This window comes from Corallococcus exercitus, from assembly GCF_042231735.1.
Classification (GTDB): domain Bacteria; phylum Myxococcota; class Myxococcia; order Myxococcales; family Myxococcaceae; genus Corallococcus; species Corallococcus exercitus_B.
In genome coordinates, this window is record NZ_CP102577.1 from 2676127 (window position 1) to 2732768 (window position 56642).

Consider the following 56642-nt stretch of genomic DNA (forward strand, 5'->3'; position numbering starts at 1 on the left):
CCGCTGGGCCTCTTCCCTGAGGGGCGGCCTAGGCGGCGCTCGCCGCGGGAGCCAGGAGCCCCCGGTCCCTCAGCGTGTCGAGGATGCGCTCCAGCCCCGCATCCACCGTCTCCGCGTCGGAGCGGACGGTGATTTCAGGGGACTCGGGCGGCTCGTACGGGTCCGACACGCCGGTGAAGTGGGGAATCTCCCCGGCCAGGGCCTTCTTGTAGAGCCCCTTCACGTCACGGGCGATGAGCGCGTCCAGGCTGGCCTGGACGTAGACCTCCAGGAACGGGATGCCGGCCTGGGTGGCCAGGGCGCGCACCTCGTCCCGGGAGCTCTTGTACGGCGAGATGGCCGCGGTGATGACGCCCACCTCGTGCTTCGCCAGCACGCGCGCCACGTAGCCGATGCGCCGGACGTTCTCCTCGCGGTCCGCGCGGCTGAAGCCCAGGCCTCGGGACAGGTACGTGCGCACCTCGTCCCCGTCGAGCAGCTCCACGCGCTGCACGGGCGACAGCTGCCGCGCCACGGCCGCGGACAGCGTGCTCTTGCCCGCGCCGGACATGCCGGTGAACCAGAGGATGAAGCCCGGACGCTGTTGCATCGCCATTCCCTACCTGTCCACGGCGGGGCCGTTGATCATCCCCGCGCCCACGGTGGCGTTGGTGCCTTCGTCGATGAGGATGAAGCTGCCGGTGCTGCGGTTGCGCCGGTACTCGTCGAAGAAGAGCGGCACCGTCGTGCGCAGCGTCACCCGGCCCACCTCGTTGAGCTTGAGGCCGGAGGACTGCTCGTCGCGGTGCAGCGTGTTGACGTCCAGCCGGTAGTGCAGCTGCTTCACCATGGCGCGCGCCATGCGCGTGGTGTGCTTGATGGCCAGCCTGGACCCGGAGTTGAGCTGCGTGGAGTCCGACAGCCAGCACACCATCGCGTCGATGTCCTGGCTCGCGGTGGGCGGGTTGCCCGGGCGGCACAGCATGTCGCCGCGGCTGATGTCCAGCTCCTCCTCCAGCGACACGTTCACCGACATGGGCGGGAACGCCTCCGTCAGCGGCTTGCCGGCGAGCTCCAGCGACTTGATGCGCGTGGTGAAGCCGGAGGGCATCACCATCACCTCGTCACCCGGACGCATCACGCCGCCCAGGAGCTGCCCGGAGTACGCGCGGTAGTCGTGGAACTTCTTCGCGGACGCGGGCCGGATGACCCCCTGCACGGGGAAGCGCAGGTGGATGAGGTCGCGGTCGGACGCGATGTGCACGTTCTCCAGGTGGTGCAGGAGCGTGGGGCCCTGGTACCAGGGCATCTTCTCCGAGCGCGTCACCACGTTGTCCCCGCCCAGCGCGGAGATGGGGATGAACGACAGGTCGGACACGTCCAGCTTCATGGAGAACTGGCGGAACTCCTCCCGGATGCGGTCGAAGACGCCCTGGTCGTAGTCCACCAGGTCCATCTTGTTCACGCACAGCACCAGGTGCGGCACGCGCAAGAGCGACGCGATGAACGCGTGGCGGCGCGTCTGCTCCAGCACGCCCTTGCGCGCGTCCACCAGGATGAGCGCCAGGTCCGCCGTGGACGCGCCCGTCACCATGTTGCGCGTGTACTGCAGGTGTCCGGGCGTGTCCGCGATGATGAACTTGCGCTTCGCCGTGGAGAAGTAGCGGTACGCCACGTCGATGGTGATGCCCTGCTCGCGCTCGGCCTTCAGGCCGTCCAGCAGCAGCGCCAGGTTGACGTACTCGTCGCCCCGGGCGTGGCTCGTGCGCTCCACCGCGGCGAGCTGGTCCTCGAGGATGGACTTCGTGTCGTACAACAGCCGCCCGATGAGGGTGCTCTTGCCGTCATCCACGGAGCCCGCGGTCGCGAATCTCAGCAGTTCCACTAGAAGTATCCCTCGCGCTTGCGGTCTTCCATCGCCGTCTCAGAGAACTTGTCGTCCGCGCGGCTGGCGCCACGCTCCGTCACGCGGGAGGCCGTCACCTCCGTGATGACCTCCTCCACCGTGGACGCGGTGGACGGCACGCACGCGGTGCACGTCATGTCGCCCACGGTGCGGAAGCGCACCGTCTCCGTCGTCACCGTCTCGCCGGGCATCATGGCCATGAAGGGCGACCAGGCCATCAGCATCCCGTCCCGGCGGAACACCTCGCGCCGGTGCGTGTAGTAGATGGACGGCAGCGCCACGTTCTCCCGGCCGATGTACTGCCAGATGTCCAGCTCGGTCCAGTTGGACAGGGGGAAGACGCGCAGGTGCTCACCCCGGCGGTGACGGCCGTTGTAGAGCGCCCACAGCTCCGGCCGCTGGTTCTTCGGGTCCCACTGGCCGAACTCGTCGCGGAAGGAATACACGCGCTCCTTCGCGCGGGCCTTCTCCTCGTCACGCCGGGCACCGCCGAAGACGGCGTTGAAGCCGTTCTTCTCGATGGCCTCCAGCAGGGGCTGCGTCTGCAGGCGGTTGCGGGACGCGCGAGGACCCTTCTCCTCCGTCACCTTGCCCGCGTCGATGGCCTCCTGCACGGACGCGACGATGAGCCGCGCGCCCAGCTCCGCCACCCGCTCATCGCGATACTGGATGACCTCCGGGAAGTTGTGCCCCGTGTCCACGTGCATCAGCGGAAACGGCAGCGGCGCGGGCCAGAAGGCCTTCACCGCCAGGTGCAACATCACCGCGGAGTCCTTGCCACCCGAGAAGAGCAGCACCGGCCGATCCAGCTCCGCCGCGACTTCCCGGATGATGAAGATGGACTCGGCTTCCAGCGCCTCAAGATGTGAAAGCTCGTAGCTCACGGCGAAGCAAGCTACCACAACCCTCCCCGCGCCCAACCGTGGCCATGAAAGTTTCCGCGTCTCCGGCGGTGACACACGCCGGATGCGACATGAGGGAGGGGGCGGTGAAACATGGCCGTCCGACCTGCTGGGACGGATGTTTCACGGGCCCACTCCGGGTGCGTGTCCCGGGGCCCCACGCCGCGTGCGGGAGGGCGTTCCCCGCGGGGGGCGCATGGTATAGACGGCCGCGCCATGGCAAGCGCTTCCACTCCCGTCCTCGATCGCTGGTTCCCCTCCCGCAAGCCGCTTCCGGAGCCGCGCCTGCGCCTGTTCTGCCTGCCGTTCGCCGGCGGCAGCGCGGCCATCTACACGCCCTGGAGCATGGCGCTGCCCACGGGGGTGGAGCTGTGCGCGGTGCAGCTGCCCGGGCGGGAGCGGCGCCTGATGGAGCCCGCGCTCAAGTCGCTGCCGGAGCTGATGGACGTGCTGATGCCGGCGCTGACGCCGCTGATGGACCGGCCCTTCGCCCTGTTCGGCTACAGCATGGGGGCGCGCATCGGCCTGGAGGTGGCCCGCACGCTGAAGCGCCAGGGCGGCCCGAAGCCGCTGGGCTTCATCGCGGCGGCGGCGCCCCCGCCGTCGCACAACGAGCGGGAGCCCATCCACACGCTGGATGACGCGGGCTTCATCGCGAAGCTGCGCGAGTACGACGGCACGCCGGAGGAGGTCCTCCAGCACAAGGAGCTCTTGGAGCTCATCCTCCCCACGCTGCGCGCGGACTTCGCGCTGGCCTGGTCGGAGAACGGCCAGGACGCGGCCCCGCTGGACATCCCGCTGTCCGTGTACGCGGGCAAGGGGGACAAGCACGTGGGGCTGGACATGATGGAGCACTGGCGCGAGGAGTCCACCGCCGACGTGCGCATCCGCCACTTCGAGGGCGGGCACTTCTTCATCCGCACGCACGGGCCGCCGGTGCTGGCCGCCGTGCGCGAGGACCTGACGCGCTGGATGACGGCCGCGACCTAGGCCGTCTTGATGACCGGGGCCATGTCCCCGGCGAGCGGCACGGTGTGCTGCCAGCGCACGGAGAGCGCCCCGCCCCGGGGCCTGCGGAAGGCAATCGCCGCCTGGTGCCGGGCGGACGGCTTGTGCTGCATGAACTGCCACACGTCCGGCAGGTCGTTCATCCGCGGGTCGAAGGCGATGCCGGGCATCTGTCCCGGCACCAGGTCGAAGGCGAACTGATCCAACGGCAGGGACAGGCCCGCGCCGCGTGCCTTGATGTAGGCCTCCTTCAGGGTCCAGTACTCGAAGAAGCGCGCACGCTGGTGCTCCTTCGGCAGCGAGCGCAGGGCCTGCACCTCCGTCTTCGCGAAGTAGTGGTCGGCGATCTCCACCGTCTCCCCCGGCCGCTCCGCGTCCTCGATGTCCGCGCCCAGGTCCACGTCCCGGCCCACCGCGACCAGGGCCATGCCGTCAGTGTGGCTCAGGTTGAAGCGCAGCCACTGCCCCACCGGACCGACGATGGCGGGACGGCCGTACTCGTTGGGGACGAAGCGCCAGGCCTCCGGCGCGACGGGGGCGTAGCGCGACAGCGTCAGCCGCACCAGCGCGTGGGACACGAGGTACTGCCGCTGGTGGCGCTCGAAGTGGAAGCGCCGCTGCCGCTCGCGCTCGCCGGGGTCCAGCAGGGCCTTGTAGGCCTCCAGCAGGCGCGGGTCTTCAATGCGCTCGGGTTCAACGAGCCAGACGTGGACCTCGTCGGGGCGCAGGTCGAGGGGCATGGAGGGCGGGGACGACGTCATGTCGCGCAGGCAATCAGGAACCGCCGCGCCTGTCACGGGGGCTGGTCCGGCCTTCAGCCGGAGGCATAGGCTGCACGGCCCAACAGCAAGGGAAGGAACGCATGGACCTGTCCACCGCGACGACGAAGCTCCAGGCGCTGCGCCGGGACATGACCGGCCACACGGACCGGGACGACGAGCGCCGCATCCTGGACCTGCTGGAGGGCGCCACCCCCGAGGAGCTGAACTTCCTCTTGTCCAACGTGGACCTGGTGCGCCTGATGTCGGACCTGGATGACCGGATCGTGGGCCCGGACCATCACACGGCGCTGCTGGACCTCTTGTGCGTGCGCCGCGCGGCGGAGCTGTCCCTGCCGGTGCGCGCGTCGCTGGCCACCGCGCTCCAGAAAGGCGCCACGCACGCGCAGGCGGAAGTGCGGCTGCGCGACCTGTTCCTGGGGTTGAAGGGCCGGGAGCTGACCGGGTTCAAGAACCTGCTGGAGGCAGGCGGCGAGTACCACGACCTGCACAAGCTGGTGTTCGACGACGTGGACGACGGGGCCTTGCGCGCGGAGCTGCTCGCCCACTTCCAGCGCGAGGCGGAGGCCTTCCCCAGCGGGGAGAACAAGGTCCTGAGCGACATCGACGACACGTTCTTCGCCAACTGGGTGGACCCGCGCTACCCGAAGAAGACGGTGTACCCGGGCGTGCTCGCGTTCTACCAGGAGCTGGACCGGGGGCCCGGCATCATCCCGGGCCGCGCGGGCGACCTCGTGTTCGTGAGCGCCCGTCCGCAGGATCCGCTGGGCCTCATCGAGAACGCCACGCTGGACTCGCTGAGCAAGCGCGGCGTGCCGCTGGCGGTGATGCTGTCCGGCAGCTTCTTCTACCTCCTGGGCAACACGCGCATCGCGCAGAAGAAGTTCGAGAACTTCGAGCAGTACGCGCGACTCTTCCCCGAGTACGGCTTCGTCTTCGTGGGCGACAGCGGCCAGGGCGACGTGGAGTTCGGCGCCCGGATGCGCGCGGCCCTGCCCCAGGCGGTGCGCGCCGTGTTCATCCACGACGTGGTGGAGACGCCGCAGCCGAAGCGCGATGAATGGCGCGCGCAGCACGTCTTCTTCTTCGACACGTACGTGGGCGCGGCGGTGGACGCGTTCCACGCGGGCGTCATCTCGCGCGACGGGGTGGACCGCATCGCCGCCGCCGCGACCGAGTCCCTGGCGGCCATCACGTTCAGCACTCCGGCCCAACGCCAGGCGCGCGAGGCGGAGCTGGCGCGGGACCTGGCCCTGGCGGCGGCGCTGCCCCGCGCATCGAGCGTTTGAATTCCAGCCATGCCGCCGCGTCTCCTGCGGCCGTCATCCTTCCGCTCCCATCCGAGAGACCGACCCCATGCTCCGCAGCCTCGCCCTGACGTCCGCCGCCGCCCTCTCCCTCTTCTGCGCCGCGTGCGGTGGGGATGACGACACCCAGGACCCCGCTCAGATTGAGTACACGCGCTCCAACGTCACGGGCACCCACCCCGTCCTGATGACGATGGTCATCCCCGGCGTCCCCCAGGAGGGAGAGCCCATCCAGACCAACCTCGTCCTGACCGAGGATGCGAGCACCCGGAACGGGCTGACCGTGTCCCTCCCGCCCCTCGAGTGCGACCTCACCGCGACGATGACGGGCGAGTACACCTTCACGATGAAGCCGGGCACCTGCACCTTCCCCATTCCGGAGGACCCGGAGGTGGAGTGCTCCTTCTCCCTGGACATCACCGAAGGCACGGGCGGTCGCGCCTCCGCGGGTGCGGCGGTCACGGCGACCTTCACGGGCAGCTACAACGTCAACTGCACCGGCGACGGCCCGCCCTTCGCCTTCCCGGTGACGGTGACGCTGGCCGGCACCTGAAGTCCTCCGCGCGGTCAGGGCGGATGAAGCCTCCCTGACAGCCCTCGGCCCACCGGTCCCGGTCAGTTGGCGGGACGTGCGAGACACCCCAACCTTCCGTGCGCTTCACAGGGGTGGAGCGGCCGTCTTGGGGACGGAAGGAAGGGCTCCGGGAGGTTCCGGGGCCCTTCCGGGGCGTGAGGGGGCGTGCGGGGCCGATGGAACTGTTTCCCATCCATTTGCTGTTCATCGTCGTGTTGATGAACCGCTACCTCCTCGGCCCCTTCCTGCGGCGGCTGAAGGGGCGGCGGTTCGAGCGGGTGGATGACACCTACCGCCCGAAGGTCGCCATCGTCGTTCCGCTGTTCAACGAAGGCCAGGGCATCTACCACACCGTCCGGGCGCTGCTGGAGCAGGACTACCCGCGCGAGCTGACGGAGATCATCGTCGTGGATGACTGCTCGCGCGACGACAGCGTCGCGTGGGCCACGAAGGCCGCGGAAGGCCACCCCAACGTCCGGGTGATGCGCAACCCGGAGAACATGGGCAAGCGCAAGGGCATCAACCGGGGCGTCCGCGCCGCGGAAGACGCGGAGATCATCGTCTCCGTGGACTCGGACGTGGTGGTGGAGAAGAGCGCCGTGCGCCAGCTCATCCGCCGCTTCGTGCACCCGAACGTCGCCGCGGTGGGCGGCCGCACCTTCGTCATCAACCGTCACCAGAACTGGCTGACGCGGATGATCGAAATCAAGTTCCACTTCGCCCAGAAGTGGCTGAAGGACCTGGAGCGCTCGTTCCGCCAGGTGATGTGCCTGTCCGGCTGCCTCACCGCGTACCGCCGCTCGGTGCTGCTGGAGCTGGAGCCCATCCTGGAGGCGCGCGCCATCGCGGGCATCCCCATCAAGTACGGCGAGGACCGCTTCCTCACGCGGCAGATCGTCAAGCACGACTACGAGACGGTCTACACGCTGGACGCGTACTGCTTCACCGCCGCGCCCTCCACGCTCGCGGGCTACTTCAGCCAGCAGCTGCGGTGGCGGCGCTCCAACCTGGTGGACCTCCTCTGTGGCCTGTCGCATGCGTGGCGGCTGCACCCGGTCATCACCGTGCACTACGTGTCGCAGCTGGCGCTGCTGCTGGCGTACCCGGTGGTCATCGTCCACAACATGCTCAACGGCGAGTTCTGGGACATCCTCGCCTTCCACTTCCTGGTGATTGGCCTGCTGGGCTTCATCTACCGGCTGGAGACGCGCTACCTGCCGGAGGACCGGCGCGTGCATCCCGTGAGCTTCCTGCCCATGGCGCTGCTCATGCCGGTGACGTACGCGCTCTTCACGCCGCTGGCCCTCCTGACGCTCGACTCCGGGAGCTGGGAGACGCGCGGCAGCCCGACGCCGGCGCAGGCCCCGGCGCCCTCCCCCGCCCCCGCGAAGCTCACCTCCAACTCCGCAGGCGAGGGAACCCCGTCATGAAGCAGCAGGTCGCCAACCGGCTCAACTCCGTCGCGGTGTCCGCCTACAAGTTCATGGGGTCGGTGCTGCTGGCGCTGATCCTCCTGGGCCTGATGTCGTTCCTCGCGGTTCAGGGCTTCTTCCTGGGGAACAGCAGCTGGGTGACGCCCACCATCCTGTCGCCCACCGACCCCAACGTGCTGGCGCTCAACGCGCAGGCGGCGCAGCAGGAGTCGGAGCGGGACGGGCTGCTGGCCCGGCGGCGCGAGGCCTCCGACCGCCTCCAGGAGGCGGAGCGCACCGTGGCCACGGAGCGGTCCTTCCAGCAGCGCTTCGTCGTGGCGCTGAAGGGCGAGAAGCGCTCCCGCGACCGGCTGGCGAGGCGGCTGTCCGCGCTGCGCCAGGAGTACCTGCGCGCGGGCGGGGAGATCGCCGAGTCCAACCGCGCGTTCAGCGGCCTGGCGCGCACGCGCACGAGCGCGCTCTACGGCGCGAAGCTGATGGAGCGCGAGGACGTGCTCACCACCAACCACCACCTGGCGCAGATGGCGCAGAGCAACCTGTCCCTGGCGCAGGAGACGGTGGACCTGGACATGCGCCTGGACACGCTCCGGCGCGAGAGCGAGGGGCTCACCGCCGCGGAGAACGGCCTGGGCCGCGACGACGCCCCCGAGGGGCTGACCACGGACACGCTGCTGCTGGAGCGCGAGTACACGCAGTCGGTGCTCGCGATGGCCCGGGCGGAGGCGCAGCGCAAGAGCCTGGAGGCGGACGTGCGCGCGCTGGACGAACGCATCCGCCGCTTCAACCAGCTGCTCCTGGTGGTGCACGGCTCGCCGTACTTGAAGGCGCTGGAGCAGCACCTCACGGTGGCCTTCGTGCCCTACGAGAACCTGCCCAACGCCCGGGCTGGCACTCCGCTCTACACCTGCGCACTGAAGATCCTGTGGTGCCGCGAGGTGGGCGTGGTGGGGCCCGTGCTGGAGGGGGAGGTCTCCCAGCAGCACCCCATCCGCCAGTACCACTTGCGAGGCGTGATGGTGGAGATCCAGCTTCGGGACGCGCCCAGCGCGCGCGAGCCGCTGCTTCACCTGGGCCGTCCCCCGTTGATGCTGTGAGCCCCGTCTTGGAAAGGGAAAGGGAGCGGAGGATGCGGACGAGCCTCGCGAGAGGAGCCCTGCTGGGGCTCGGGTTGTGGGCGGGCATGGCCCCGGCGGCGGAAGAAGCCGGGGCGGTGCGGGCCCAGGCGGACCTCGCGAAGGGCTACTGCGAGCGCGTGCGTGGCACCTCGCGCGCGGAGGCGGCGCTGGAGCTGGCGCCGGAGGTGTTCGCCAGCGTGGGCGCGGTGAACGCGGGCGACGCGATGGGCGGCTCGGACGACACGCCCCTGGGCTCGCCCAAGCTGCGCGTCACCGCGGGGCTGGGCTACGACTTCGTGGGCCTCTACCGGGGCCGCACGCTGCGCTCGCGCGCGGAGGCCGAGTGCCGCCGTTACCAGGCGCTCGCCGCGCTCCAGAGCGCCGTGGAGCACGGCACGCGGCTGGGGGAAGCGGCGGCGCTGGACGCACGGGCCCGCGCGCTGGCCACCTCCCTGCCCCGCGCGGAAGAGCTGGTGGCGCAGCTGCGCGATGACCTGCGCGACGGCGGCGCGACGCTGGAGGAGCTCAACGCGGTGCAGGTGCGCTTGGATCACCTGCGCTCGCTCGCGCGAGACACCGCCCAGGCCCGCGAGCAGCTGGCGCTCGAACCCACTCCGCCGGAAGGACAGACGCTGGGCGCGCTGCTCAGCGCCTTCGAGGCCGCGGATGATCAGGTGGAGGTCCTGTCCGGCGGCCTGCGCACGGCGGCCGCGTGGCGCCTGAGCGTGCGCGGCGGCTACGACGAGGTCTTCGACGTACAGCAGGACACGCCCCTCTTCGGCCAGCTCACGCTGGGCTACAACCTGGGCCACCTCTGGCAGGGCCGGGCCAACGCCCAGGCCCGCGAGGGCCGCCGGCAGGAGACGCGCGACGCGGTGGACGGCGCGCCCCGGCGGGTGCGCCAGCTGCTGGGCGAGCTGCGCATCACCGAGCGGAGCGAACAGCAGCGGCTGGGCGAGGTGTCCGCGCTGGTGTCGGACCTGCAAGGGCAGCTGCGCGAGGTGGAGCAACTGCAGACGCGGCAGGTGCGCCGCTTCCGCGACTACCTGCTGCTGGAGCTGGCGCGGCTCCAGGCGGAGCAGGCCTACCTGGGCGCGCACCTGGAGACGCTCCGGTCGCTGCTGGGAGGAACGGGCTCATGAGCGACGCGCGAGAACGGCGGTGGGTGGCGCTCGGGACGGCAGGCGTGTTGATGCTGTGGGCGGGAGGACTGCTCCTGAGCCACGGCGCCTGCAACAGCACGAGGAAGCCCATGCAATCCCCTGTGTCCTCCCGCACGCGCGAGCTTCGCGCGGATCCGGCGCCCGCGAAGGACGGCCTGGCCCCCGTCACGCGGCGGCAGCTGCACGTCACCGAAGGGCAGCTCGTGAACGTCACGGAAGGGCGGCTCGTGAACGTCGCGGAGGGCGCGCCGGACGGCACGCACTTCGCCATCGAGGAGCCCCGCCAGCGCGCGGTCGTCCCGGAGTCGACGGGCGACGAAGCGGAGCTGCGCTTCACCTGGCTGGGCGTCACCGACCCGGTGATTCCACTGGCCTCCGGCCAGCGGCGCGAACAGGTGGGCCTCAAGCTGCGCGCCCGGGATGGCTGCAACGTCATCTACGCCATGTGGCGCATCGCTCCGTCCGCGGGCATCGTCGTCAACTTCAAGCGCAACCCGGACGACCACGAGAGCCGCGAGTGCGGCAACGCCGGCTACACCACCGTGCGGCCGCGCTTCATGGAGCCGTTGGAGCGGCTCTCCCCCGGGGAGCCGCACGTGCTGCGAGCCCGCATCGACGCGGACGTGCTGACCGTGTACGCGGACGGCCAGCGCGTCTGGGAGGGCCTGCTGCCCGCCGACGCACGCACGCTGGAGGGCCCCGCCGGGATGCGCACGGACAACGCACGCGTGCGCTTCGAGTTGCTCGTGCCCCAGGCGGCCGGGCCCACCTCCCGCCGCTGACGCCGCCGTCCGGAACCCGCCCCTGCCGCCGGGCCCCCCCTTGCACGGGGAATCCGGGCGTGGGTTGCTTCGGGGCGATGCCCGACCGCGACCCGCTGGCCTCGACGTACCGTCCCCCGCAGGGCCTGGAGGCGCTGGAAGACGCCCTCCGCCGTGACCTGGACATCCTGTCCTACCCGGCCCGGAGCTGGGTGCCGCCGCGCTCCACGCCGGACGGCCGCCCCATCCTGGACGTGCTCATCATTGGCGGAGGCCAGAGCGGCCTGGGCGCCGCGTTCGGGCTGATGCGCGAGCGGGTGACGAACGTGCTCGTGCTGGACGACGGGAAGGACGGCTTCCACGGGCCCTGGAAGACGTTCGCGCGGATGATCACCCTGCGCACGCCCAAGTACCTCACCGGCCCGGACTACAACATCCCCAACCTCTCCTTCCGCGCCTGGTACGAGGCGCAGCACGGCGCGGAGGGCTTCCAGCAGGTGGCCCTCATCCCGAAGGAGCTGTGGGCGGACTACCTCCTCTGGTACCGGCGCGTGCTGGGCATCCCAGTGAAGTGCGCCACCAAGGCGGGCGCGCTGCGCTGGCGCGCGGACCTGGACTGCTTCGAGGTGCCCGCCGCGCACAACGGCGAGACGGAGTTCCTGCTCGCCCGCAAGGTGGTGCTGGCCACCGGCATCGACGGCTCGGGCCGCTGGGACGCACCGCCGGAGGTGCAGCCCTTGCCGCGCGTGCTGTGGGCGCACACGCATGACCCCATCGACTTCGCCGCGCTGAAGGGCAAGCGCGTGGGCGTGCTGGGCGCGGGGGCCTCCGCGTTCGACAACGCCTCCGTGGCGCTGGAGGCGGGCGCGGGCCAGGTGGACCTGTTCTACCGCCGCAAGAAGCTGCCCAACGTGAACCCCTACCGCTGGGCGGAGTTCGCGGGCTTCCTGCGCCACCACGGCGACCTGCCGGACGCGCAGCGCTGGCGCTTCATCCGGCAGATCATCGAGATGGGCCAGCTGCCCCCGCGCGACACCTTCGAGCGCGCGCGCCGCCACCCGCACTTCCACCTGCACGCGGAGAGCCCCTGGGTGGAGGTGAAGCAGCAGGACGGCCAGGCCGTGGTGCGCACGCCGCACGCGACGCACACGTTCGACTTCCTCATCATCGCGTCCGGCTTCACCACGGACCTGTCGCTGCGGCCGGAGCTGGCGGAGCTGCACCCGCACATCGCGCTGTGGAAGGACCGCTTCACGCCGCCGGAGAACGAGCGGCACGCGGACCTGCTGCGCCACCCGTACCTGGGCCCCTCCTTCGAGTTCCAGGAGAAGCAGCCCGGCAGCGCGCCATGGCTTGGCGGCGTGTTCAACTACACCTTCGGGTGCCTGCTCTCGCTGGGCTTCGGCGGCGCCAGCATCTCCGGCATGAAGTACAGCCTGCCCCGGCTGGTGGGCGGCATCACCAAGCAGCTCTACCTGGATGACAGCGAGCGCCACTTCCGCGCGCTCGCGGACTACGCGACGACGGAGTTCGAGACGTGAGTGCTTCTGGTGTGACGGTGTTTCGCAGCGAGCGCGTGGTGATGCCCGATGGCACGCGCCCCGCGGCGGTGGTGGTGCGCGACGGGCGCATCGAAGGCATCCACGCGACGGTGGACGTGCCGAAAGGCGCGAACGTGGTGGACCTGGGCCGCGACGCGCTCTTGCCCGGCATCGTGGACTGCCACGCGCACATCAACGAGCCCGGCCGCACGGACTGGGAGGGCTTCGCCACCGCGACGGCCGCGGCGGCGGCGGGCGGCATCACCACCGTGGTGGACATGCCGCTCAACTCCATCCCCGCCACCACGTCCCTGGCCGCGCTGCGCACCAAGGCGGAGGCCGCGTCGGGCCAGTGCGCCATCGACTACGGCCTGTGGGGCGGCGTCATCCCCGGCAACGCGGACGAGCTCCAGGCGATGGTCGACGCGGGCGCGCCCGGCTTCAAGTGCTTCCTCGTGCACTCGGGCGTGGACGAGTTCCCCGCCGCCACGCGCGACGTGCTGGACCGGGCCATGCCCATCCTCGCGAAGGCGGGCGTGCCGCTGCTGGTCCACGCGGAGCTGACGGACCACGAGCCGCCCTTCGCGGGCGACGTGCGCGCGTACGCCAGCTACCTCGCGTCCCGCCCGGCCGCGTGGGAGGTGGACGCCATCCGGATGATGATCGACCTGTGCCGCAAGCACCGCGGCCCCGTGCACATCGTCCACCTGTCCGCAGCGGACGCGCTGGACGACATCGCGAAGGCGAAGGCGGAGGGGCTGCCCTTCACGGTGGAGACCTGCCCGCACTACCTCACCTTCACCGCGGAGGAGATTGAGGCCGGCGCGACGCACTTCAAGTGCGCCCCGCCCATCCGCGAGGCGGCGAACCGCGAGCGGCTGTGGGCCGCGGTGAAGAGCGGCCTCATCGACCTGGTGGTGTCGGACCACTCGCCCTGCACGCCCGCGCTCAAGAAGCTGGAGGCCGGGGACTTCTCCGGCGCGTGGGGCGGCATCGCGGGCCTGCAGCTCAGCGTGTCCGCGGTGTGGACGGGCATGCGCGCGCACGACCTGGGCCTGGACGTGCTGGTGGACCGCATGGCGCACCGCACCGCGAAGCTGGCCGGATTGTCGGGGCGCAAAGGAGCCATCCGGCCGGGGCTGGACGCGGACTTCGTCGTCTTCAACCCGGAGGCGCGCTTCAAGGTGGCGCCGGAGGACATCCGGCACCGGCACCGGCTGACGCCCTACACCGGACGCGAGCTGCAAGGCCGGGTGTTGAGGACATACCTGCGCGGCCAGCGTATCTTCGACGCCACCGAGGGACTGACGGGCCCGCGCATCGGCCAGTGGCTGCCGCGCGGCTAGCCCCGGCAAGTCCGGGAGAGGAAAACCGATGCAAGCCGAAGCACCCGGGGCGATGCACGTCGCCTTCGCCGACCTGATTGATCTGGCCGCACGCAAGGTGGGCGGCAAGGCCCTGCTGGCCAACGACGAGTTCTTCGCGCCCAAGGAAGCGATGCTGGAGCCCGGGCGCGGCGTCTTCATCGCGGACAAGTACACGGAGCGCGGCAAGTGGATGGACGGCTGGGAGACGCGCCGCAAGCGCGTGCCCGGCTACGACTGGTGCATCGTCAAGCTGGGCCTGCCCGGCGCCATCCACGGCATCGACGTGGACACCCACCACTTCCTCGGCAACTTCCCCGAGTACGCCTCCCTGGACGCGTGCGAGGTGGACGGGGACCCGTCGCCGGAGTCGCTGGCGGAGGACGTGTCGCGCTGGACGGAGCTGGTCCCCAAGCAGCGCCTGCGCGGCGGCTCGCGCAACCTCTTCGCGGTGGCGAACGAGCGGCGCTTCACCCACGTGCGCCTCAACATCTACCCGGACGGCGGCGTCGCGCGCCTGCGCGTGCACGGGCAGGTGCTGCCGGACTGGCACGCCCTCAAGAAGGCGGGGCTGGTGGACCTGGCGGCGGCGGCCAACGGCGGCTCCGTCGTCACGTGCAATGATCAGTTCTTCGGCACGAAGGACAACCTCATCTTCCCGGGCCGTGCCGCGAACATGGGCGAGGGCTGGGAGACGCGCCGCAAGCGCGTGCCGGGCTTCGACTGGATCGTCGTGAAGCTGGCCACGGCGGGCACGCTGCGCCGCGCGGAGGTGGACACCCACTTCTTCAAGGGCAACTTCCCGGACCGCTGCTCGCTGGAGGGCATCCACCTGGAGGAGCCGCTCCTGGACTTCGCCAACGCGACGCACCTGCAGTGGAAGGAGCTGCTGCCCCAGTCCAAGCTCCAGGCGGACCACTGCCACGTCTTCGAGAAGGAGCTGAAGGACGTGGGTCCCATCACCCACGTGCGCCTCAACATCTTCCCGGATGGCGGCGTCAGCCGGCTGCGCCTCTTCGGGGAGCCGGCGTGAGCACGCCGCTGGAGCGCCTGAACACGGCCACGACGGAGGAGGCCACCCAGGCCTTCACCCGCTGCTGCGGCAGCACGAAGTGGGTCCAGCGGATGCTGGCTGTCCGCCCGTTCCGCGACGCGGAGCACCTGTACGCGGAGGCCGTGGACGCCTGGGCGCGCACGGGGCCGGAGGACTGGCTGGAGGCCTTCACGCACCACCCGCGCATCGGTGACGTGTCCAGGCTGCGGGAGAAGTTCGCCTCCACCGCGCAGTGGTCGTCACAGGAGCAGCAGGGCGTGGCCGCCGCGGACGAGCGCGTGCTCCAGGCCCTGGCCCAGGGCAACCGGGACTACGAGTCCCGCTACGGCTTCATCTTCCTGGTGTGCGCCACGGGCAAGAGCGCGGCGCAGATGCTGGAGCTGCTCCAGGACCGCATGCACCACACCCCGGACGAGGAGCTGCGAATCGCGGCCGGGGAGCAGGCGAAGATCACCCGCATCCGACTGGAGAAGCTCCTCGCGTCATGAGCACCCTCAGCACGCATGTCCTGGACACGAGCACGGGCCGTCCCGCGGAGGGGCTCTCCCTCACGCTGGAGGCCCGCTCGGGTGAAGACTTCCGGGAGCTGTCCCGGGGCGTCACGAACGCGGACGGGCGGGTGAAGGACCTGTCGGGCGCGAACACGAAGCTTCAGCCCGGCGTGTACCGCCTCACCTTCGACACCGGGGCCTGGTTCCAGGCCCGGGGTCAGCGGGGCTTCTACCCGTACGTGCAGGTGGTGTTCGAGGTCACCGCGACCGACGAGCACTACCACGTCCCGCTGCTCCTGAGCCCCTTCGGCTTCTCCACCTATCGGGGAAGCTGAAGCGTCAGACGCGCGGCGGCTCGACAGGGACAGGGGCCTTGTCGCCGCCGCGCTCCACCTTGCCGCCCTCCGGCTTGTCCGCGACGGGCTCCGCGCAGAGCGTGGAGTTGTTCGTCTTGCACGCGCCGCCGTTCTGCAGGTCGAACTGCCAGCGGTGGCGCGGGCACACCACGTAGCGGCCCTCCTCCACCCAGCCCTCGGCCAGGTCCGCGCCCTGGTGCGGACAGAAGCGCTGGATGGTGAAGCGCTTGCCGCCGGCATCCACCGTGGTGCGCTCCTTCTGGGACTCCGTGGCGCGGATGCCGTCGCAGAACTCGCGGATGTCCTCCACCTCCACGCCCAGGAAGCCGTGCAGCACGGGCTCGTACACGTCCGGGTTGCGGGACAGGCGCAGGCGGAAGGACAGGAGGAAGTCCTCCCAGTTCAGCTTGCGGTCCAGCACGCGCACGATGTCGCTCGCGTTCACCTTCATCGCGTAGCGGCTCTTGTCGCGCATCTCCGTCACTTCATCCACACGGCGCTGCTTGAAGTCCACGCGCAACAGCCGCGTGGGCGCCTCCGTCAGCTCCACGTAGAGCGGCATGCCCACCCGGTCATGCAGGTCCAGCAGGTCCAGCTTGCGCTGCAGCTCCACGCGCAGGCGGCCGTGGATTTCGTCCACCTCCTCGCGCATCAGGTTGCGGCGGCGCTCGCGGAAGACGTAGGCCATGTCCTTGGCGTACGTCTGGAGGTACTCCTTGAAGTTCTCCGTCGTCACGCGCTCGGGCACCTGGGACACGAACTCCAGCGAGCCCGCGTCCAGCACGTCCCCGGGCATGGGCTCCAGGTAGCGCGTGGGCAGCGTGGGCAGGCGCTTCTCCAGGTAGGAGAAGAGGGCCGGCGCGCGCGGGAAGATGTTCACGTCCTCGAAGTTCAGGCTGTAGAGGGCCGGGTCGAGGAAGGCCGCCGGGCCCGCCGCGGCGATGTACGCGCGGGGTTGCACCACGTCCAGCGCGCGCGCCACCGCCTCGAACTTGCTGTCGCGCTTCTTCAGGCTGATGGCCGAGTACGTCTCCTTCGGGTACTCGTAGCAGGTGGGGTGCCAGATGGCGCCGGAGAACTGGGCGGAGAAGACGTCGATGGGCCCCTCCTCCGCGATGACGCGCACCAGCCGGTCGTGCATCTTGCAGTCGTTGATGTTGAGGAAGCACTGCCCGTCACCGCGCACCATCACGCTGGAGTCGCGGTTGGTGCCCTGCTCGGAAACGAAGAGCTTGATGTAGCCGCCCTTGATGGGAATCTCGCGCGAGTCCTCGCACGCGATGACGCGCTTGCAGCCGTACTTCTCGAAGATGTCCCGCAGCTCCGAGCGGCGGAACTTCGGCACCAGCACGGTGAAGTCCCGCTTGGCGATGGTGGCCAGGAACTCCGGGTCGAAGTGATCCTTGTGCTCGTGGCTGATGTAGAGGAAGCGCTCCTTGCCCGGCGTCTCCAGGAGCTCCTTCACGCGCGGCGCCAGGTGGTGGTTGCGCGGCAGCTGCATCCACGCGGAGTCGAAGGCCCCCTGGGGCGTCAGCCATGGATCCATGACGACGAGCGCTCCGGCGGTCTCCACCGCGAAGCCCGCATGACCCAGGAAGGTGATCCGCATGAACGTCGTCCCTCGAGTAAGGGGGCCCGTGGCCCCGGCGTCAGCTAGGCTGCGAAGCTAGGGCGTCTCTTTCCAGCGGCACCCCGGCGCGCCCCTCCTGTCGGAAAGCCCACGCACGCCACGTCCGGCCGCGAACAAAAAAGGGAGGAGGACCGTGCGGGTCCCCCTCCCCTGATGCTTCCAGGACATGAAGCGTGCGGCCCGTCTAGGGCTGGATCTCCCGGACGCTCAGCCACTTGAAGTCCACGTCCGTGGCGTTGTCCCAGCGGAACGTGGCGATGGGCCCGCCCCAGGTGATGGGCATGGCCCCCACGGAGCCGCCGCAGTGCTGGGCGTCGCCGCCCCAGGCCCCGTCGTCGGTCAGGTCATAGACCTGGGTCCAGCTGACCTTGTCGGCGTTGTCGTTGAGGTACAGTTCCAGCTTCACGGCCTCCGCGCCGCTCGCGCCCGCCACGTTGCGCATGACGGCCTTGAAGCCCACCCAGCGGCCCTTCAGCGCGGAGGTGGCCGCCTTGTACGGCACCTGGTCGTAGGACACGTGCCAGGTCTCCTTCTCCCAGCGCACGCGCCCGTCGTAGTGCAGGCCGCCCTTGTAGCTGCTGCCCTCGCAGCCGGAGCTCTTGTCGTTGTGCTTCCCGCCGCGCGCGTACCAGGCGAAGTTGTCCTGCGTGTTGGCCGCCGCGTTGACCTTCACGAAGCCGGTCATCTCGACGTTCTTCCAGTCGTTCGCGGCCTGCATGTAGCCGCGGCTCGCCAGCACGTCGCGGTCGTACGTGGGGATCTGCTTCGCGTCGTAGCCCGTGGCCGGGTAGGCGCTCATGCGGACCTTCGAACTCTTCATCTTCCAGGAGCCGTCCGCGTTGCGCGTGATGGAGCCCTGGGGGTCGAAGCGCGGGTCCGCCGTGGCGTCGTCCGCGAGCGCCCACGCCTCACCGCCCGGCTTGGACGGGTACAGCATCGTCACGCCGAAGCCGTCCACGCCCGAGGGCGCGGGGGCGGGGCTCGCCTCCGGAGGCGCGGTGGGTGCGGGCGCGGAGGGGTCGGCCGGGGCCTCCGTCTCCGACGGGAGGGGCTCCGGGGAGCCTTCAGGCTCGGGGGCCGGAGTGACAGGCGTGGCGGGGACGCCCGGGGCGGGGCTGGGCGCGGGGGTGCTCACCTCGCCGGTCGGGTTCGTCGGGTCGCCCTCCGGGCTCGCGCCACAACCAAAGGCATGGAGCGCCAGCAGCAGCGCGCTGGACGTGAAGACAAATCGGTTCCGCATCGGGCAGGGGGTATCCGTGCTCGGGGGCCACACGACGGGCAGCGGCCGCGACGCCTTCGCCGGCGGCCGTCATCACCCACGCCCACCGCCCCGGGCTCACGTGCCACGGGAGGTTCGGGCGCTCGGCTGGTCTCGGTGGCCCGGTGAGAGCGTTCTCAGCCGGGGCCTTTGCAAACCGCGGCGGCAGTGAACACTTCCCATCGCGACAAGGGCCTCCAGAGCCCCTGTCCGTCTGGCTCCCCTGGACAACACTTCTATTTTCCCGAAGTTTCGTGTCCGGATTCTCTATTTGCCGAAGAGTACCGGCGCTCCTATTTGAGGGGGGTTGCCTCTCAGTGCCTTCCCCAGGTGAACGCCTTGGAATCATTCCAAACCATCGGCAGCCCCGTCATGTGGGGCGGCTTCATCGCTTTTGTCTTCGCGATGCTCGCGCTGGACCTCGGTGTGTTCCACCGCAAGGCCCACTCGGTGAGCTTCAAGGAGGCCGCCGCGTGGAGCGCGGTGTGGGTGAGTCTGTCGCTGGTGTTCAACGCCTTCCTCTGGTGGCGCTACGGCCCCGGGCCGGGCATGGAGTTCCTCACCGGCTACCTCATCGAGAAGTCGCTCTCCGTCGACAACATCTTCGTCTTCGTCGTCATCTTCTCCACGATGAAGGTCCCGGCCCTCTACCAGCACCGGGTCCTCTTCTGGGGCATCCTGAGCGCGCTGGTGCTGCGCGCGGTGATGATCTTCGCGGGCGTGGCGATGCTGGAGCGCTTCCACTGGCTCATCTACGTCTTCGGCGCCTTCCTCATCATCACGGGCGTGAAGCTCTTCATCCAGCGCAACCATGAGGAGCACCCGGAGGACGGCTGGCTGATGCGCACCGCCCGCCGTGTCATCCCCTCCACGCCGCACTTCCACGGGCAGCACTTCCTCACGGTGGAGAACGGCCGGCGGCTGGCGACGCCGCTGCTCATGGCGCTGATGCTGGTGGAGGCGTCCGACGTGCTCTTCGCGCTGGACTCCATCCCCGCCATCTTCGCGGTGACGCGCGACCCGTTCATCGTCTTCACGTCGAACATCTTCGCCATCCTCGGCCTGCGCTCGCTCTTCTTCCTGATGGCCGGCGCGATGGAGAAGTTCACCTATCTGAAGGTCGGCCTGTCCGGCGTGCTCGTGTTCGTGGGCGCGAAGATGGCGCTGGTGGACGTGGTGCACCTGTCCCCGGCCATCTCCCTGGGCGTCATCGCGCTGGTGCTGGGCGCCAGCATCGTGGCCTCGCTGGTGAAGGCGCGGAACACGCCGCCGCACGCGCCCAACGGCGACGCGTCACCGGACGTCCGGCGGGACACGGCCGCCCCCGCGAAGAGCTGACGCCTTTCGCTGACAAACCTTCCTGGCTGTGGGTCCCATGGGGTGTGGGGCTCCGGGCCCGGGCCCTCGAAGCGCATGAGGGCTCGGGCCTCTTTTTTCAGAAGGCGCGCGACAGCTCCATGAACTCCGCCCACGAGCGGATGGCGTCCTCGAACTCCTCCAGGGACAGGTCCTGGGAGCGTCCGGGGATGGCCACCTCGCTGTGGATGGAGGCCCGGACCCGGTTGAGCTCCAGGCTCCAGGTGTCGCCGGTGACGTCCCAGCGCTCTCTCCGTCCCTGACGCAGGGCCGCCAGCACGCGCAGCATCCCCTGCGCCCGGTTCAGGTCCGGCCGCAGCTCCTGGGCGAGGTAGTCCGCCAGCACGTCGTCGGGCGGCAGGCCACTCACGACCGCCCGTCCCTGCTGATCCCACGTGAATCGCAATGTCCTGGGCACGGCCGTGAAGGTCGCACAGTCCGTGGATCGCCGGCCACGCCCCGCCCCCACCGATTGCGCCGGAACCCGACACTGCGCGCCGGCCGCGTGCGGCACCCAACGGGCGTCTCCGCCCGGGGAACAGCGGCCTGTCCGGAGGTGGAAAAGCAAAAGGCCGTGAGCCCCTGGGGACTCACGGCCTCTTGTTTGAAGTGGGCGCGGCAGGTTTCGAACCTGCGACCCCTGCCGTGTGAAGGCAGTGCTCTACCGCTGAGCTACGCGCCCTGCTGTCTGTGCCGCCCGCCGCGCGACCGCTGCGCAACGAACGCGGCGGTAAATGCCATTCGTGCGCGTGGGTGTCAACGCCTTTTCTAGGAGGATTCTTCCGACAGCGCCTCCAGCTTCTCGTCCAGCTCGCGCAGGCGGCGCTTGAGGCCCGCGAGCTGCTTGCCCACGGCCTTGAAGTCCCCCTTCGGCGCGAAGTGCAGGGCCTTCATGACCTCTTCCTGGCCGCGGTCCAGGGCCTGCTTCCCGCGCTGGACCCGGCCAATGGCCTGGGCCACGGCCAGGGCGCGCTTCTCGTCGGCCATGAGCTTCTCCATGGCCATGCTGGACAGCCCCAGCGCCTGCTTCTTCAAGTCATCCCGGATGCCCATGGTGGCGGTCCTCTGGCCTCAGGGGCCGTCGGGGAACTCGGTCTTCAGCGCGGCGAAGACGCGGTCCGCGATGCCCTTGTAGCGCATGCGTTCAATGAGGGGCTGCAGGTCCCCCCGCATGGAGATGCGGCGCTTGAGCACGGCCTCCACCGGGTCCAGCGTGCCCAGGAGCAGCTGCTTCCAGACGGAATAGGGCGCGCGGGCCAGGTACACCGGCTCCAGCTCGTCCAGGTCGTCCGGATCCGACAGCACCCGGGCCCGCTTGATGTTGCAGTCGCCGGGCTCCACGTGGACGACGAAGGGCTTGTCCAGCTTGCCCTTCTCCGCCTCGATGATGGCCCCGAAGTCGCCCTTCCAGCCCTTGCCGGCGATGGCGCACTCCGGGTCTGCATTGGTGAGCCGGACGGCCTCGTCCAGCCATTCCTTCGACGGAAACTTCGGCATCGCGCCTCCCTACCCCCTACGGAAGATGCTCTTGATGCTGGAGAAGAGCCCACGGTCGTCGTTGCTCGCCCCGCTGCTGCTCGACGGGGCGGCCTGCGCGTTGCGCGAGGCGACTTCCTGCAGGGCCTTCTTCAACTGCTCGGGCGTGTCACGGGTGGCCAGATCCACCTTGCGCGACATGCCGCTCGCGTCCTCCACCTGCACCTGGAGGAGACACTCCTCGGTGAGGCGGAAGTCGATTTTCCGGCCCGCGGCGGCGGCCGGCACCCGGACGGTGCCCAGGTACTCGTTGTCCACCATCAGGTCGCTGTCGCCCTGGTAGATGTCCAGCTCGATGAAGGGCGCACCCGGCTGCTGCGGCGGCGGCAGGCGGAAGCTCTTCACCATCGGGATGAGCGAGTTCTTCTCGATGATGCGCTTCACGCGGCCGTTGGGCATCGCGTAGCCGATGGGCATGGACAGCGCGTCCAGGAGCGTCACCGCGTCGATGCTGCCCAGCGAGTCGCCCAGCAGCGCCGCGCCCAGGGCCACGCACTCGTCCGGGTGCACGCCCTTGCGCGGGGCCTTGCCGAAGTGGGCCTGGATCTTCTGCTGCACCAGCGGCATGCGGCTCTGGCCGCCCACCAGGATGATCTCGTCGATCTCCGAGCGGCTGATGCCCTTCTCCGCGAGCACGCGGTCGCAGATGTCGAAGGTGCGGTCCACCAGGTCGCCGGTGAGGTTGTTCAAGTAGTCGCGGGTCAGCGGGATGCGCAGATCCAACGGCTTGCCCTTGCGCTCCTCGATGTACGGCAGGTCGATGACGACGTTGGGAATCAGCGTCAGGTCGATCTTCGCGGCCTCCGCGGCGTTCTTGATGCGCTGGAGGGCGATGGGGCTCTCGGTCAGGTCGACCTTGGTCTCGTCGCGGAAGCGCTCCAGCACGTACTCCATGATGCGGTTGTCGAAGTCCGCGCCGCCCAGGAAGGAGTCGCCGCCCGTCGCCAGCACCTCGAAGACGTTGCCGGCCAGGTGCAGCACGCTGACGTCGAAGGTGCCGCCGCCCAGGTCATAGACGAGGACCTTCTGATCCAGGCCCCGGTTGAAGCCGTAGGCCAGCGCCGCGGCGGTGGGCTCGTTGACGATGCGCTTGACGTCGAAGCCGGCCAGGCGCCCGGCTTCCTTCACCGCGTTGCGCTGGTTGTCGTTGTAGTAGGCCGGGACGGAGATGACGGCCGCGTCGATGGGGCCGCCCAGGAACTGCTCCGCGATGGTCTTCAGCTGCGACAGCACGAAGCTGGAGATCTGCGGCAGCGTGTAGAGCTTGCCGCCCATCGTCACGGCGGCGTCCCCGTTGGGGTCCTCGACGATGTCGTAGGGGAAGTACCCCTTGAGGTCCTCCACCGCCTTCGAATGGTACTTGCGGCCGATCAGCCGCTTGGTGCCCCAGAGCGTGTTCTTGGGGTTGGTGACCATCTGATCCTTGGCCACGCCGCCCACCAGCAGGTCGTTCTTGGCGGACAGCGCGACCACGGAGGGCAGGATGAGGTTGCCGCGATCCGTGGGGACGATCTTCGGGATGCGGTTGCGCACGGACGCCACCAGGGTGTTGGTGGTGCCCAGGTCAATCCCGACGATGCGAGGTCTGTCCGCCATGAAGGTCAACGTCCGCAGCTCAGGGGGAGGCCGCGCCCGTCCTCACTCTCTAGCACGTCGAGCCGTCGCGTGCGCGTTTCTAGGCGGATGCTTCCTCCCTGACTGTAGTTCTGGCCAGCCCGCCCACCAGGGGGGCTGATTCCAGCCCGGGCGGTTACAGCTCCCGGTCTGGATCGGGCCCCAGGTCGCGCAGGCGGATGGGCCCGTCGGGTTCCGGGGGCGGGAGGGTTTCGCACACCGCGTCAGGACCGGCCGGCAGTTCGGCCAGGAAGCGCGACGGGGTGAGCAGCAGCCGTCCGTCCTCCCGGGGCAGCGAGGTGTGGGGGTACACGAGCCACAGCGCCTCCCGGGCCCGGGTGATGGCGACGTAGAAGAGGCGGCGCTCCTCCTCCTCGTCCTCCGGGTCGCGCGTGGCCTGGGACAGGGGGAAGCGCCCGTCCACGAGCCCCAGCACGAAGACGGTCCGCCACTCCAGCCCCTTGGCCTGGTGGACCGTGGTGAGGGTGAGCGCGTCGTCGGGCGGCTCGCCGTCCAGGGCGGCCTTCGCGGAGAACTCGGACACCAGGGCGATGTCGGACAGGAAGCGGGGCACGTCCTCGAAGCGGCCGGCGAACTCCTGGAGCTGGCGCAGGTCCTCCGCGCGGGGATCCTCCCCGTCCGGGGTGGCCGGGGGCTCGCGTGCCGCCAGCACATCCGCGAGCAGCGCGCCCGGGTTCCGGGGCCCTCCGGCGGACAGGGCGGTCATCAGCGCCTGGAAGCGCTGGAAGCCCGCCCGCGCCTTGCTCGGGACCTGGGCCTGCACGTCCGGGTGGGCCAGCGCGTCCGGCAGGGACAGCTCCGGGGGCAGCGCGGCCAGGGCGGTCCACAGGTGCTCGGTGCTGGCGGTGCCCACGCCGGGCAGCTTCCGCGCGAGCCGCTTGAAGGCCAGCTCGTCCGGGCGGTTGTGCGCCCATCGCAGGTGGGCGAGCGCGTCCTTGACGTGGGTCTGCTCGAAGAAGCGCACCCCGGAGCGCACGCGGAACGGAAGCCCGTGGCGCGCCAGCTCCAGCTGGAGCTCCCGCGAGTGCAGGTGGGCGCGGTACAGCACCGCCATGGACTCCAGCCGGTGCCCCTGGGCGCGCAGCTCCAGGACGCGCTCGGAGACGAAGGCGGCCTGGGCCTTCACGTCGCGGGTGGGCACCACCTGGGGCACGGCGCCGGGCGCGCCGTCGGACACGAGCGCCTTGGGGAACTGGCGCGTGTTGTGCGCGATGACGGCGTTGGCCAGCCGCAGCACCTGGGGCGTGGAGCGGTAGTTGCGCGTGAGCGGGTAGATGCCGCAGCCGGGGTAGCGCTGGGGGAAGTCGATGATGTTGGTGAACTCCGCGCCCCGGAAGCTGTAGATGGACTGGCAGTCGTCGCCCACGACGGTGAGGTTCCTGCGCTCGCCCACGAGCAGGTCCACGAGGTCGCCCTGGAGGCGGTTGGTGTCCTGGTACTCGTCCACGAGCACGCCCTGGAAGCGCCCGGTGAGCTCCGCGCGGATGGACGGATGGTCCTCCAGCAGCCGCTTCAGGTGCGCGAGCAGGTCGTCGTAGTCCATCAGGTGCAGCTGGGCCTTGCGCTGCTGGAAGCGGCGCGCGGTGGCGAAGATCTCGGGGGCCACGGGCAGCAGCTCCCGGCGCCGGTCCACCAGCACCTGCGACACGGGCTGCTGGAGGTTGGTGGCCAGGGAGACCAGGTCCAGCAGCGCGTCCGGGCGCGGGAAGCGCTTGTCGCTCTTCAGCTTCCGCTCCGCGAGGCACGTGGCCATCAGGTCGCGCGCGTCCTCGCGGTCTAGCACCGTGAAGCCGGTGGAGAAGCCCAGCGCCCCCGCGTGCTGGCGCAGGAGCACGTGCGCCGCGTGGTGGAAGGTGCCGCCCAGGAGGCTGCCCACGTCCGCGAAGCCGCCGGCCAGTTCCTCCACGCGGCGGATCATCTCGCGCGCGGCCTTGTTGGTGAACGTGAGCAGCAGCAGCGAGGACGGCGGCACGCCCCGCTCCAGCATGCGCGCCACGCGGTACGTGAGCGTGCGCGTCTTGCCGGAGCCCGCCCCGGCGATCACGAGCACGGGCCCCTCCCCTGCTTCCACCGCCGCGCGCTGCTCGTCGTTGAGCGCGCCGTCCAGGTCCAGACGGCGCGAGGGCGCTCCGGCGGGGACGGCGTGGCTCAACGGCAGGGGGGCGGCCATGGGGGGCTGGGACTCTAACCGCCGCGACCGCGCGCGCCAGTCCGTCTCAGGGAGGGGTGGATCCGGCCAACCGGGAGGCCGCCGCGGCGCGGACCTCCGGAGAGGGATCTCTCTCGCGGGCCAGCTCCAGCAGCAGCGTGCCCACGGGCTTGGGCAGCTTCGCGCTCGCGGCCTGTTGGAGCGCCTGGGTGCGCTCCTTCACGCCCTGCGACAGGCGCTCGGAGACCTGCTGATCCGCGCAGGTGCGGACGCCGGGGTGCTGCTGGCGCAGGAGCAGCTCCGCGTCCGCGAGCTTCGCCTCCGCGAGCCGCACGGCGTCCTGGGCGGTCCGCTCGAAGGTGTCCAGGTCCTCCGGGAACTCCGTCTTCTGGTTGCGGACCCGCGCGATGGCCTGGGCCGCGAAGCGCGCGTCCACCACCGCCGCGCAGAGCTGCCGGGCCGACGCCAGGGGCACCCCACCCTCCGCGGACACGGTCTCCTCGCGCGCGGTCGTCTGCGCCCACACCGCGAGCTGCCGGGCGGCCACCGCGGAGGAGAACGCCTGATGGCGCTGCTCGCGCAGCTGCACCCAGCGCCAGAGCACCAGCGGATCCGTGCCGCCGGACTCATAGACGCGCTGGTACTGGCTGGCGGCCTGCTCCACCTGGCCGCTCAGGTCCAGGAGCGCCGCGACGGTGATGTACAGCTCCGGGCTGCTGGCGCGCTCGCGCAGGGACTCCAGCCGCACGGCGATTTCGTACGCGGCCACGGGGGCGGGCAGCGCGGAGAGCACCGAGCGCAGCGACAGGAGCGCGTTCTGGCGGATCAGCGGGTTGCGCGCCGTGCGCAGCGCCTCCAGCAGCGGATCCACCGCGCGCACGGAGACGTGCTGGCCCAGCTCCTCCGCCGCCTGCCAGCGGTCCAGCGGATCCGGCGCCACGAGCGCGCGCTTCAGGTCCTCCAGGTCGCGCAGGTAGTGGCCCGCCTGCATCGCGCGGGCGGCGGGCTCGGTGCGGGCCAGGGCGCCCTGCTCGGCGCGGGCCCGGGCCAGGCGCGCGGGGAAGGCCGTGAGCTTCGGCCCCAGCGGATGGGTCTTCACCTTCGCCTCGGCCTCGTCCACCAGGCCGGAGACGAGCAGCCCCTCCACCTCCAGCTCCAGCAGCTTGACGCGGACCTCCTCGCGGTGCGCGCCCGCGGGGAAGTCGCGCAGGTAGGCGAAGAGCTTCCCGGCGTCACCCGCCTGGGCGAAGGACTCGTCGTCCAGCTTGCGCTCCAGCTCCTCGCGGCGGGCGCCGGCGGCCTCTCCCTGGAGGAGCTGCGTCACGCGCTTGAGGTCGGTGGTCGTCTGGACGTCGCGCTCCTGGGCCGCCTGCAGCCGGGCGCGCGCCTCGTCGCGGTGGGTGCCGTCGGGGTGCTCGGCGAGGAACTGCCGCCACCCGGCCTCCGTGTCCGCCTCCTTCGCCGCGTTGAAGCGCAGGCCCTCCAGCAGCGACTTCGCCATCCGCCGCTGCGTCGCGTCCGGGTACGTCTCCAGGAAGCGCTTGTAGGCGATGACCGAGTGCAGCCGCTTCGCCTCGTCGAACTCCAGCCCCTCGATGCGCCCCTGGGCCGTCGTGGCCTCGGGATCATCCGGGTTCTCTCGCAGGAAGTCCTGGTAGGCCTGCACGGTGTCCAGCTCGCTGGCCCGTTCAAAGGTCGTGTGCGAGCAACCGGTGGCCAGGAGCAGGAGGGCGAGGGCGCGGCGGAAGGTGGGCATTCCCCTCCAGCAATACCCCACCCGTCCCCCGTCGAAAACCCGAGCCGCCCCGCCCGGTTGCCTGGGTGGTTTTCTTGCCTACACGCGCCAGCGGAGGGAGCCTCTGTCCCAGGACGCTACAGGACGAGGTGGCCATGAAGCTGGGCGCATGGATGGCGATGCTGGCGATGACGACGGGCTGTGCGACCGGGTCCCCCGTGGGCGCCTGGGTGGCGGCGGATCCGGTGCGCTACCGCTCCGCCTCCCCGCCGGCCTTCCCGCGCGCCGCGCTGTCCTCGGAGGTCGCGGTCCGCGAGAGCCCCCGCGCCCCCGCGAAGAAGGCCCCCACTCCGAGAAAGGCCCCGGCGGTGGCGAAGGCCCCTGCCCCCGCCAGGGCCCCCGCGAAGCCGCGCCCCACCGTCACGCCCGCGAAGCAGACGCCCGTCAGCCCCGCCCCCACGGGCAACCCGCGCGAGCGCGTGCTGGCCACGGCGCGCGCCCTGGTGGGCCAGTCCACGGTGAAGGTGAACGGCCGGCGCTACCCGGCGGACTGCACGGCGCTCATCGAGGCCACGTACGCCCAGGCGGGCGTGAAGTTCCGGGGCACGCTGAAGCCCGGGGACAACGGCGTCACCGCGCTCTACCGCTACGCCCGGGCGAACGGCCGCGTGTACACGGACGGACGCCCCGTGCCGGGCGACCTGGTGTTCTTCCGCGAGACGTATGACCAGAACCGCGACGGCCGGCGCAACGACGGCCTCACCCACGTGGGGCTGGTGGACGGCGTGGACGCGGACGGCACCGTCACGGTCATCCACCGCGTGAAGCGCGGCGTGGTGCGCTACCGGATGAACCTGGCGCGCCCCCACCTGCCCCGCGATCCGAAGACGGGCGAGGTGCTCAACGACATGCTGCGAAACCCCGGCCCCGGCCACTCGAACGTGCTCACCGGCCAGCTCTTCGCCGCGTTCGGCAGCGTGCTGCCCTCCGGTACGACGAAGCCCATGGCGGTCGCGGCCCGGTAGGGCTCAAGCCGTAGGGCCCAAAAGGAAAGCCCGTCGATTCCATCCGTGCGCTTCCGGAACCAGCCGGAGCGCCGCGGGGAACCGACGGGCCTGGACTGCCAAACAGGTGAAGGTCAGGTCGACGTGGAGGTCGGCACGCGGGCGGTGCGGTCCCACGCGGCGCGCTGCGAGTTGCGCAGGAAGCGCCAGAAGCCCACGGCGATCGCCATGTTCATGGTCACGAAGTAGTACGCGATGGACGTGGCCTTCTTCGCGGCGCCGCTCTTGAAGACCCCGGAGCGGCCCAGGTACGCCAGGGCGTAGAAGCCCAGCTGCGCGCCCAGCGTGAAGCGGTAGAAGGTGCTGTCGAGCAGGAACAGGTTCGCGACGAGCGCCGCCGCCATCAGCGCGGGAGCGCACCAGCGCAAGAGCTTGTGCGACCAGAAGGCGAACGCGGGGAAGCCCGCGGTGGGCAGCAGCAGCCCGGGCACGAGGCGCAGGCTCTGGAAGTTGCCCGCCGCGATGCGCGCGCGCCGGCCGAACTCCTTGCCGTAGTCCTCCGTCGTCTCCTCGTGGGCGACGGCGGCCTCCTCGTAGACGACCTTGTAGCCGCTCTCCAGGATGCGCAGCGGAATCACGAAGTCATCCACGATGGTGGACGGCGGCAGCTGCGTGAAGAGCGAGCGCCGGATGGCGTAGAGGCCGCCGTTGGCTCCCACCACCGCGCCGCGCTTGCCCTCGTACATCTTGATGAGGGACTCGTAGCTCCAGTACGCGCTCTCCTCGTAGTCCTGCTTCGTGGGGTTGTAGAGGCGCAGCTTGCCGCAGACCGCGCCGACCTCCGGGTCCTCGAAGTGGCGGACGATCTTCCGGACCGCGTCCGGGTCGATCATCGTGTTCGCGTCCGACAGGAGCACGATGTCGCCGTGCGCGGACGGGATGCAGCGGTTGAGCACCGTCGTCTTGCCGGCGCGGGGCGCGGGCGACAGCCGCACGCGCGGGTCCGTGCACTTCTGCACGAGCCCGTCCGTGCCGTCCGTGGAGCCATCCGAGCCGATGACGACCTCGAAGCGGTCCGCCGGGTAGTCCAGCGCCAGGCTGTTCTCCAGCTTCGACTCGATGCAGCTCGCCTCGTTGTAGGCGGCCACCACCAGGCTCACCGAAGGCAGCGGCCCGGCCCTGGCGCCCGTCCGGACGGCCTCACCCGAGCGCACCTTGCGCAGGTTCTGGAAGACCTGGGCCGCGCCCTCCAGGGCGAACAGGCTCAAGGGATAGAGAAAATACGTGTGCACCAGCGCGAGCGCCGCGCACCAGAAGAAGACCTCCGCCATCGACCACCCTCCCAACCCCGAGTCCTCGACGCCCAGAGACAAAGCAAGGCGCGTGCCTGGACGTTCAGAGGGACTTCAGGGCGAGAGAGCCAGCAAGCCCCTGGGGAGGACTGGAGTTTCTCCAGGGTGATCCGGAGGTGATCCGGTCAACGCTTCAGGGCGTGGCGTCAGCGGCGGGGAGCTGGGCGAGCATGCGCTTCGCCAGCTCGTGCTTCGGATTGAGCGCCAGCAGCTCGTTCAGCAGGTTCCGGGCCGTGTCCGGGTCGTTCTGGCGGACGGCCAGCCGGGCGCCCAGGGCGTAGGGACGCAGGAAGGTCCGGTCCTGGGTGCGCAGCGCGCCCAGCTCCTCGGAGACGGCCTGGAGGGTGGTGGCGGGAGAGCCGGAGCTGAGGGCGAACTCGGCGCGGGCCACGACGCTCCAGGAGGGCGTGAGCTCCGCCTGGCGCAGGCGTTCCGCGAGGCCCAGGGCGTTGGAGGCCCCCGTCACCGCGGCGTAGAGGGCCTGGGCCTTGAGGCGCGCGGCGACGGTGGCGGCGGGCTCCACGTCCGGAGCGGCCCGGAGGCTCTCCACCAGGGCGTCGAGCACCTTGCGCCGCTCGGCGATGTCCGTGCGCAGCGGCCCCATGTCGCGCTCGACCTCGGTCATCTCCGCGCGGAGGGCGTTCGCCTCGCCCATCCAACCCGGTGACGACTTCGCGGCGTTCACCTCGTCGCGCTGCCGCTTGAGCTGCTCCGCCTGGATGCGCAGCTGGTCGAACTGCGCGTGCAGGTCGCTCAGCTGGAGGGTGTAGGCCACGGCCAGCTCGGCCTGGACCTCGGCGTACTTCGGGTGGGCGGTGGCCAGGCCCTTGAGGTCCTGGATGGCCTGTTCGCGCGCGGCCGCGTCATCGCGGCGCAGGGCGTTCACGGCTCGACCCTTCTTCTCCACGGCCTCCTCGGGCATGGCCGAATTGCGGTCGCGGAAGGCGGGATACGCCAGGTACCCGGCCAGGGCGATGCCCGCGAGCACCGCGAGCACGAGGAGCACCCGGCTCAGCGGGGAGGACCGCCTCTCGCCGTCCTCGACCACCACGGAGCCGGTGCGGGCGGCCGCCCCGAGCAGCTCCGGAGGCAGGTCGCTGGAGGGCTTCCGCGAAGGAAGGGGCCGGTCCAGGCCGCTCCCGAGCAGCGATGCGCCGGGAGGCGGTGGCGCGGCCTTGGAAGGCTCGGTGCGAGCGAAGGGCGCGTCGTCGTCGGGCAGGGAGACGGTCGCGGTCGGCACGGCCGTCGCCCAGGGCGCGTCGCCGTGGCCGTCCGGAACGAGCTTGGGGCGCGAGCCACCAGCGGCGGACCAGGGCGGATTCTCCGAGTCACCCGAGGGCGAGATGTTCTCGAAGGACCGGGAACGGGAAGCAGCGGGCTCCGAAGGGCCGGCCACCGCACCGAACGCCTGCGTCGAACCGGGGGGTTCGACCCCACCGGCGGCCGCGGCCGTGGCTCCGGAGACCGCGCCAAACGCACGCGTCGAGCCAGGACCCCCATCGGCGGCACCGGAAGCCGGAGGACCCGACACCGCGCCGAACGCGCGGGTGGAGCCGCCCGCCTCGGGCCCCTGCGAACCTGAAGGACCCGACACCGCACCGAACGCACGCGTCGAGTTCCCGGCCGCGGAAGTCCCCGGCTCCGACAGCCGGAACGAACCCGAGGACGACGGGGAGGCCGCACCGAACGCGCGCGTGGTCGCGCCAGGAGCCGCGCCCTGCCCCGCCGCCGCCGCGGGAGGCGCTCCCGCTTCGGGCCCCACCGCGCCAAAGGCACGCGTGGCGCCCATCGCCGGAGGCAGCGTGCCGGACGGCGCGGGCGCCACCGGGGGCCGGGCCTGCGCGGCGACCGGCGCGATGGACGGTGGCGGAGGAACCACGCCGGACGAAGACACCGCCCCCGAAGGCGGCGTCGGCTGCGGAACGAAGGAACCGGACGCCGTGGTCGAGCCCGCGAACAGGTTCGTGGCCTTCAGGCCGGCGCTGCTCTCACCGCCGAAGATCTGCGTGGACGACTTCGCCCCCGCCCGGTCTCCCCCACCCGCCGGGGGAATCTTCGGCGCGGGAGCCATGACGCCAGTGGGCGAAGCCATGAACACATGGCCACACCGCGTGCACTGCACCGAAGCGCCGCCAGGCGGCAGGAGTCGGGCATCCAGCACGTACTGCATCGAGCATTGCGGGCAGGCGATCTGCACCGGCCGTCCTTACCACACGCTCCCATTGGCCGCCGCCGGGTCCAGCACGGTGGCTGCCCGGAGGGTCTCCAACTTGGCAGCGCCCACGCCGGGCACCGCGTCCACGTCCTCCCAGCTCACGAACCGGCCCTGCTCCTCGCGGGCGGACACCAGCCGCTTGGCCAGGTCACGGCCCACCCCGGGCAACAGGGCCAGCTCGGACTCGGAGGCCGCGTTCAGGTCCAGCTTGAGCCCCAGCGCGAGCGCCTGGCTCCCCGTGGGCACCGTCCCCGGGCCGCACGTGGCGAGCCCCGTCGCATCCATCCGCACGGCCTCCGGCGGGCAGTCGAGCGAGGGCCGCGCATCCGGCCACCGCGCCCGGGCCGTGAAGCCCAGGGCGAGCAGCCCCAGCGACAGCGCCGCGAGCGCGGACGTGCGCCCGAACCGCCTCAGGCCTTCTGCCCCTTCAGCGCGTCCACTTCCGACACGGTGGGGTTGGCCGTCACGGGGGGCGGCGCGTCCAGGCCGAAGGCCGTGTGCAGCGCGCGCACCGCCAGCTCCGTGTACTTCGTGTGGATCACGCAGGACGTCTTGATCTCCGACGTGGAGATGAGCTGGATGTTGATGCCCTCCTGGGAGAGCGTCTGGAACATCCGCGCCGCGACACCCGAGTGGTTGCGCATGCCCACGCCGACGATGGACACCTTGGCGATGGCGTCATCGACCTCGATGCCCGTGGCGCCCACTTCCTGCGCGGCCTGCTTCACGACCTCGTGGGCCTTGGCGAAGTCGGACTTGGCGACGGTGAAGGTGACGTCGGTGCGCCCGTCGCGGGACGGGTTCTGCACGATGAGGTCCACCACGATGTGCTTCGCGTCGAGCGCTCCGAAGAGCTTCGCCGCGGTGCCCGGCTGATCCGGCACGCCGACCACGGTGATCTTCGCCTCGTTCCGGTCGTAGGCGACCCCTCGAACCAGCACGTCCTCCATGGATGCGTCCTCCTCGCAGACGAGCGTGCCCGGATCCTCGGTGAAGGAAGACTTCACCCACAGGGGCACCTTGTACTTCATGGCGAATTCGACCGAGCGGATCTGCAGCACCTTGGCGCCCAGGCTGGCCAGCTCCAGCATCTCCTCGTAGGTGATGCGGTCCAGCTTCTTCGCGGCCGGGCACACGTTGGGGTCGGTGGTGTAGACGCCGTCGACGTCCGTATAGATTTCACACGCGTCGGCCTTGAGCGCCGCGGCCAGCGCGACGCCCGTCGTGTCGGAACCACCGCGGCCGAGCGTGGTGACGCTGCCCGTCTCGTCCACGCCCTGGAAGCCGGCGACGACGACGATCTTCCCCTGCTTCAGCGCGGCGCGAATGGGCTCCGCGTCGATGCTCTTGATGCGCGCCTTGGAGAAGGTGCTGTCGGTGACGATGCGCACCTGGTGGCCGAGGAAGCTCACGGCCTTCCCGCCCTGCGCATGGATGGCCATGGCGACCAGGCCGATGGACACCTGCTCGCCGGTGGCGACGACGACGTCCTGTTCGCGCTCGTCGGGCCGGTCGGTGATCTGCGCCACGAGCTTGAGCAGGCGGTTGGTCTCGCCGGACATGGCGGACACGACGACGACGACGTCATGGCCGGCCTTCTGGGCGGCGAGGCAGCGGCGCGCGACGTTCTTCATGCGCTCGGTGTCACCCACCGAGGTACCGCCGTACTTCTGGACGATGAGGGCCAAGGGGCTCACGACCTCCCTGCACGGACGGGCGCAGGCTATATGGGCGCCGGGGCCCGGGTGTAAAGGGCCCTCAACCTGCCTGCCGCGAATCCGCTAGCGTTCGTGGCCCAACGACTTCAAGCCGCATTCCTGGAGTAGCCCGAACATGTCCCGCCCCCGCCTCCTCATCGATGGTGACACCCTGAAGCTGGAGGAGATCCTCCAGGTCTCCCGCCACGAAGTCACGGTGGAGCTCGCCCCCGAAGCCGCGCAGCGGGTGCAGGCCTCCCGCACGTTGGTGGACCGGGTGGCGGCCGGCGACACGCCGTCCTACGGCATCAACACGGGCTTCGGCACGCTGGCGGAGGTGCGCATCGACCGGAAGGACCTGCGCGACCTGCAGCGAAACCTCATCCTGTCGCACGCCTGTGGCGTGGGGAATCCGCTGCCCCTGCCGGAAGCGCGGGTGCTCCTGCTGCTCCGGGCCAACGTGCTGGCGAAGGGCTTCAGCGGCATCCGGATGGAGACGCTGAGTCTGGCCATCGACATGCTGAACCGGGACGTGGTCCCGGTGGTCCCCGAGCGGGGAAGCGTGGGCGCGTCCGGAGACCTAGCCCCGCTGGCGCACCTGGCGCTGGTGCTGATTGGCGAGGGCGAGGCGTTCTTCGAAGGCGTGCGGATGCCGTCGAAGCAGGCGCTGGAGAAGGCGGGCCTGAAGCCGGTGGTGCTGGAGGCGAAGGAAGGCCTGACGCTGATCAACGGCACGCAGGCGATGTGCGCGGTGGGCACGCTGACGCAGCTGCGAGCGGAGCTGCTGGCGGACGTGGCGGACATCGCGGGAGCGATGACGGTGGAGGGCCTGCTGGGCAGCCACAAGCCGTTCCTCCCGGAGATCCACGCGGTGCGTCCGCACGCGGGCCAGAAGGCGGTGGCGGAGCACCTGCGGAGGATTCTGAAGGGCAGCGAGCTGGTGGAGACGCACGTCAACTGCAGCAAGGTGCAGGACCCCTACAGCCTCCGGTGCATCCCGCAGGTGCACGGCTCCGCGCGTGAAGGCCTGGCCTTCGCAAGGCGCATCCTGGAGGTGGAGGTGAACAGCGGGACGGACAACCCGCTGGTGTTCCCGGACACGGGGAACATCATCTCCGGAGGCAACTTCCACGGTCAGCCCATCTCGCTGGCCATGGACGTGGTGGCCATGTCCCTGACGCAGCTGTCGAGCATCAGCGAGCGCCGCGTGGAGCAGATGGTGAACCCGTCCCTGTCGGGTCTGCCCGCGTTCCTGGCGAAGAACTCCGGGTTGAACTCCGGATTCATGATCGCCCAGGTGACGGCGGCCGCCCTGGTGGCCGAGTCGCGCATCCTGAGCCACCCGGCCTCCGTGGACTCCATCCCCTCCTCCGCGGGCCGAGAGGACCACGTGTCCATGGGCATGACGGCGGCGCTGAAGGGACGGCAGGTGTCTGAGTTCGCGCGTTCGTGTCTGGCGATTGAAGTGCTGGTCGCGGCGCAGGCGCTGGACTTCCGTCAGCCGGTGAAGCCCGGCAAGGGCGTCCTGGCGGCGTATGAGCTGGTGCGCAGCAAGGTTCCGCACATGGACCGTGACCGCGAGCTGCATCACGACATCTCCGCGGTCACGGCGCTCGTGGAGTCCGGAGCGATCCGTGAGGCCGTGCGGTCCGCGACCGCCTGAAAGCTCCGCAGGGCAAGGCACCTCCGGACCGGCCGACGTCCGGAGGTGTTTCCAGACTGAGCCAGTCAGCAGTGACACGCGAGCCGCCAGCTCGCCGGAAGGAAAGTCGCCATGCGACTGCGGGCCTGCGCTGCGCTTCTGCTCTTTCTCTCCGCGTGCGCCACACCGGCACCGAGACCTGAGGGGCATGCATCCCGGCCCATGAGGCTCACCAACCTCCAGCGAGCGGCCGCGCTACCGTGGACGGATGAGGGACGCTGTGCTGTCCGGGAGGCGGCCCAGCCATGGTCTGAGCTTGTCGAAAGGTGCTTTCCGGCGCTCGACCATGACCGGATCCGGTTCAACGACCCTTCGGGAAGGTGCGCGGTCGCCTCAGCAGGCGCGGCTGCAATGGGCATCGGATTCTGTGTCCTGGCCGCGCCAGAAATCGCCGTGGGCGCCGTCATCGTCATAGGCGTGCTGGTGGTGGGAGTCGCCATCAAGGAAGCGCTCGCCAACTACGAACTGAAGGGGAGCATGCCCGAAGTGGAAGTCGTCGAGCCCTGGACGAAGCCCGCCTTGCCGGCATCCACGGCACACCGAAAGCCCAAGCCACAGCCATCGGGACAGGACTTGTTTCCGCCAGCGCCGAACGACCCATTCGAGCGGGATCGCCGCCCAGAGTGCAGACCGGTCCCTGGACCACCCCGAGGCGGCAATGATCCACACAACGAGTGCGCCAACAAGGTTCCGGGCAATAACTTCCCCGGCTTCAACGTGTTCATCAATGGCAAGCACTACGACGCCTTGGTGCTATCCCGTCGAACGCTCTGGGAGGTCAAGACGGACGACTTCGAAAAGCACTCGCCTCGCTCCCGAAAGTTCTTCATCTCCGTGAAACTGCCCGAACTGCAGCGCGAAGCCAGGCTTGCCAGGGAGTGCGGATATGACTTCGTGATTGGAGTGCGCAGCGAAGCGCATTTGATCGCATTGAAGTTGGCGGACCCATCCCTCCGCGTCGTCATCATGGATTGGTGCTGAAATGCCTTCCAACGAGATCTCCACGATTGTCTACGCACCTGCATCCCAGGGCAACGATGCCCGAGCGCTCGACATTGTTCACAGACTGGAGCGAGCACTTCCCGGATTGCACTTGAATTGGACTTCATCCGAGAAGGAAGACCTCATCCCATTGTCCAACCGCGACGAGTGGGTTGTTGCCAACGGGCCGAACGGCAACATTCCATTCCTATGCAATGACGACGACAACAACCTCGTAACCATTTCAGGCTGGGAGAATCCGGAAGGGCTCTCGTCTGGCAGCCCGCCGCACTTTGAAGTCCACGCCGACTTTCGGATGGAATCCCTCGACACCATCGCTGCTGCGGATGCGTTGGAATCCATCGCAGAAGGTGCTCAGGCGCTCTGGGGGCATGCCACACCCTTCAAGGCTGCATTTGAAATCGCGGAGCAGACGGCCCCTACATTGGCGGGGCCTCCATCCCCACCTCGAGGACTGCCAGCCCTCAAGCTCCCTTGGGATATCGCCTCGCCTGAAATTCCACACCGCCTTGGATGGCTGAATTACTGGTCCGCTGCGTCCGCGCGGGCGATCGGATTTCCGGACCCTTCACGCGACGCGGAATTGCTCTCACGGGCACGACGTACGGCGAATGGATGGGTCGTGCGACTCACTGATGCGCCACTCGATCTCGACAAGCCAGAGCACCTGGAAGCGCTCCTGCGAGCCTACGAGCGCTTCCCGAAGATCGGTGGGCGTTGAGGGAACAGCCACACGCGGGCCTGGTGCTCCCCCAAAGCTGACCTCATGCAATCGGCGGCGTCTCCCGACGTACGTCGTAGTCGACTGACCGTAGGCCGGCCCCGTACATCGAGGCACTTCATGTCCGTGAATCACTTCAAGCTGACCTCACTGGGGCTGCTTGCCGGCCATTGCGTCTCGCTGCCGGCGCGTGCGGAGGACGGGGCCCGGGCACGAGCCCGGCAGTTCGCCGCCGACACGCATTTCAACGGCGTCGTCCTCGTCGGCAAGGGCTCGCGTGCCGAGTATGTGGAGGCGTTCGGGGTCAAGAACGCTGAAGCGAAGGAACCCCTCACGCGGAACAGCCGCTTCTTCGTGGGCTCAGTGAGCAAGTGGCTCACGTCCATCGTGGTCCTGCGGCTGGTGGATGAAGGAAAGCTGGCTCTCGACGAGCCCATCCTCACCTATCTCCCGGAGTACCGCGCTGACACCGGGAAGCAGCTCACCCTGCGGCATCTGATCAGCCACGGCAGCGGCCTGCCCAATGGGCTCATGGTCGCGGCCAAGAAGGACTCCAGCATCGAGAGCGAAACGCGGCCCCAGGCCGAAGCCGTAGCCCGGTACGCAAGCGGCGACCTCGTGTTCACGCCGGGCACGCGCTTTGACTACAACATCACCAACTGGATTCTCGTTCAGGGCATCCTGGAGCGCGTCTCCGGACAGCCCTATGCACAGCTCGCCCAGCGGCTTGTATTCAAACCGTTGCACATGGTGAACAGCGGCATTGCTGCGGGTGAAGCCGGAAACGTTCCGAGCCTCGCCCTGGGCTACCGCTCACTGGCACCCAAGGTGGAGCGTCGTGTCTACACGCTCCCGAACTACCTCGTGACCGGTGGCGGCTTCTACAGCACCGCCGACGACATGCTGCGCCTGAACCACGGCGTGCTCTCTGGAAAGCTCCTGTCGCCTGCGGCCAGGAAGGCCCTGCTCACCGTCGAGCGTCCCGAGTCCGCCTATGCCCTGGGTGGCCGTGTCCGGACCTATGAGGCCAACGGACAGGCCGCCCAGACCGTCGCTACGAACGACGGAACGAGCGGGGCCTATCGCACCGTCTCCTGGCGCGTGCTCGACGACGGCCGCACCGTCATTCTCCTGAGTAACCTGAGACCGGATGATTCGAAGCTCTTCGCCTTCACGGAGTCGCTTCTCGGGCTTCCGATCGCCCCCAAAGAGAATTGATCATGAACACGCGACGATGGGGCTTGCTGTTCCTGCTGGGATGGTCGCAGCTGGCCTGGGGCGCGCCAGACAAGGTGGACGCGTTCCTACGCGCGGAGATGGCTCGCAATCACATCCCTGGCGCGGCGGTCGCGGTGGTCCGCGATGGCAAGGTGATCAAGCTGGCGGCCTACGGTAAGGCGAACCTGGAATGGAACGCGCCTGCCAGCACCCGCACGGCGTTCCAGATTGCCTCTGGCACCAAGATGTTCACGGCGGTGCTGCTGATGGACTTCGTGGGACAGGGCAAGCTCAAGCTCGATGACCGCGCCTGCCAGTACATCGCCGATTGTCCTCCGGCGTGGAAGGACATCACGGTCCTTCAGCTCGCGAGTCACACGTCCGGGATGAAACTCGGGCCCGTGAACGCCGACGTCTCCAGCGTTGCGGTGGCCGTCGAGGCCGCGAAGAAGGTCCCACTCTCGTCGGCACCGGGAGAGAAGGCGGCTTACGGTTCAGACGACTTCGTCCTCCTCACCCAGGTGCTGGAGAAGGTGGGTGGTGCGCCCTACCAGCAACTCCTGCTCGACCGCATTCTCACGCCCCTGGGCATGACGAGCAGCGGCTTCGACCGAGCCATTCTCACCGAGAATGACATTGTCCTGACCAGTGACGTGGTCCCAGAACGCTCAGCGACCTATCAGTGGCGCACGGACCACCAGCATCAGTACTGGTTCGTGTATCCGCACTACACGCTGGCCGCCGGTGGCCTGTTCTCATCCGTAACGGACATGTCCAGGTTCGTGGCCGCGCTGATGAGCGACAAGCTCCTGAAGCCAGAACTGCGCTCCGCCATGTGGACGCCGCCCACGCTCAACAACGGCAAGCCCAGCAGCTTCGCGGTGGGCTGGACCGTGGGCCATTACCGGGGACGGTCCGAGGTCGGCCACAGCGGCGGTCCTGCGCTCTCGGACACGGTCTACTACCCGGACGACAAGCTGGCCGTGGTCGTGCTGACGAACCAGCGGAAGCTGGTCCCCAACCTCGCGCACGGCGTGGCGAACTTCTACCTGTCACCTCCGCCTTTCTTGAACGAGCCCGGCATCCCCGACGCCGCCCCTGAGCGGACAGAGACGTTGAAGCAGCTCCTGCCCGCGCTGGTCCAGGGCAAGGGGGAGGCCCGCTACTTCACCGGGTCCGCGAAGGACGCGCTCGTGGAGCTGAACGAGTGGCTGCCCATCCAGCTTGGCGGGATGCCTCGGATGAGCCGTCTGGTCCTCCTGGAGGACTCAGCGGACCATCTGTCACGGACCTACCGCGCTGTGTATGGCAAGGACCAGACGCTGCGATGGAAGGTCACGTTCGATGCAGCAGGGCTGATCGCGGAGCTGGACGTCGCGGACGAGTGAACTGCTCAGCGGTCCTCGCTCCGGATCCAGACGTGGTGTTCGACCTTCGACCAGTTCTTCCTGGCCGCAGGTGACAGCGTGGCGTAGTCCGGTCGGGAGGTCTCCGCCAGGTAGCGCTGGTAGGCCTCCTGGGGCGTTGCTCCGATGCCCAGGACGTAGGCGTACAGGAAGAGCTCCGTGGAGTAGCCGTACTGGGCCGCGTTGTTCGGCTGCTCGTAGACGGTCGCGATCAGCACTCCGCCGTTCTTCGGCAGATGCGGCCCGACTCGCTCGAGGATCTTGTCCAGCTTCTCCTGGGTGCGCTTGTAGTTGGCGGCGGTGATCAGGCCGCTCATGATCCACTCCACGACCGAGGCGGACCAGTTGTACGACTTCGTCCCCGTCACCACCTCGATTCCGTTCGAGGTCGGCATCCGACGGAGCGTCACGGCCGTGACCTGGAATTGACGCACGGGCGGCGATGGCTTCAGGGGAACTGGCGTCAGCTGAGGCTTCACTGTCGCCGCCGTCGGTGGCGTGGTGCTCACGGGCTTCAGGGGCACGGCGACCTGCGGCCCCGGCTGTGGGGTCAACCGCGTCGTCTTTCCGACCAGCCGTGAGCCCGACAGGATGGCCTGTCCCTGGCGCTGGAGGGGCGCGTAGCCCTCCTTGGGCTTGAAGGCGAGGTGCTTCAACTTCGCCTCCTGCACCGGGTCCGCATAGCGGATCTCCTGCGCCTGCATCGCCTGGTTCCCGTGGAAGGCCTTGTTCGCCTCGAACACCTTCCCCATCAGGGACTCGAACTCACCGCTGCGCTGGTTGGCTTTCGAGTCCACCAGGGCACAGCGCACGTACCCATACCCGTACATCTTCCCCCGGTTCTTCGAGTAGATGTGGTCGACGTCATGCCCTGAGACCACAGGCCCGAAGGCGGCGATCCAGGCGTTGCGGTAGCCCCCGTAATGCGGGCTGACCCACAGCTGCTTCTCCCCGGTGAAGCTCTCCACCACGAGCACGTCCGCGGACTGGTAGCGGGCCAGCGAGTAGCAGTGGCCCACGTACTTCTCCAGGGCCGCCTGATCCTTCGCGGCGACAGGAATCGGGGGATCGACGACGGGGGGCGGGCTCACGGGGAGTGAGGAGCCAAGCACGCCCCTCCGCACCGGAGCAACACGGCCTCCCACACGCCGGCCCCAGCACCAGCCACGCGCCCGTCCGCCTGCCTCCCCTGCACTCAAATCGCCAGGAAAGACGGGAAGTTGAGGGGCCAGCCGAGCGCGTGGTACGAACTCCCGTTCAGTCTCCCCCTCTCAATTCCAAAGTGCCTGGAGCCGGCTTCCATGAGCGAGCGCAATGACGTCACGCGGCCTTCGTCCTCCGCATCGGTGCCTCCCCCCGGAGTCCCCGAACCGACGGGCGCGGTCCAGGCACTGGCCCAGAACGTGACCACCCTCCCCGCTCCCGTCCCCACCGCCAGCGCCGAGGACGATGCCCGCGAGCGCATCGCATCCATGGAGCGCGAGGCCAAGGCGCTCGCCACCACCGAGCCGCAGACCGCCGCCCTCCTCTTCCATGAGGTCGGTCTGCTCTGGGAAGAGCCGCTCAAGAATCCTCGCAACGCCGCCGTCGCGTTCCAGAACGCCTACAAGCTGGCGCCGCGCTTCCTCGCCAACATCCGCGCCGCCCGCCGCCTCTTCGCCGACGTCGGCAACTGGCAGATGGTCGTGCAGCTCATCGACGCGGAGCTCATCGCCTCCGAGGACCCTCGCCAGCAGGCCTCGCTCCTCTTCGAGAAGGGGCAGATCCTCGAGGAGCGCCTGTCCCGCGACAACGACGCCGCGGATGCCCTGCGCCAGGCCCTGGACCGCAAGCCCACCGACGTCACCCTCCTCACCCAGCTCGAGTCCGTCTACGCGTCCCGCAACGACGCCGGCGCGCTGGTGGAGATCTACCGGCTGCTCGCCGCCGCCGTCGTTCCTCCGTCCCTTCGCGCCCACTACCTCACCTCCGCGGGCATGGTCCTGGAGGAGCGCCTCAAGCAGAAGGAGGCCGCCGCCGCGGCGTTCCGTGAGGCGTTCGCGCTCGACCGCTCCGACCCGCTGCTCCAGGCCGCCGTCAAGCGCGTCGCCGAGCGCGAGGGCCGCACCGATGAGCTGCTCTCCGCCCTCCTCTCCGAGGCCGAGGGCCAGGGCTCCCAGGCCGCTCCCGCGTACCTCCACATCGCCAAGATCCATGACCGCCTGGGCCGCAAGGACGATGCCCTGTCCGCGCTGCTCGCCGCCCGGCGCGTGAGCCCGCATGAGCCGCTGGTCCTCAGCGCGCTCGCCGGCATCTACGAAACCCAGGGCCGCTTCGAGGAGCTGGCCGACGTGCTGCTCGCTTGGGTGGGCTCCATCAACGACGAGAGCGAGCTCGTCGCCATCAACCTGCGCCTCGCCGCGCTGTACGAGGACGACCTCAAGCGCGACCAGGAGGCCGCCGCCCGCTACCAGGCCATCCTCTCCCGCATCCCCAGCCATGCCGCCGCGCTCGCGGGCCTGGGCAAGCTGTCGTACCGGATGCAGAACTGGGAAGGCCTCGTCGCCGTCTTCGACGCGGAGGTCACCGCCGCCGAGGACGCCAAGGGCAAGGCCGCGCGCATGTACAAGGCGGCCGAGATTCTGGAGGAGCGCCTGGGCCGCCAGGAGGACGCCATCGCGCGCTACAACGCGTGCCTCCAGCTCCAGCCGGGCTACCTCCCCGCGCAGAAGGCCCTCACCCGCCTCTACGAGCGCCAGGGCCGCTTCGCCGAGCTCGTCGGGATGTTCGAGCAGGACCTGCTCCAGACGTCCGACCGCGACCAGGTCATCACCACGCTCAACAAGATGGCGGTCATCTACGAGGACCGCCTGAGCGACCTCGACCACGCCATCGAGTGCATGAAGCGCATCCTCGACCTGGCGTCGGATCACCTGCCCACGCTGCGCAACCTGGCCCGCCTCTACGAGCGCGCCGGCCGCTACCGCGAGCTGCTGGAGACCAACGACCTGGAGGCGTCGTTCGCCGGGGACACCAAGCAGGTCCTGTCGCTCCTCCACCGCAACGCGGAGATTCTCGACGAGCACCTGAAGGACCGCGTGGGCGCCATCACCGCGTATGAGCGCGTGCTCGCGCTGTCGCCCTCGTACCTGCCCGCGCTCAAGGCCTTGGGCCGGCTGTACGCGCAGGACGGCCGCTGGGAGAAGCTCATCGACATGTACCGCGCGGAGTCCGAGATCTCGGCCTCCACCGACGCGGCCGCCGCGCTCATCTACAAGATCGGCGAGCTGTACGAGCACCGCCTCAAGCAGGAGAACGAGGCGCTGGCGTCGTACCAGGAGGCGCTGATGCTGGCGCCCAGCTACTTCCCGGCGCTGCGCGCGCTGGCCCGCATCCACCGGGCCCACGGCGCGTGGGAGAGCCTGGTGGAGGTGCTGCGCGCGGACGCCGCCAACCGCACGGATCCGCTGGAGCGCGCCAACGCGATGTACCAGGCCGCCGCCATCTGGGAGGACCAGCTGGGCCGCCCGGAGCTGGCCATCGACGGCTATCAGGAAGTGCTGCGCCTCACGCCGGGCCACGCCGCCACGCTGCGCGCGCTGGAGCGCCTGTACGTCGCGCAGGACAACGTGAAGGAGCTGGTGTCCATCCTCGACCGCGAGACGCAGGTGGGCCAGACGCCCGCGGCCAAGGTGACCGCGTACCTCAAGCTGGCGCGGCTGTACCTGGACCGCTTCCAGGAGCCGTCCCGCGCCGCGCAGTGCTGCGAGTCCGTGCTGGCCCTGGAGCCCGCGAACCTCACCGCCCTGACCCTGCTGGAGCGCATCCGCGTGTCGGATCGCCCCCGCCGCGCGGAGCTGCGCGCCCGCATCGCCGAGCGCGTCACCGACCCGCGCCTGTCCAGCGCCCTGCGCATCCTGGCCGCCGCGGATCAGGAGAAGGGTCCGCCCACCGAGCGCACCCTGGAGGTCTACCAGCGCGCGTTCGACGCGGACCCCTCCGACGCGCGGCTCGCCTTCAGCCTGGAGCGTGTGCTGCGCCAGACCGGTGACACCGCCGCCCTGTCGCGCATGTACGGCATGCGGCTGGCCGTCACCACCGACGCCACCGAGGCGCTGGAGCTGCTCCTGCGCGCCGCCGAGCTGGCGGAGAAGAACCCCGACCTGGAGCAGGCCGCCGCGCTGTACCGGCAGGCGCTGGAGCTCCAGTCGCAGTGCCTCCCCGCGCTCCAGGGCGCCCGCCGCGTGGCCGTGCGCCGGGGCGACTTCGCCACCGCCCGCGCCATGATGGAGACCGAGGCCCGCGCCAGCCGCGACACCAAGAGCGCCATCGAGGGCTTCGTCGCCGCCGCGAAGCTCGCGGCCCAGAAGCTCAACGACCCCGACGGCGCCGCGGCCCTCTACCGCCTGGCGCTGGAGCGCGACCCGCTGCACCCGGGCGCGGCCACCGGCCTGGAGGAGCTGCTCGCGCAGCGCGGCGGTTCCTCCGACCTCGCGGCCCTGCACGAGCGGCGCGCGGAGGCCCGGCTCGCTCAGCGCGACGTGGAGGCCGCCGCGGCGGCGTACGTCACCGCGGCCCGGCTGCACAACGTGGCCCTGGGCGACCGCGCCCGTGCGCTCGCGGTGCTGGAGAAGGCCCTGGCGGCCCGCCCCGGCTTCCCCGACGCGCTGGAGACGCGCGGCCTGCTCCTCCTGGAGGCGCAGCAGTACGCGGAGGCCGCGCAGATGCTCGGTCAGCGCGTGCAGCAGGGCGGGGATCCTCGCGTGCTCGCGCAGCACCACCTGACGCTGGGCGCGCTCTACCAGCAGCACCTCAATGATCCGGGCCGCGCGGCCGCGCACCTGCAGACGGCGCTGGCCACCCTGCCCCGCCACCCGGAGGCGCTGGAGCGCCTGGCCACGGTGTACGCGCAGGGCCGCAACTTCGGCGGCGCGGTGGACTGCCTGCGGCGGCTGTTGGATCAGGACCTGCCCAACGACGCCCGTGCTCGCTTCACCGTGGAGCTGGCGCGCATCCATGACGAGGGCCTGGGCGACGTCGCGTCCGCCACGGCGCTCTACAAGAAGGCGTTGGAGCTGACGCCGGGCGAGCCCGCGCTGGTGGACCGGCTGGTGGTCCTCTACGAGCGGCAGCGCAATCTGCCGGAGCTGGCGCAGATGCTGGAGGCCCAGGCGGCCGCCACGGCGTCCACGGACGTCAAGCGCGCGGTGGCCCTGCGCATCCGCGTGGCGAGCTTCTACGCGGGCCCGCTGGCGGAGCCTGCTCGCGCCACCGTCATCCTCCGGCAGATCGTGGAGCAGGACCCGCAGAACCTCCAGGCCCGCGCCTCGCTGGCGGAGCTGTATGGCCGCGACATGACCAGCTACCCGCTGGCCATCGAGGAGCACCGGCAGCTCTTGCGCCAGGACCCCGCGCGCGTGGACAGCCTGCATGCGCTGTTCAAGCTGTGGGACGCCCAGAAGCAGCAGGACAAGGCGTTCGCCGTGGCCGCGGTGCTGACCTTCATGCGCGCCACCAACGAGGTGGAGCAGGCCTTCTACTCGGAGGCCCGCGTCCGGCAGCCGCAGGAGCCGCGTGAGGCGCTGCCCGCCAATGACGTGGACACCGTCCTCATGCACCCGGCCGCGCGCGGCCCGCTGACGGAGCTCCTGCGCGCCATGGGCGAGCACCTGGGCAAGGTGTTCCCGCCGCAGTTCGAGATGCTCGGCGTCAACCCGAAGCAGGACAAGCTCAAGCCGGACTCGGCCGTGTTCAAGGCCGTGCGCGCGGTGGCGCAGACGTTCGGCGTGGACGAGTTCGAGGTCTACCTCGCCCGGCGCGGCCTCTTGCAGCTGGAGACGACGGAGCCCCTGTCCCTGTGCGTGGGCCAGGACGTCGTGCGCCGCTTCAACGCCCGCGAGCAGAAGTTCCTCATCGGCAAGGCGGTGCTGGGCCTGCTCAACAAGACGGCCGTCCTCTCCAAGACGTCGCAGGGAGAGACGGTGGACCTGTTCGGCAACGCCATCCGCGTCCACGTGCCGCAGTTCAACGGCCTGGGCCGGCGCAACGACGAGCTGACGAAGCAGCTCAAGAAGGCCTTCAGCCGCAAGGCGATGAAGGCCTCGGAAGGCCCCGCGCAGACGCTGTCCGAGCAGTCGAAGATCGACGTGGCCTCGGTGGTGGACGCGCTCGGCTACTCCGCGGACCGCGCGGGCCTGCTCGTCTGCGGCGACCCATCCGTGGGCCTCACCATGGTGCTGCGCGAGGATCCGAACATCGTGGCCAACAAGCAGGAGAGCCCCGAAGCCATCCTCCAGGCGGTGCGCGAGCGCGCGGACCTGAAGGCCCTGCTGTCGTGGCTGCTCACCGACGACTTCTTCCGGCTGCGCCAGCGGCTGGGGCTGTCGCTATAGTCCGCTTCAAGCCCGCGCTACTCCCGGCGGACCAGCGAGTCCGCCGGGAACCCCGCGAGCAGCCGGCCCACGGCGTCATCCACGTGGGCCCGCTCCGGGGCCTCCACCGTCACCTTCACGCGGTAGTCGATGGCCGCGTCGAACACGGGATAGGAGCCGATGGCCACGTGGGGCATGTCCAGCGCCACGCGGTCCAGCACGGCCGCCAGGGCGCTCTCGCCCAGGTTGAAGTACAGGTTGACCAGGTGCACCGGCGTGCCGCTCAGCCGTGAGAGCACCGTCTCCAGCTGCAGCCGGAAGAGCTGCGGCACCCCTGGCAGCAGGAACATGTCTCCCACCGTCAGCACCGGGAACCACATGCCCGGCTGGGCCAGGAGCACCGCGCCCTCGGGAGCGTCCGCCAGGCGCAGCGACTCCGGCGTCACCGGAGAGGTGCCCGCGCGGGCCTGGATGGCCGACACCATCTCCGGCAGGCGCACCACGGGCCGGCCCAGCGCGAGCGCCACCGCGCGCACCGTGACGTCGTCGTGGGTCGGGCCAATGCCCCCGCTGGTGAAGACGTAGCGGGCCTTGCGCCGGGCGCGGGCCACCGCGTCCACGATGGCGTCCACGTCGTCCAGGATGGTCTCCACCGAGACCAGCGGGATGCCAAGCTCCCGCAGCCGCTGGATGAGGTGGGGGCCGTTCTCGTCCTTCACCTTCGCGGTGAGGACCTCGTTGCCAATGATGATCGCCGCCGCGCCGGTGCGCTCCATGGGACCGCGGACTCTACTCCAACGGACCCCGGGGGTGGACTCGCGAGGTGTTCCCGCGCGGACCCGCCCTGTCCTGGAGTCAGCATGGGCGGACGGACATCCTTCGCGCATGGACTCCCATGAGACCCGGGACGCGATCCGCGCGTCCGTGCGTGCGCTGTGCAACCGCTTCCCCCCGAAATACTGGCGGACCCTCGACGCGGAGCGTGAGTACCCCCACGACTTCGTCAATGCCCTCACGGAAGCAGGCCTGCTGGCCGCGCTCATCCCGGCCGAATACGGCGGCGCGGGGCTGGGCCTTCGCGAGGCGGCCGTCGTGCTGGGGGAAATCAATCACTTCGGCGGGAACGCGTCCGCCTGCCATGCGCAGATGTATGTGATGAACGTGCTGCTGCGTCACGGCTCCGCGGCGCAGAAGCAGCGGTACCTTCCGGAGATCGCCGCGGGGCGGCTGCGGCTCCAGGCGTTCGCGGTGACGGAGCCGAACTCGGGCTCGGACACCACCGCCATCGAGACGACGGCGGTCCGGCGCGGGGACCGCTACGTCGTGAACGGCCAGAAGATCTTCATCTCCCGCGTGCTCCAGTCCGACCTGATGCTCCTGCTCGCGCGGACGACGCCCCGGGCGGAGGTGCGCAAGAAGACGGACGGGATGAGCGTGTTCCTGCTCGACCTGCGCAAGACGCAGGGGCTGGAGGTCCGGCCCATCCGGACCATGCTCAACCATGCGACGAACGCGCTGTTCTTCGAGAACGTCGAGGTGCCCGCCGAGGGGCTGATTGGCGAGGAGGGCAAGGGCTTCTCGTACATCCTGGACGGCATGAACGCGGAGCGGGTGCTCGTCGCCTCGGAGGCCATCGGGGATGGCCGCTGGTTCATCGAGAAGGCCGTCACCTATGCGCAGGAGCGCGTCGTGTTCGGCAAGCCGATTGGCGCGAACCAGGGCGTGCAGTTCCCCATCGCGAAGGCGCACACGGCGCTCACGGCCGCGTCGATGCTGACGGAGCAGGCCGCGACGCTCTTCGACAGCCACCAGTCCTGCGCGGCCGAAGCGAACATGGCGAAGTACCTGGCCGCGGAAGCCGCCTGGGAGGCCGCCAACGCCTGCATGGACACCTACGGCGGCTATGGCTTCGCGGAGGAGTACGACGTGGAGCGCAAGTTCCGCGAGGTGCGCCTGTTCATCAACGCGCCCGTGAGCCGGAACATGGCCCTGTCGTACATCAGCCAGCACGTGCTGGGGCTGCCCCGCTCGTTCACATAGAGCGCCTGACACAGCTGGTGGTGGCAGTCCCAGGATAAATTCTCCCTCTGGCAGCCCTTCACGCCGTTCGTATCCTGAGCGCCATGAGAAGGCCCACCGGGGCAGCCGGTGGCCTGTGTTCAGGAGAATTTCGCATGCGTTATCGGCTGTTCGGCCGCACGGGCCTTTACGTCTCGGAACTCTGTTTCGGAGCGATGACCTTCGGCGGGAAGGGCTTCTACGAGCCCATTGGTAGGACGGCCCAGGCCGAGGCCGACGAGCTCGTGTCAATCTCGCTCGAGAACGGCATCAATTTCTTCGACACCGCTGACGTCTACTCCGAGGGCGAGTCCGAGAAGATCCTCGGCAAGGCCCTCGGCGCGCGCCGCAAGGACGTCGTGCTCGCCACGAAGGTGCGCGGCAAGGTCGGCACGGGTCCGAACCAGCAGGGCCTCTCCCGCGCTCACATCATGAGCTCCATCGAGGGCAGCCTGAAGCGCCTCGGGACCGACTGGGTCGATCTCTACCAGATTCACGGCTTCGACCCGGTGACCCCCTTCGACGAGACACTGCGCGCCCTCGACGACGTTGTCCGTTCCGGCAAGGTGCGTTACGTCGGCTGCTCGAATCTCGCGGCATGGCAGCTCGCCAAGGCCAACGGCATCGCGGCGCGCCAGGGTTGGGCTCGCTTCGAGTCATTGCAAGCCCACTACACGATCGCCACCCGCGATCTCGAACGCGAACTCGTGCCTCTCCTGAACGACGCGCAGATGGGGCTCATGGTCTGGAGCCCGCTCTCCGGGGGCCTGCTGTCCGGAAAGCATGGTCGTGACGGCAAAAGCCCTGACGGCTCGCGCCGAGCCAGCTTCGACTTTCCGCCCGTCAACAAGGACCGCGCCTTCGACTGCATCGACGCGATGCGGAAGATTGGCGACGCCAAGGGCGCGAGCGTCGCATGCGTCGCGCTTGCGTGGCTGCTCGCGAAGCCCCACGTCTCCGCGATCATTGTCGGCGCGAAGAGCGCGGAGCAGCTCAGGGACAACCTGAAGGCGAGCGACTTCGTGCTCGACCCCGCCGAGCTCGCCGAGCTCGACAAGGTGAGCGCACTGCCCGCCGAATACCCGGGCTGGATGATCGAGTTCCTGGGCAACCTGGGCCGAGCGCCGAAGAACGTTCGCTAACGTCATCGGAGGCATTCGGCGCTGGTCAGCCTGCTCCAGCAAATCGCCGACGACAAGCGAGCCACGCCGGCCCAGATTGCTCTTGCCTGGGTGCTGGTCCAGAAGCCTTGGTTCGTTCCAATCCCTGGCACTGGCGACCGTGACGTTATACTGCAGCCCGTGACCGCCGCTTCCCTGTCGTCTCCGCGCTCCGAGCTGGGGCACTTTCTCCGGACCCGCCGGGCGCGGCTGCGACCGTCCGATGTGGGGCTGCCCGAGGGTGGACGGCGGCGCACGCCGGGGCTGCGGCGCGAGGAGGTCGCGCAGCTCGCCGACGTGGGGGCGAGCTGGTACACGTGGCTCGAGCAGGGGCGCGACATCCAGGTTTCGGAGGCGGTGCTCGAGCGACTTTCGAGCGCGCTGCGCCTCGCTGCGGCGGAACGTTCGTACCTGTTCGAGCTTGCCCAAGGTCGCTCGCCCCGTCCGATTGCCGCAACGCCGCCGATCGTGAGCCCCCTGCTCGCGGGCACGATCGAGGCGCATCGTCATCCGGCGGTTGTCTCGACCCTGCGCTGGGACGTCGTCGCAATGAACGGGCCCGCGCTGAAGCTTTGGGGTGATCTGCGTGGCACGAATGCCCTGCGGAACCTCTTCCTCGGCAAGGTACCGCCGCTCGTCACGGTGGAGCGCGAGGCACACGCACGAAACCTCGTTGCGCGCTTTCGCTCGGAAGCCGCGCGCGCGAGTGCTCATGAGCAGTTCCAGGAAATTGCGGACGAGCTGCTGGCGAAGAGCCCCGAGTTCCGCCGGCTCTGGACGCAGCATGACTTGTATGCCGAGCCCGAGGGCACGAAGATCGTCGACATCCCCGGAACCGGCCGCATAGAGCTCGCGCACGTGACGCTGATGCACATCGAGCCGGACGCACGCACTCTTCGAGTCCTCTTCTATTCTCCCGTCGGCCCCGAGAGCGCGCAGCGAATGGCGCGTGCTCTCGCAGAACGTTGAAAGCACGAGGACCGTCAGGCGCTCTTGGTGGCGGGCGGCGCCTCCCGGCCCTCGCGGACGTGGACCACCACCTTGCCGATGGCTCGCCGCTCCGCGAGGGTGCGCAGGCCATCGGCGGTCGCCTCAAGCGGGAGCCGGAGGGTGATGCGCGGGGAGATGTGGCCCTGCGCGTACCACGCGAAGAGCTGGTCCATGGTTTCGCGCAGCGCGGCCGGGTCGTGGTAGCGGAAGTAGCGCAGCGATGAGCCCAGCACCGCGCGGTGCTTCACGAGCAGCCGGTGGGCGGGGATGCTCGGTGCCTGGCCCGCGGCGAAGCCCACGAGCACGTAGCGGCCTCCCCAGCCCAGCGTCGAGAGCGCCGGGTCGAAGAGCGGGCTCCCGACCGGATCGAAGCAGACGCTCACGCCCGCGGGCCCCGCGGCGGCGAGGACCTGCTCCTTCCAGTCGGCGTCCGCGGAGCTGATGACCTGGTCCGCTCCGGCTTCACGCGCGATGGCGCGCTTGTCCGGTGTGCTCGCGACCGCGATCACAGTGGCGCCCAGCGCCTTGCCCAGCTGCACCGCCGCGAGCCCTACGCCTCCGCTCGCGCCGAGCACGAGGAGCACCTCCGAAGGCTTCAGGTGGGCGACGCGGGTCAGCGCCAGCGCGGTGCTCACGTAGGCGCTCGTCAACGCCGCGGCGACGTCGAAGGAGACTCCCGCCGGAAGCAGGAACGTCTCCTGGACGGAGGCCACGGCCTGCTCGGCGTAGCCTCCGTGCCAGAGGATGGCCACGACGCGGTCCCCGGGTTTGAAGCCCGAGCCCTCCGGAGCGCTGGAGATGGTTCCCGCGGCCTCCAGGCCCGGGACGAAGGGCAGCTCGGGCCGGGTCTGGTAGGTCCCGCCAATCATGAGGAGGTCGGCGAAGTTCACGCTGCAGGCGTGCACGTCGATGCTCACCTCGCCGGGTTTCGGAACAGGCTCGGGGACGTTCGTGAGGGTGAGCTGCTCGGGCCCGCCCCACTTCCCACAGACCATTGCTCGCACGTCATCGCTCCTGGGTGGAAGTGAGGCTTCGCCAGAGGTCTTCGTTCGCGGGCAGGCCCAGCGCCTCCGTCACCAACGGCTCAAGCTGCTCCGGGCTGCGCGCGCCGACGAGGATCGACGTCACGAAGGGGCAGTGCACCAGCCACCAGGTGGCGAGGCCCGACGGTGACAGCGCGTGGGCGGAGGCCTGCGCCTTCAGGTGTTCGACCCGGGCCGCGTTCTCCGGGGTCCAGGCCTTCGCGTAGAGGTCCCTGCGTTGACCGATGCGCGTGCCCTCTGGAATCTCACCTCCGATGGCATACCTGCCACTCAGCAGGCCGCCGGCCATTGGTGAGTAGGGCGTGTACTGGAGCCCCAGCTTCGCGCAGGCCTCCAGCACGCCGTTCCGCGCGTCGTCCTGTTCGAGCAGGTTGAAGCGGTTCTGGACCCAGCCGAACCCCACCGGGCCTCCGGCGCGTGGAGCCGCGCAGCGCCAGAGGTCACTCGCGGCGACGTTCGACAAGCCGAAGCGACGGACCTTCCCTGCCCTCACGAGGGCCTGGAAGGTCTCGAGGACGTCATCCCACGGTGTCGCGGGGTCGGGCACGTGCGACAGGTAGAAGTCGAGCGTGTCGATGCGAAGCCGCGCGAGCGAGCGCTCCACCTCCGCGAACACGTGCTTTCGCCCGAGCCCCCCGCGCAGGCCCACCTTGGACGAGATGAGCACCCGGTCCCGCATGGCGGCACCGCGTGAGGCCAGCCATGCGCCGATGATGGCTTCACTGGCGCCGTCCGCGTAGGTGCCCGCCGTGTCGATGAGGTTGATCCCCAGCGCCACCGCGCGATCCAGGAGCGCATGCGCTTCGGCTTCGGTCTCCCCCTGGCCCAGCAGCTTCCGGGAGCTTCCGATGCCTCCGAAGTTCGCCGCGCCCAGGGCGAAGACCGACACGTCGAGGCCACCCAGCTTGCGGTAGATCATGTCCGCCACGCCTCCGGAAAGGGCAACGCCAGGTCGCCCTCCCCTGCACCCGTGGAACCGAGCAACGTGAAGTGCGCCGTGTAGGTCGCGGCGGGTGCGCCCTCGTCGATGAAGACCTGCGATGTGGCGGTGAGCCGAACCTTGCCTCCCTGACGAAGCGTGTCGGCTTCCAGCGCGGGCAACGCCTCACAGCGGGCCCGGTAGTCGCAAGCGATGGGACGGTGGATGGCGAACTCACAGCGGCGCAGCAGGATCTGCACGGCCAGCCGCTCCGCCCACGCCGCCCGCACGAGCAACAGCCACGGGGCGAGCCCCGCCGAGGTGAACACCCCGGGGCCAAAGGCTGTCCCCCGGTGGTTCAACGAAGGACCCAGCGGCGCCGCCAGCACGATGCGGCCGGGTTCGAACTCCACGAAGTGGATCCCAAGGAACTTCGTCATCGGGATCCGTTCATGGAGGTCCCTCGCCAGATGCGCGAGGACGTCCTCGCGTTGGGGGTTCATGGGTGGTTCCCTGGAAGCTTCGTCGTGGAAGCCCACGCATGGCGCTCCATCTCCGCGTGGCGCAGGACACCCGCCCGCTTCACGTTCGGGTGGAGGTTCATGGTCCCGGCACCTGGAGGTCGGGGCCGGCTTCGAGCACGACGTGGTAGTGGGTGCCGCCGCTTCCCGCTGCGTTGATTCCCGCGAAGCGCGCCTCCTTCAACTCCTGCGGCTCCGTGATGACGTGCAGGTTGTCGGCCGCTCCGACGCTCGGGGTCGTCACGCCCACCGTCGCGGGCACTCGCTTCGCGGCCAGCGTGAACAGCGCCTTCATCAGGCTCGCGGCTCCCGCTGCGGCTCCGGTGTGGCCGATGTTCGGCATGATCGAGCCGATGGGCAGCGGCCGGGCTCTCGCGGTGGCGAGGGTCCGTCCCAGGGCGGAGAGCTCCGCGTGGTCGCTGGCGAGATGACCACTGCCGAAGCACTCCACGAAGGCGAGCGCGTCCGCCGACACGTCACACCGGGAGTAAGCACGCCGGATGGCCAGGCTCATCGCGGGCTCGGCGACGAGCCCGCGGTCCTGGGGCGTTCCGAACGCGCTCCCCATCGCTCGAATGATCCCGAGCACCGGCTCGCCGCGCTCCTGCGCGTCCGACAAGCGCCGCAGCAGGCACACCGTGGCGCCTTCACCGGGCAGATATCCGTCAGAGGATGTGTCGAGCGCCGTCGGCGCGTCCCGGCGGGACATCAACCCCAGCGTGCCCTCGTCCGCCAGGCGCGTGACTCCGAGCCGCATGTCCGCCGTCGCCCAGAAGACCGCGTCCGCCTCTCGCGACGCCAGCCGCCCGCAGGCGACCTCCAGGCCACCCATGGAGGCCGCCGCACCTCCTGCCTCGATGGCGCAGGTTGGTCCGTTCAGGTCGAAGGCGCGGGCAATCCTCGCCGCCATGAAGCTGGGCGACAGGTTGAACAGACTGCCGGCCCACAGCTCCGGCAAGTCGCCGGACAGGCGCTTCATCGCCGCTCGCACGGTGCGGGCCACCCCCTTGGAGTCCTTGCCCGTCTCACGCAACACGCGCTGGAGGTGCTCTTCCAGCTCCGGCAGTCGCGCCGCGGCGACCTGGCGCAGGCCGTACTCGCTGCAGTGCTCCGCGGAGACGACCACCGGGATGTTGCTTCCCCGTTCGATGGCGACCTTCGAGGCCGCGCTCCGCGCCAGGTCCACCAGCAGGTAGTGGAGCGGATCATGCCGGACGATGTCGGCGGGACGCTCGTCGTACTGGCTGGCGCTGCCGGTGAACCGGTGTGCCTCCAGGTCCAGCGGCGCTCCAAGCCCGAACGGCAGCCTCCGGAACGCCCGTCGGCCCTGGAGCAGGTTCGTCCACAGCGTGGCCAGGTCCGGGGCCTCCGCGAACGCTCCCGCCATGCCCACGATGGCGATGGGCTCGTCACTCCTCGCGGGGCGCTTCCGCGTGCCTCGCAGCAGTGCCTGGGCCCGCGCGGGTGACGGCCGGTCCTCCACCACCGCGTGGTAGTTCTGGCCTCCGCTCGCGATGGCGCTGACGCCTCCGATGCGCGGCTGCTCACCTGACGGCCAGGACCGGGCGGTCTTCTCGACCTCGATGAGGCCCCCCGGTTCGAGCAGGCTCCTGGGCTTGTCCCCGTGCACCGGTCCCGGAATGCCCCCGGACTCGAACATGGCGAGCAGCGCGATCAGGTTCGCCAGCCCTGACGCCTCCTTCGCATGTCCCAGGTTCCCCTTGATGGACATGACGGGCACCGGCGACGCGGGCCAGGTGGCCTCCCCGTGTGCCTTCAGCGACCGATCAAAGACCTTCGCCTCCACCGCGTCACCGGCCCGCGTGCCCGTACCGTGCGCGATGATCACCCCCAGCTCCCGGGGCGCCACGCCTGCCTGCTCGAGCGCACGCCGGACCGCCAGCTCGTGGCCGCGCGGGTTCGGGACCAGCATGTACCCCTCGGCCGCGCCGTCGTTCGCCCCACCCACGCCACGGATCACCCCGTGGATGGGGAGCCGCTCCTGCGTGGCCCGCTCGAGGCTCGTGAGCACCAGCAGCACCACGCCGTCGGAGATGACCGTTCCGTTGCCCTTCTGGGCGAAGGGGAAGCAGCCCTCGGACGACAGGAGGCGTGAGTTCGAATAGAGGACCTGGTTGACCGTGTCGACGTAGGACAGCGCGCCCGCGATGGCCCACGGCGCCCCCTTCGCCAGCTCCCGCGCCGCCAGTTCGATCGCGGCCAGACCGCCGGTGCAGTTCCCGTCCACCAGCAGCGCCTTCTCCGTGGTCCCCAGCGCCTCCGCGATGGCGCTCGCCAGCCGGTGCGTGGCGCGCTCCCTCGGGTCCTCCACGAAGTCCGGCCCGAACGACTCCCGGAGCGACTGGCGCACCTTCCGGGTGAGGTCCGTCAGTTCCTGGTGGGAGAACTCGTTCGGATGCGCGCCGTGCACGAGGTACGGCTGGAGCTGACCCGCCACGGCCAGCACCGCCGCGTCGTAGAGCCCGTGACCGCCTCCGCGTGAGTGCGCGAGGAAGACCGGCACGGGCTGCCCGCCAAGCGAGCCGGGAGCCAGTCCCGCCGAGGCCAGGGCCCGGTGCGCCGTCTCCACCACCCACCGGTGCGGACCCTCCTCCCCTGGCAGCTCGCGCGCCCCAACGACCCCACCCAGCAGCGTGGACGTCCGGGCCGCGCCCACGGCCGCCGTGGGGTCCAGATACAGGGCCCGGGGAATGCGCTCCTCGGGCCACTGCCCATACGTGGTCTTGCCCCCGTGCAGCACTTCCGCCAGTTCATCGAGTGTGCGAGCGCCCGGCAAGGCAAACGCAAAGCCAGAGATCGCAACCGGCGCGATCCCATCCAGATGTCCTTTCAGCATTGCCAGACAATGTAAGGATCCGGCCCGGACGCGTCCACGACCAGCCGAATCACATACATCCAGGCCGACATGCGACGGCGGCAGCGGGATCCTACCCTACGCATGCAAGGGGTTGCCCTCACGGGGCGCCGCCGCCCTCCTGGGAGCGTCGTTCCCGGGTCTTCGGGCGGGTGATAGGGTTTCAAGCCGCGCGCTCCATCCCGAGCCCTGGAAGGCTGTCTTTCATGATCAAAACCAGGGTGGATTGACGTCAGACTTTCGGATCAGTATATCAATCCAGACATCGCGGCATTTCGCCTTTCAATTGGCTGCCGCCCCATTCCCCTCATCCCCTGGACAGCCCATGAAAAGACTCGATCCGAGCCGTATCAAGGATTCGTTCATCAACGTCTCCACCTTTCCGGCGGACCTGGGTGAAGGCCGCTCGGCTGCTCCCGCCCCCGCGCTGCTCGACGCCGTGGTGGAGGCCGTCGAGAAGAAGAACGGGTTCGCGGTGGTGTACGGCGTGAACAAGCTGCTCGCCGCGCACGGGCTGGACCTCCATACGGAGTCCGGCGCCGCGCTGGCCCGGGACTACCTGGAGGGCATCTTCCGGGCGATCGCGCCGCGCTTCGACCTGGCGCGCTACAGCCCCACGCCCGTCGCCTACGACCGCGTCGCCAAGATGGACGTGGACGGCTTCAACAAGAACCGGAACTTCACGCCCAACAGCGACCACACGGAGAGCCGTGAGTTCGTCACCACGAAGTGCGTCCACTTCGACTCGGCGACGCCGTTCATCGCGAACCTCTACGGCCCCAACCAGAACATCAGCGGCGGCATGCCGATGATCTGCGACACGCGCCGCTTCTGCCAGGACAAGGGCCTGGACCCCCGCGCGCTCATCGAGAACATCCCCAACAACTACAACGTCGCGGTGAAGGCGGAGTTCTCCGAGGAGATCCTTCGCGACTACTCGTTCGCGCTGAAGCTCGACCTGGAGAACGACATCGTGATGATCGTCCTCCACAACGAGGTGGTGGGCGGGCTCGCCCATGCCGCGACCCAGCCCTCCCTCACCGACGCGAGCAAGGCCGCGAAGCGCCCCATCCGCCACGTCGAGTACCAGGTCGCGGGCTCCGACGACCTCAAGCGCTGGTACGACTACTACGGCCTCTCCCTGGAGAAGGCGACGCACCACAAGGAGGACGCCAACATCACCCGCTTCGTCCGCGGCGAGCTCAACCCCTACCCGAACATCATCGAGGTGCGGGCATGACCACGCGACAGCACGCGGAGCGCAACGCGGCGGAGATGAAGGACCTGCTGGCCTACCTGGACGCCCGGCCCTGGCCGGACGGCTACGAGGCGGCGCGGGTCCACTACGATTCGCTCGGGCTGCCCATCGCCAAGGAC

Annotated in this window: 47 protein-coding genes, 1 tRNA gene and 1 pseudogene (1 of these 49 running past the window's edge); 25 read left to right on the forward strand and 24 right to left on the reverse strand. The window is 69.7% G+C overall.

Annotation, left to right across the window (positions count from 1 at the left end; all coding sequences use genetic code 11):
• Window positions 1–28: 28 nt before the first annotated feature.
• The 3 genes from cysC to cysD are packed head-to-tail and all read right to left on the reverse strand — an operon-like array spanning window position 29 to window position 2769.
• Entirely contained in the window at window positions 29–589 is a 561-nt protein-coding gene (cysC, locus tag NR792_RS09995; RefSeq protein WP_375759831.1) for an adenylyl-sulfate kinase, read from the reverse strand.
• A 9-nt stretch (window positions 590–598) separates the two neighbouring features.
• Window positions 599–1864 carry a sulfate adenylyltransferase subunit 1 gene (locus NR792_RS10000; protein ID WP_375759832.1) on the reverse strand — a complete coding sequence of 422 codons (1266 nt, stop codon included), beginning with the start codon at window positions 1862–1864 and terminating at the stop codon, window positions 599–601.
• On the reverse strand, window positions 1864–2769 hold the full coding sequence (cysD, locus tag NR792_RS10005; RefSeq protein ID WP_375759833.1) for a sulfate adenylyltransferase subunit CysD: 906 nt from the start codon (window positions 2767–2769) through the stop codon (window positions 1864–1866). The genes NR792_RS10000 and cysD overlap by 1 nt, the downstream gene beginning before the upstream one ends.
• A gap of 234 nt (window positions 2770–3003) precedes the next feature.
• Here cysD and NR792_RS10010 point away from each other — a divergent pair, with 234 nt between their 5' ends.
• Entirely contained in the window at window positions 3004–3777 is a 774-nt protein-coding gene (locus NR792_RS10010) for a thioesterase II family protein (RefSeq protein ID WP_375759834.1), read from the forward strand.
• Here NR792_RS10010 and NR792_RS10015 read toward each other — a convergent pair.
• Window positions 3774–4556: a 4'-phosphopantetheinyl transferase family protein gene (locus NR792_RS10015; protein WP_375759835.1), complete on the reverse strand. Its 783-nt coding sequence runs from the start codon at window positions 4554–4556 to the stop codon at window positions 3774–3776. The genes NR792_RS10010 and NR792_RS10015 overlap by 4 nt on opposite strands.
• Window positions 4557–4657: 101 nt before the next feature.
• Here NR792_RS10015 and NR792_RS10020 point away from each other — a divergent pair, with 101 nt between their 5' ends.
• From NR792_RS10020 to uraH, 11 genes are all read left to right on the forward strand, one after another.
• The gene (locus NR792_RS10020) at window positions 4658–5863 is read left to right on the forward strand and encodes a phosphatase domain-containing protein (protein ID WP_375759836.1); all 1206 of its coding nucleotides are present in this window, start codon (window positions 4658–4660) and stop codon (window positions 5861–5863) included.
• A 67-nt stretch (window positions 5864–5930) separates the two neighbouring features.
• Entirely contained in the window at window positions 5931–6434 is a 504-nt protein-coding gene (locus tag NR792_RS10025) for a hypothetical protein (protein ID WP_375759837.1), read from the forward strand.
• 197 nt (window positions 6435–6631) lie between these two features.
• The gene (locus NR792_RS10030) at window positions 6632–7885 is read left to right on the forward strand and encodes a glycosyltransferase (RefSeq protein WP_375759838.1); all 1254 of its coding nucleotides are present in this window, start codon (window positions 6632–6634) and stop codon (window positions 7883–7885) included.
• Window positions 7882–8982: a hypothetical protein gene (locus NR792_RS10035; RefSeq protein ID WP_375759839.1), complete on the forward strand. Its 1101-nt coding sequence runs from the start codon at window positions 7882–7884 to the stop codon at window positions 8980–8982. The genes NR792_RS10030 and NR792_RS10035 overlap by 4 nt, the downstream gene beginning before the upstream one ends.
• 32 nt (window positions 8983–9014) lie before the next feature.
• Window positions 9015–10145: a hypothetical protein gene (locus tag NR792_RS10040; protein WP_375759840.1), complete on the forward strand. Its 1131-nt coding sequence runs from the start codon at window positions 9015–9017 to the stop codon at window positions 10143–10145.
• Complete coding sequence (locus tag NR792_RS10045; protein WP_375759841.1) at window positions 10142–10948, forward strand: hypothetical protein; 807 nt, start codon at window positions 10142–10144, stop codon at window positions 10946–10948. The genes NR792_RS10040 and NR792_RS10045 overlap by 4 nt, the downstream gene beginning before the upstream one ends.
• Window positions 10949–11025: 77 nt before the next feature.
• Window positions 11026–12468: an NAD(P)-binding domain-containing protein gene (locus NR792_RS10050; protein WP_375759842.1), complete on the forward strand. Its 1443-nt coding sequence runs from the start codon at window positions 11026–11028 to the stop codon at window positions 12466–12468.
• Window positions 12465–13814: an allantoinase AllB gene (gene allB / locus NR792_RS10055; protein WP_375759843.1), complete on the forward strand. Its 1350-nt coding sequence runs from the start codon at window positions 12465–12467 to the stop codon at window positions 13812–13814. The genes NR792_RS10050 and allB overlap by 4 nt, the downstream gene beginning before the upstream one ends.
• Window positions 13815–13842: 28 nt before the next feature.
• Window positions 13843–14865: an allantoicase gene (alc, locus tag NR792_RS10060; protein ID WP_375759844.1), complete on the forward strand. Its 1023-nt coding sequence runs from the start codon at window positions 13843–13845 to the stop codon at window positions 14863–14865.
• Window positions 14862–15374, forward strand: coding sequence for a 2-oxo-4-hydroxy-4-carboxy-5-ureidoimidazoline decarboxylase (gene uraD, locus NR792_RS10065; protein ID WP_375759845.1), 513 nt, complete (start codon window positions 14862–14864; stop codon window positions 15372–15374). Before alc ends, uraD begins: the two co-directional genes overlap by 4 nt.
• On the forward strand, window positions 15371–15712 hold the full coding sequence (gene uraH / locus NR792_RS10070) for a hydroxyisourate hydrolase (protein WP_014397447.1): 342 nt from the start codon (window positions 15371–15373) through the stop codon (window positions 15710–15712). Before uraD ends, uraH begins: the two co-directional genes overlap by 4 nt.
• A 4-nt stretch (window positions 15713–15716) precedes the next feature.
• On the opposite strand, the gene NR792_RS10075 is transcribed toward uraH, so the two are convergent.
• Together NR792_RS10075 and NR792_RS10080 are read right to left on the reverse strand one after the other, a co-directional pair.
• Window positions 15717–17342: a Rieske 2Fe-2S domain-containing protein gene (locus NR792_RS10075; protein WP_375759846.1), complete on the reverse strand. Its 1626-nt coding sequence runs from the start codon at window positions 17340–17342 to the stop codon at window positions 15717–15719.
• A 205-nt stretch (window positions 17343–17547) separates the two neighbouring features.
• Window positions 17548–18603: a carbohydrate-binding protein gene (locus tag NR792_RS10080; protein WP_375759847.1), complete on the reverse strand. Its 1056-nt coding sequence runs from the start codon at window positions 18601–18603 to the stop codon at window positions 17548–17550.
• 390 nt (window positions 18604–18993) lie between these two features.
• On the opposite strand from NR792_RS10080, the gene NR792_RS10085 reads away from it, so the two are divergent.
• Window positions 18994–19959 (forward strand): TerC family protein, encoded by a 966-nt coding sequence (locus NR792_RS10085; protein ID WP_375761597.1) that lies wholly within the window; start codon window positions 18994–18996, stop codon window positions 19957–19959.
• A gap of 97 nt (window positions 19960–20056) precedes the next feature.
• On the opposite strand, the gene NR792_RS10090 is transcribed toward NR792_RS10085, so the two are convergent.
• The 7 genes from NR792_RS10090 to NR792_RS10120 all read right to left on the reverse strand — a co-directional run bounded on the left by NR792_RS10090 (window position 20057) and on the right by NR792_RS10120 (window position 27053).
• Window positions 20057–20347, reverse strand: a complete 291-nt coding sequence (locus NR792_RS10090; protein WP_375759848.1) for a hypothetical protein — start codon at window positions 20345–20347, stop codon at window positions 20057–20059.
• Between the two features lie 240 nt (window positions 20348–20587).
• Window positions 20588–20659, reverse strand: a tRNA-Val gene (locus NR792_RS10095).
• An 86-nt stretch (window positions 20660–20745) separates the two neighbouring features.
• Window positions 20746–21030 (reverse strand): hypothetical protein, encoded by a 285-nt coding sequence (locus NR792_RS10100; protein WP_375759849.1) that lies wholly within the window; start codon window positions 21028–21030, stop codon window positions 20746–20748.
• Window positions 21031–21048: 18 nt separating this feature from the next.
• Window positions 21049–21474, reverse strand: coding sequence for a hypothetical protein (locus tag NR792_RS10105; protein ID WP_375759850.1), 426 nt, complete (start codon window positions 21472–21474; stop codon window positions 21049–21051).
• A gap of 9 nt (window positions 21475–21483) precedes the next feature.
• Window positions 21484–23109, reverse strand: a complete 1626-nt coding sequence (locus tag NR792_RS10110) for an Hsp70 family protein (protein ID WP_207050902.1) — start codon at window positions 23107–23109, stop codon at window positions 21484–21486.
• A 154-nt stretch (window positions 23110–23263) separates the two neighbouring features.
• The gene (locus NR792_RS10115) at window positions 23264–25318 is read right to left on the reverse strand and encodes an ATP-dependent helicase (RefSeq protein WP_375759851.1); all 2055 of its coding nucleotides are present in this window, start codon (window positions 25316–25318) and stop codon (window positions 23264–23266) included.
• Window positions 25319–25364: 46 nt separating this feature from the next.
• On the reverse strand, window positions 25365–27053 hold the full coding sequence (locus tag NR792_RS10120; RefSeq protein WP_375759852.1) for a HEAT repeat domain-containing protein: 1689 nt from the start codon (window positions 27051–27053) through the stop codon (window positions 25365–25367).
• Window positions 27054–27187: 134 nt separating this feature from the next.
• Between NR792_RS10120 and NR792_RS10125 the strand changes: the two genes are divergently transcribed.
• Entirely contained in the window at window positions 27188–28057 is an 870-nt protein-coding gene (locus NR792_RS10125) for a CHAP domain-containing protein (protein ID WP_375759853.1), read from the forward strand.
• A 113-nt stretch (window positions 28058–28170) separates the two neighbouring features.
• Here NR792_RS10125 and NR792_RS10130 read toward each other — a convergent pair whose 3' ends face one another.
• The 5 genes and pseudogenes from NR792_RS10130 to NR792_RS10150 all read right to left on the reverse strand — a co-directional run bounded on the left by NR792_RS10130 (window position 28171) and on the right by NR792_RS10150 (window position 33291).
• Entirely contained in the window at window positions 28171–29367 is a 1197-nt protein-coding gene (locus NR792_RS10130; protein WP_375759854.1) for a glycosyltransferase family 2 protein, read from the reverse strand.
• 154 nt (window positions 29368–29521) lie between these two features.
• Entirely contained in the window at window positions 29522–31480 is a 1959-nt protein-coding gene (locus NR792_RS10135) for a hypothetical protein (protein WP_375761775.1), read from the reverse strand.
• Window positions 31481–31486: 6 nt separating this feature from the next.
• Window positions 31487–31585 (reverse strand): annotated as a pseudogene (locus NR792_RS10140) (zinc-ribbon domain-containing protein); the annotation flags it as partial.
• Between the two features lie 9 nt (window positions 31586–31594).
• Window positions 31595–31888 (reverse strand): ComEA family DNA-binding protein, encoded by a 294-nt coding sequence (locus NR792_RS10145; RefSeq protein ID WP_375759855.1) that lies wholly within the window; start codon window positions 31886–31888, stop codon window positions 31595–31597.
• Between the two features lie 125 nt (window positions 31889–32013).
• Window positions 32014–33291, reverse strand: a complete 1278-nt coding sequence (locus NR792_RS10150; protein WP_375761598.1) for an aspartate kinase — start codon at window positions 33289–33291, stop codon at window positions 32014–32016.
• 145 nt (window positions 33292–33436) lie between these two features.
• On the opposite strand from NR792_RS10150, the gene hutH reads away from it, so the two are divergent.
• The 5 genes from hutH (at window position 33437) to NR792_RS10175 (ending at window position 39331) form a co-directional block, all read left to right on the forward strand.
• Entirely contained in the window at window positions 33437–34963 is a 1527-nt protein-coding gene (gene hutH, locus NR792_RS10155) for a histidine ammonia-lyase (protein ID WP_375759856.1), read from the forward strand.
• Window positions 34964–35164: 201 nt separating this feature from the next.
• Complete coding sequence (locus NR792_RS10160) at window positions 35165–35983, forward strand: DUF6310 domain-containing protein (protein ID WP_375759857.1); 819 nt, start codon at window positions 35165–35167, stop codon at window positions 35981–35983.
• Window position 35984: 1 nt separating this feature from the next.
• Window positions 35985–36725: a DUF5953 family protein gene (locus tag NR792_RS10165; protein ID WP_375759858.1), complete on the forward strand. Its 741-nt coding sequence runs from the start codon at window positions 35985–35987 to the stop codon at window positions 36723–36725.
• Window positions 36726–36845: 120 nt separating this feature from the next.
• On the forward strand, window positions 36846–37943 hold the full coding sequence (locus NR792_RS10170; RefSeq protein ID WP_375759859.1) for a serine hydrolase domain-containing protein: 1098 nt from the start codon (window positions 36846–36848) through the stop codon (window positions 37941–37943).
• A 2-nt stretch (window positions 37944–37945) separates the two neighbouring features.
• The gene (locus NR792_RS10175) at window positions 37946–39331 is read left to right on the forward strand and encodes a serine hydrolase domain-containing protein (protein WP_375759860.1); all 1386 of its coding nucleotides are present in this window, start codon (window positions 37946–37948) and stop codon (window positions 39329–39331) included.
• 5 nt (window positions 39332–39336) lie between these two features.
• Here NR792_RS10175 and NR792_RS10180 read toward each other — a convergent pair whose 3' ends face one another.
• Window positions 39337–40440 carry a hypothetical protein gene (locus tag NR792_RS10180; RefSeq protein ID WP_375759861.1) on the reverse strand — a complete coding sequence of 368 codons (1104 nt, stop codon included), beginning with the start codon at window positions 40438–40440 and terminating at the stop codon, window positions 39337–39339.
• Window positions 40441–40650: 210 nt separating this feature from the next.
• Between NR792_RS10180 and NR792_RS10185 the strand changes: the two genes are divergently transcribed.
• Complete coding sequence (locus NR792_RS10185; protein WP_375759862.1) at window positions 40651–45720, forward strand: tetratricopeptide repeat protein; 5070 nt, start codon at window positions 40651–40653, stop codon at window positions 45718–45720.
• A gap of 17 nt (window positions 45721–45737) precedes the next feature.
• Here the strand turns inward: NR792_RS10185 and NR792_RS10190 are convergent, their stop codons facing one another.
• Entirely contained in the window at window positions 45738–46475 is a 738-nt protein-coding gene (locus NR792_RS10190) for a competence/damage-inducible protein A (RefSeq protein WP_375759863.1), read from the reverse strand.
• Between the two features lie 109 nt (window positions 46476–46584).
• Here NR792_RS10190 and NR792_RS10195 point away from each other — a divergent pair, with 109 nt between their 5' ends.
• The 3 genes from NR792_RS10195 (at window position 46585) to NR792_RS10205 (ending at window position 49886) form a co-directional block, all read left to right on the forward strand.
• Complete coding sequence (locus NR792_RS10195; protein WP_375759864.1) at window positions 46585–47739, forward strand: acyl-CoA dehydrogenase family protein; 1155 nt, start codon at window positions 46585–46587, stop codon at window positions 47737–47739.
• Window positions 47740–47873: 134 nt separating this feature from the next.
• Complete coding sequence (locus tag NR792_RS10200) at window positions 47874–48899, forward strand: aldo/keto reductase (protein WP_375759865.1); 1026 nt, start codon at window positions 47874–47876, stop codon at window positions 48897–48899.
• A 159-nt stretch (window positions 48900–49058) separates the two neighbouring features.
• On the forward strand, window positions 49059–49886 hold the full coding sequence (locus NR792_RS10205) for a helix-turn-helix transcriptional regulator (protein WP_375759866.1): 828 nt from the start codon (window positions 49059–49061) through the stop codon (window positions 49884–49886).
• 14 nt (window positions 49887–49900) lie between these two features.
• On the opposite strand, the gene NR792_RS10210 is transcribed toward NR792_RS10205, so the two are convergent.
• The 4 genes from NR792_RS10210 to NR792_RS10225 form a co-directional block, all read right to left on the reverse strand.
• Complete coding sequence (locus NR792_RS10210; protein WP_375761599.1) at window positions 49901–50902, reverse strand: NADPH:quinone oxidoreductase family protein; 1002 nt, start codon at window positions 50900–50902, stop codon at window positions 49901–49903.
• Window positions 50903–50912: 10 nt separating this feature from the next.
• Window positions 50913–51869, reverse strand: a complete 957-nt coding sequence (locus NR792_RS10215; protein WP_375759867.1) for an aldo/keto reductase — start codon at window positions 51867–51869, stop codon at window positions 50913–50915.
• The gene (locus NR792_RS10220) at window positions 51866–52372 is read right to left on the reverse strand and encodes a YiiD C-terminal domain-containing protein (RefSeq protein WP_375759868.1); all 507 of its coding nucleotides are present in this window, start codon (window positions 52370–52372) and stop codon (window positions 51866–51868) included. Before NR792_RS10220 ends, NR792_RS10215 begins: the two co-directional genes overlap by 4 nt.
• A gap of 97 nt (window positions 52373–52469) precedes the next feature.
• Window positions 52470–55247, reverse strand: coding sequence for a polyketide synthase (locus tag NR792_RS10225; protein ID WP_375759869.1), 2778 nt, complete (start codon window positions 55245–55247; stop codon window positions 52470–52472).
• A gap of 343 nt (window positions 55248–55590) precedes the next feature.
• On the opposite strand from NR792_RS10225, the gene NR792_RS10230 reads away from it, so the two are divergent.
• Window positions 55591–56505 carry a hypothetical protein gene (locus NR792_RS10230; protein WP_375759870.1) on the forward strand — a complete coding sequence of 305 codons (915 nt, stop codon included), beginning with the start codon at window positions 55591–55593 and terminating at the stop codon, window positions 56503–56505.
• A protein-coding gene (locus NR792_RS10235; RefSeq protein WP_375759871.1) for an alpha/beta hydrolase crosses the window boundary here: on the forward strand, window positions 56502–56642 show its start. Its footprint extends 771 nt past the window's final position; only the first 141 of its 912 coding nucleotides appear in the window; it begins with the start codon at window positions 56502–56504; the stop codon falls past the right edge of the window. The genes NR792_RS10230 and NR792_RS10235 overlap by 4 nt, the downstream gene beginning before the upstream one ends.

What these genes read in the sequence shown, in the direction of transcription:
- cysC (WP_375759831.1), bottom strand. Translation starts at nt 589, where the DNA reads ATGCAACAGCGTCCGGGCTTCATCCTCTGGTTCACCGGCATGTCCGGC.
- NR792_RS10010 (WP_375759834.1), top strand. Translation starts at nt 3,004, where the DNA reads ATGGCAAGCGCTTCCACTCCCGTCCTCGATCGCTGGTTCCCCTCCCGC.
- NR792_RS10015 (WP_375759835.1), bottom strand. Translation starts at nt 4,556, where the DNA reads ATGACGTCGTCCCCGCCCTCCATGCCCCTCGACCTGCGCCCCGACGAG.
- NR792_RS10020 (WP_375759836.1), top strand. Translation starts at nt 4,658, where the DNA reads ATGGACCTGTCCACCGCGACGACGAAGCTCCAGGCGCTGCGCCGGGAC.
- NR792_RS10025 (WP_375759837.1), top strand. Translation starts at nt 5,931, where the DNA reads ATGCTCCGCAGCCTCGCCCTGACGTCCGCCGCCGCCCTCTCCCTCTTC.
- NR792_RS10030 (WP_375759838.1), top strand. Translation starts at nt 6,632, where the DNA reads ATGGAACTGTTTCCCATCCATTTGCTGTTCATCGTCGTGTTGATGAAC.
- NR792_RS10035 (WP_375759839.1), top strand. Translation starts at nt 7,882, where the DNA reads ATGAAGCAGCAGGTCGCCAACCGGCTCAACTCCGTCGCGGTGTCCGCC.
- NR792_RS10040 (WP_375759840.1), top strand. Translation starts at nt 9,015, where the DNA reads ATGCGGACGAGCCTCGCGAGAGGAGCCCTGCTGGGGCTCGGGTTGTGG.
- NR792_RS10045 (WP_375759841.1), top strand. Translation starts at nt 10,142, where the DNA reads ATGAGCGACGCGCGAGAACGGCGGTGGGTGGCGCTCGGGACGGCAGGC.
- NR792_RS10050 (WP_375759842.1), top strand. Translation starts at nt 11,026, where the DNA reads ATGCCCGACCGCGACCCGCTGGCCTCGACGTACCGTCCCCCGCAGGGC.
- alc (WP_375759844.1), top strand. Translation starts at nt 13,843, where the DNA reads ATGCAAGCCGAAGCACCCGGGGCGATGCACGTCGCCTTCGCCGACCTG.
- uraH (WP_014397447.1), top strand. Translation starts at nt 15,371, where the DNA reads ATGAGCACCCTCAGCACGCATGTCCTGGACACGAGCACGGGCCGTCCC.
- NR792_RS10075 (WP_375759846.1), bottom strand. Translation starts at nt 17,342, where the DNA reads ATGCGGATCACCTTCCTGGGTCATGCGGGCTTCGCGGTGGAGACCGCC.
- NR792_RS10080 (WP_375759847.1), bottom strand. Translation starts at nt 18,603, where the DNA reads ATGCGGAACCGATTTGTCTTCACGTCCAGCGCGCTGCTGCTGGCGCTC.
- NR792_RS10085 (WP_375761597.1), top strand. Translation starts at nt 18,994, where the DNA reads ATGTGGGGCGGCTTCATCGCTTTTGTCTTCGCGATGCTCGCGCTGGAC.
- NR792_RS10100 (WP_375759849.1), bottom strand. Translation starts at nt 21,030, where the DNA reads ATGGGCATCCGGGATGACTTGAAGAAGCAGGCGCTGGGGCTGTCCAGC.
- NR792_RS10105 (WP_375759850.1), bottom strand. Translation starts at nt 21,474, where the DNA reads ATGCCGAAGTTTCCGTCGAAGGAATGGCTGGACGAGGCCGTCCGGCTC.
- NR792_RS10110 (WP_207050902.1), bottom strand. Translation starts at nt 23,109, where the DNA reads ATGGCGGACAGACCTCGCATCGTCGGGATTGACCTGGGCACCACCAAC.
- NR792_RS10115 (WP_375759851.1), bottom strand. Translation starts at nt 25,318, where the DNA reads ATGGCCGCCCCCCTGCCGTTGAGCCACGCCGTCCCCGCCGGAGCGCCC.
- NR792_RS10120 (WP_375759852.1), bottom strand. Translation starts at nt 27,053, where the DNA reads ATGCCCACCTTCCGCCGCGCCCTCGCCCTCCTGCTCCTGGCCACCGGT.
- NR792_RS10125 (WP_375759853.1), top strand. Translation starts at nt 27,188, where the DNA reads ATGAAGCTGGGCGCATGGATGGCGATGCTGGCGATGACGACGGGCTGT.
- NR792_RS10130 (WP_375759854.1), bottom strand. Translation starts at nt 29,367, where the DNA reads ATGGCGGAGGTCTTCTTCTGGTGCGCGGCGCTCGCGCTGGTGCACACG.
- NR792_RS10135 (WP_375761775.1), bottom strand. Translation starts at nt 31,480, where the DNA reads ATGGCTTCGCCCACTGGCGTCATGGCTCCCGCGCCGAAGATTCCCCCG.
- NR792_RS10145 (WP_375759855.1), bottom strand. Translation starts at nt 31,888, where the DNA reads ATGGATGCGACGGGGCTCGCCACGTGCGGCCCGGGGACGGTGCCCACG.
- hutH (WP_375759856.1), top strand. Translation starts at nt 33,437, where the DNA reads ATGTCCCGCCCCCGCCTCCTCATCGATGGTGACACCCTGAAGCTGGAG.
- NR792_RS10160 (WP_375759857.1), top strand. Translation starts at nt 35,165, where the DNA reads ATGAGGCTCACCAACCTCCAGCGAGCGGCCGCGCTACCGTGGACGGAT.
- NR792_RS10165 (WP_375759858.1), top strand. Translation starts at nt 35,985, where the DNA reads ATGCCTTCCAACGAGATCTCCACGATTGTCTACGCACCTGCATCCCAG.
- NR792_RS10170 (WP_375759859.1), top strand. Translation starts at nt 36,846, where the DNA reads ATGTCCGTGAATCACTTCAAGCTGACCTCACTGGGGCTGCTTGCCGGC.
- NR792_RS10175 (WP_375759860.1), top strand. Translation starts at nt 37,946, where the DNA reads ATGAACACGCGACGATGGGGCTTGCTGTTCCTGCTGGGATGGTCGCAG.
- NR792_RS10185 (WP_375759862.1), top strand. Translation starts at nt 40,651, where the DNA reads ATGAGCGAGCGCAATGACGTCACGCGGCCTTCGTCCTCCGCATCGGTG.
- NR792_RS10190 (WP_375759863.1), bottom strand. Translation starts at nt 46,475, where the DNA reads ATGGAGCGCACCGGCGCGGCGGCGATCATCATTGGCAACGAGGTCCTC.
- NR792_RS10195 (WP_375759864.1), top strand. Translation starts at nt 46,585, where the DNA reads ATGGACTCCCATGAGACCCGGGACGCGATCCGCGCGTCCGTGCGTGCG.
- NR792_RS10200 (WP_375759865.1), top strand. Translation starts at nt 47,874, where the DNA reads ATGCGTTATCGGCTGTTCGGCCGCACGGGCCTTTACGTCTCGGAACTC.
- NR792_RS10210 (WP_375761599.1), bottom strand. Translation starts at nt 50,902, where the DNA reads ATGGTCTGTGGGAAGTGGGGCGGGCCCGAGCAGCTCACCCTCACGAAC.
- NR792_RS10215 (WP_375759867.1), bottom strand. Translation starts at nt 51,869, where the DNA reads ATGATCTACCGCAAGCTGGGTGGCCTCGACGTGTCGGTCTTCGCCCTG.
- NR792_RS10220 (WP_375759868.1), bottom strand. Translation starts at nt 52,372, where the DNA reads ATGAACCCCCAACGCGAGGACGTCCTCGCGCATCTGGCGAGGGACCTC.
- NR792_RS10225 (WP_375759869.1), bottom strand. Translation starts at nt 55,247, where the DNA reads ATGCTGAAAGGACATCTGGATGGGATCGCGCCGGTTGCGATCTCTGGC.
- NR792_RS10230 (WP_375759870.1), top strand. Translation starts at nt 55,591, where the DNA reads ATGAAAAGACTCGATCCGAGCCGTATCAAGGATTCGTTCATCAACGTC.